Origin of the sequence: Bacillus sp. D7-8 (assembly GCF_052055895.1) — a bacterium.
GTDB classification, from domain to species: Bacteria; Bacillota; Bacilli; order Bacillales; family Bacillaceae; genus Bacillus; species Bacillus velezensis.
The window spans coordinates 518,529-575,093 of record NZ_CP179922.1 but is presented as its reverse complement, the minus strand read 5'-3'; the positions used below and the strand labels follow the sequence as shown (position 1 = coordinate 575,093).

General features: G+C 42.3%; 63 protein-coding genes, 1 pseudogene and 1 riboswitch (1 of these 65 cut by a window edge). Of the genes and pseudogenes, 22 read left to right on the top strand and 42 right to left on the bottom strand.

The features are described from left to right. A protein-coding gene (gene fabF, locus ACKTRM_RS03030; protein WP_012116946.1) for a beta-ketoacyl-ACP synthase II crosses the window boundary here: on the top strand, positions 1–827 show its 3' portion. Its footprint begins 409 nt before the window's first position; the window shows 827 of its 1,236 coding nt (coding positions 410–1,236); its start codon lies off the left edge, out of view; it ends in the stop codon at positions 825–827. A 28-nt stretch (positions 828–855) separates the two neighbouring features. Here the strand turns inward: fabF and ACKTRM_RS03025 are convergent, their stop codons facing one another. Both ACKTRM_RS03025 and ACKTRM_RS03020 read right to left on the bottom strand, forming a co-directional pair. Then, positions 856–2,067, bottom strand: coding sequence for a Bcr/CflA family efflux MFS transporter (locus tag ACKTRM_RS03025; protein ID WP_012116945.1), 1,212 nt, complete (start codon positions 2,065–2,067; stop codon positions 856–858). 145 nt (positions 2,068–2,212) lie between these two features. Further along, positions 2,213–3,346, bottom strand: a complete 1,134-nt coding sequence (locus tag ACKTRM_RS03020; RefSeq protein ID WP_023356746.1) for a glycerol dehydrogenase — start codon at positions 3,344–3,346, stop codon at positions 2,213–2,215. 282 nt (positions 3,347–3,628) lie between these two features. Between ACKTRM_RS03020 and ACKTRM_RS03015 the strand changes: the two genes are divergently transcribed. The 4 genes from ACKTRM_RS03015 (at position 3,629) to ACKTRM_RS03000 (ending at position 7,883) form a co-directional block, all read left to right on the top strand. Then, positions 3,629–4,486, top strand: a complete 858-nt coding sequence (locus tag ACKTRM_RS03015) for a YitT family protein (protein WP_003156057.1) — start codon at positions 3,629–3,631, stop codon at positions 4,484–4,486. A 115-nt stretch (positions 4,487–4,601) separates the two neighbouring features. Then, positions 4,602–5,129 carry a GNAT family N-acetyltransferase gene (locus ACKTRM_RS03010; RefSeq protein ID WP_012116943.1) on the top strand — a complete coding sequence of 176 codons (528 nt, stop codon included), beginning with the start codon at positions 4,602–4,604 and terminating at the stop codon, positions 5,127–5,129. 277 nt (positions 5,130–5,406) lie between these two features. Continuing rightward, entirely contained in the window at positions 5,407–7,035 is a 1,629-nt protein-coding gene (gene abc-f, locus ACKTRM_RS03005; protein WP_012116942.1) for a ribosomal protection-like ABC-F family protein, read from the top strand. 125 nt (positions 7,036–7,160) lie between these two features. Next, positions 7,161–7,883 carry a gamma-glutamyl-gamma-aminobutyrate hydrolase family protein gene (locus ACKTRM_RS03000; RefSeq protein ID WP_012116941.1) on the top strand — a complete coding sequence of 241 codons (723 nt, stop codon included), beginning with the start codon at positions 7,161–7,163 and terminating at the stop codon, positions 7,881–7,883. A gap of 33 nt (positions 7,884–7,916) precedes the next feature. On the opposite strand, the gene ACKTRM_RS02995 is transcribed toward ACKTRM_RS03000, so the two are convergent. From ACKTRM_RS02995 to ACKTRM_RS02985, 3 genes are all read right to left on the bottom strand, one after another. Continuing rightward, positions 7,917–10,070, bottom strand: a complete 2,154-nt coding sequence (locus ACKTRM_RS02995; protein WP_012116940.1) for an MMPL family transporter — start codon at positions 10,068–10,070, stop codon at positions 7,917–7,919. 98 nt (positions 10,071–10,168) lie between these two features. After that, a complete protein-coding gene (locus ACKTRM_RS02990) occupies positions 10,169–10,804 on the bottom strand; it encodes a response regulator transcription factor (RefSeq protein ID WP_012116939.1) in 636 nt (211 codons plus the stop codon). After that, positions 10,797–11,957, bottom strand: coding sequence for a sensor histidine kinase (locus ACKTRM_RS02985; protein WP_049753467.1), 1,161 nt, complete (start codon positions 11,955–11,957; stop codon positions 10,797–10,799). The genes ACKTRM_RS02990 and ACKTRM_RS02985 overlap by 8 nt, the downstream gene beginning before the upstream one ends. A 555-nt stretch (positions 11,958–12,512) precedes the next feature. Between ACKTRM_RS02985 and ACKTRM_RS02980 the strand changes: the two genes are divergently transcribed. The 5 genes from ACKTRM_RS02980 to ACKTRM_RS02960 are packed head-to-tail and all read left to right on the top strand — an operon-like array spanning position 12,513 to position 14,830. Further along, positions 12,513–12,758: a hypothetical protein gene (locus ACKTRM_RS02980; RefSeq protein WP_012116937.1), complete on the top strand. Its 246-nt coding sequence runs from the start codon at positions 12,513–12,515 to the stop codon at positions 12,756–12,758. Positions 12,759–12,775: 17 nt separating this feature from the next. After that, the gene (locus ACKTRM_RS02975) at positions 12,776–13,144 is read left to right on the top strand and encodes a spore coat protein (RefSeq protein ID WP_012116936.1); all 369 of its coding nucleotides are present in this window, start codon (positions 12,776–12,778) and stop codon (positions 13,142–13,144) included. An 18-nt stretch (positions 13,145–13,162) separates the two neighbouring features. After that, the gene (locus tag ACKTRM_RS02970) at positions 13,163–14,299 is read left to right on the top strand and encodes a zinc-dependent alcohol dehydrogenase (RefSeq protein WP_012116935.1); all 1,137 of its coding nucleotides are present in this window, start codon (positions 13,163–13,165) and stop codon (positions 14,297–14,299) included. Positions 14,300–14,317: 18 nt separating this feature from the next. Then, a complete protein-coding gene (locus tag ACKTRM_RS02965; RefSeq protein ID WP_012116934.1) occupies positions 14,318–14,515 on the top strand; it encodes a hypothetical protein in 198 nt (65 codons plus the stop codon). A 15-nt stretch (positions 14,516–14,530) separates the two neighbouring features. Then, on the top strand, positions 14,531–14,830 hold the full coding sequence (locus ACKTRM_RS02960; protein ID WP_012116933.1) for a spore coat protein: 300 nt from the start codon (positions 14,531–14,533) through the stop codon (positions 14,828–14,830). Between the two features lie 65 nt (positions 14,831–14,895). Here the strand turns inward: ACKTRM_RS02960 and pdxR (ACKTRM_RS02955) are convergent, their stop codons facing one another. Next, positions 14,896–16,284 (bottom strand): MocR-like pyridoxine biosynthesis transcription factor PdxR, encoded by a 1,389-nt coding sequence (gene pdxR / locus ACKTRM_RS02955; RefSeq protein WP_012116932.1) that lies wholly within the window; start codon positions 16,282–16,284, stop codon positions 14,896–14,898. A gap of 126 nt (positions 16,285–16,410) precedes the next feature. Here pdxR (ACKTRM_RS02955) and ACKTRM_RS02950 point away from each other — a divergent pair, with 126 nt between their 5' ends. Next, on the top strand, positions 16,411–17,295 hold the full coding sequence (locus tag ACKTRM_RS02950; RefSeq protein ID WP_012116931.1) for a DMT family transporter: 885 nt from the start codon (positions 16,411–16,413) through the stop codon (positions 17,293–17,295). Positions 17,296–17,372: 77 nt separating this feature from the next. Here the strand turns inward: ACKTRM_RS02950 and ACKTRM_RS02945 are convergent, their stop codons facing one another. Continuing rightward, complete coding sequence (locus ACKTRM_RS02945) at positions 17,373–17,951, bottom strand: TetR/AcrR family transcriptional regulator (RefSeq protein ID WP_007409331.1); 579 nt, start codon at positions 17,949–17,951, stop codon at positions 17,373–17,375. Positions 17,952–18,209: 258 nt separating this feature from the next. Between ACKTRM_RS02945 and ACKTRM_RS02940 the strand changes: the two genes are divergently transcribed. Further along, on the top strand, positions 18,210–19,400 hold the full coding sequence (locus ACKTRM_RS02940) for an MFS transporter (RefSeq protein WP_012116929.1): 1,191 nt from the start codon (positions 18,210–18,212) through the stop codon (positions 19,398–19,400). A 91-nt stretch (positions 19,401–19,491) separates the two neighbouring features. Here the strand turns inward: ACKTRM_RS02940 and ACKTRM_RS02935 are convergent, their stop codons facing one another. The 4 genes from ACKTRM_RS02935 to ACKTRM_RS02920 form a co-directional block, all read right to left on the bottom strand. Then, on the bottom strand, positions 19,492–20,121 hold the full coding sequence (locus tag ACKTRM_RS02935) for a TVP38/TMEM64 family protein (RefSeq protein WP_012116928.1): 630 nt from the start codon (positions 20,119–20,121) through the stop codon (positions 19,492–19,494). A 126-nt stretch (positions 20,122–20,247) separates the two neighbouring features. After that, entirely contained in the window at positions 20,248–21,321 is a 1,074-nt protein-coding gene (locus tag ACKTRM_RS02930; RefSeq protein ID WP_012116927.1) for a sensor histidine kinase, read from the bottom strand. After that, the gene (locus ACKTRM_RS02925; RefSeq protein ID WP_012116926.1) at positions 21,318–22,004 is read right to left on the bottom strand and encodes a response regulator transcription factor; all 687 of its coding nucleotides are present in this window, start codon (positions 22,002–22,004) and stop codon (positions 21,318–21,320) included. Before ACKTRM_RS02925 ends, ACKTRM_RS02930 begins: the two co-directional genes overlap by 4 nt. Then, positions 21,976–22,584, bottom strand: coding sequence for a class I SAM-dependent methyltransferase (locus ACKTRM_RS02920; protein ID WP_012116925.1), 609 nt, complete (start codon positions 22,582–22,584; stop codon positions 21,976–21,978). Before ACKTRM_RS02920 ends, ACKTRM_RS02925 begins: the two co-directional genes overlap by 29 nt. A 207-nt stretch (positions 22,585–22,791) precedes the next feature. On the opposite strand from ACKTRM_RS02920, the gene ACKTRM_RS02915 reads away from it, so the two are divergent. After that, complete coding sequence (locus ACKTRM_RS02915; protein WP_023356743.1) at positions 22,792–23,154, top strand: hypothetical protein; 363 nt, start codon at positions 22,792–22,794, stop codon at positions 23,152–23,154. 47 nt (positions 23,155–23,201) lie between these two features. On the opposite strand, the gene ACKTRM_RS02910 is transcribed toward ACKTRM_RS02915, so the two are convergent. Continuing rightward, positions 23,202–23,822 carry an FMN-binding negative transcriptional regulator gene (locus ACKTRM_RS02910; protein WP_012116924.1) on the bottom strand — a complete coding sequence of 207 codons (621 nt, stop codon included), beginning with the start codon at positions 23,820–23,822 and terminating at the stop codon, positions 23,202–23,204. Positions 23,823–23,939: 117 nt separating this feature from the next. Between ACKTRM_RS02910 and pdxR (ACKTRM_RS02905) the strand changes: the two genes are divergently transcribed. After that, a complete protein-coding gene (pdxR, locus tag ACKTRM_RS02905) occupies positions 23,940–25,322 on the top strand; it encodes a MocR-like pyridoxine biosynthesis transcription factor PdxR (protein WP_012116923.1) in 1,383 nt (460 codons plus the stop codon). A 30-nt stretch (positions 25,323–25,352) separates the two neighbouring features. Here pdxR (ACKTRM_RS02905) and ACKTRM_RS02900 read toward each other — a convergent pair whose 3' ends face one another. Then, complete coding sequence (locus tag ACKTRM_RS02900; protein WP_012116922.1) at positions 25,353–26,642, bottom strand: Na+/H+ antiporter NhaC family protein; 1,290 nt, start codon at positions 26,640–26,642, stop codon at positions 25,353–25,355. Between the two features lie 223 nt (positions 26,643–26,865). Then, the gene (locus ACKTRM_RS02895) at positions 26,866–27,270 is read right to left on the bottom strand and encodes a MerR family transcriptional regulator (RefSeq protein ID WP_007409338.1); all 405 of its coding nucleotides are present in this window, start codon (positions 27,268–27,270) and stop codon (positions 26,866–26,868) included. A 159-nt stretch (positions 27,271–27,429) separates the two neighbouring features. Between ACKTRM_RS02895 and ACKTRM_RS02890 the strand changes: the two genes are divergently transcribed. Beyond that, a complete protein-coding gene (locus ACKTRM_RS02890) occupies positions 27,430–28,479 on the top strand; it encodes an NAD(P)-dependent alcohol dehydrogenase (protein WP_012116921.1) in 1,050 nt (349 codons plus the stop codon). 59 nt (positions 28,480–28,538) lie between these two features. Here ACKTRM_RS02890 and ACKTRM_RS02885 read toward each other — a convergent pair whose 3' ends face one another. From ACKTRM_RS02885 to ACKTRM_RS02840, 10 genes are all read right to left on the bottom strand, one after another. Beyond that, positions 28,539–29,501, bottom strand: a complete 963-nt coding sequence (locus ACKTRM_RS02885; protein ID WP_012116920.1) for an arsenic resistance protein — start codon at positions 29,499–29,501, stop codon at positions 28,539–28,541. Positions 29,502–29,689: 188 nt separating this feature from the next. Further along, positions 29,690–30,928: an HAD-IIA family hydrolase gene (locus ACKTRM_RS02880; protein ID WP_020953905.1), complete on the bottom strand. Its 1,239-nt coding sequence runs from the start codon at positions 30,926–30,928 to the stop codon at positions 29,690–29,692. An 8-nt stretch (positions 30,929–30,936) separates the two neighbouring features. Further along, positions 30,937–31,755 carry a bifunctional hydroxymethylpyrimidine kinase/phosphomethylpyrimidine kinase gene (gene thiD / locus ACKTRM_RS02875; RefSeq protein ID WP_012116919.1) on the bottom strand — a complete coding sequence of 273 codons (819 nt, stop codon included), beginning with the start codon at positions 31,753–31,755 and terminating at the stop codon, positions 30,937–30,939. 14 nt (positions 31,756–31,769) lie between these two features. Next, the gene (locus ACKTRM_RS02870; RefSeq protein WP_007409545.1) at positions 31,770–32,528 is read right to left on the bottom strand and encodes a class I SAM-dependent methyltransferase; all 759 of its coding nucleotides are present in this window, start codon (positions 32,526–32,528) and stop codon (positions 31,770–31,772) included. Next, positions 32,525–33,535, bottom strand: a complete 1,011-nt coding sequence (locus ACKTRM_RS02865; protein WP_012116918.1) for a thymidylate synthase — start codon at positions 33,533–33,535, stop codon at positions 32,525–32,527. Before ACKTRM_RS02865 ends, ACKTRM_RS02870 begins: the two co-directional genes overlap by 4 nt. Then, the gene (locus ACKTRM_RS02860; protein ID WP_012116917.1) at positions 33,532–33,996 is read right to left on the bottom strand and encodes a hypothetical protein; all 465 of its coding nucleotides are present in this window, start codon (positions 33,994–33,996) and stop codon (positions 33,532–33,534) included. The genes ACKTRM_RS02865 and ACKTRM_RS02860 overlap by 4 nt, the downstream gene beginning before the upstream one ends. Positions 33,997–34,073: 77 nt before the next feature. Next, positions 34,074–34,177: riboswitch (TPP riboswitch) on the bottom strand. Positions 34,178–34,264: 87 nt separating this feature from the next. Next, a complete protein-coding gene (locus ACKTRM_RS02855; RefSeq protein WP_012116916.1) occupies positions 34,265–34,645 on the bottom strand; it encodes a hypothetical protein in 381 nt (126 codons plus the stop codon). Between the two features lie 108 nt (positions 34,646–34,753). Continuing rightward, complete coding sequence (locus ACKTRM_RS02850) at positions 34,754–35,803, bottom strand: 23S rRNA (adenine(2503)-C(8))-methyltransferase ClbA (protein ID WP_012116915.1); 1,050 nt, start codon at positions 35,801–35,803, stop codon at positions 34,754–34,756. A gap of 151 nt (positions 35,804–35,954) precedes the next feature. Beyond that, the gene (locus tag ACKTRM_RS02845; RefSeq protein ID WP_023356738.1) at positions 35,955–36,158 is read right to left on the bottom strand and encodes a hypothetical protein; all 204 of its coding nucleotides are present in this window, start codon (positions 36,156–36,158) and stop codon (positions 35,955–35,957) included. Positions 36,159–36,302: 144 nt separating this feature from the next. Next, the gene (locus ACKTRM_RS02840; RefSeq protein WP_012116913.1) at positions 36,303–37,097 is read right to left on the bottom strand and encodes a dihydrodipicolinate synthase family protein; all 795 of its coding nucleotides are present in this window, start codon (positions 37,095–37,097) and stop codon (positions 36,303–36,305) included. A 240-nt stretch (positions 37,098–37,337) separates the two neighbouring features. On the opposite strand from ACKTRM_RS02840, the gene ACKTRM_RS02835 reads away from it, so the two are divergent. Continuing rightward, the gene (locus ACKTRM_RS02835; protein WP_023356736.1) at positions 37,338–37,817 is read left to right on the top strand and encodes a DinB family protein; all 480 of its coding nucleotides are present in this window, start codon (positions 37,338–37,340) and stop codon (positions 37,815–37,817) included. Between the two features lie 24 nt (positions 37,818–37,841). Further along, complete coding sequence (locus ACKTRM_RS02830; RefSeq protein WP_023356735.1) at positions 37,842–37,988, top strand: hypothetical protein; 147 nt, start codon at positions 37,842–37,844, stop codon at positions 37,986–37,988. 101 nt (positions 37,989–38,089) lie between these two features. On the opposite strand, the gene ACKTRM_RS02825 is transcribed toward ACKTRM_RS02830, so the two are convergent. Beyond that, positions 38,090–38,623 (bottom strand): cupin domain-containing protein, encoded by a 534-nt coding sequence (locus tag ACKTRM_RS02825; RefSeq protein ID WP_012116911.1) that lies wholly within the window; start codon positions 38,621–38,623, stop codon positions 38,090–38,092. A 271-nt stretch (positions 38,624–38,894) separates the two neighbouring features. On the opposite strand from ACKTRM_RS02825, the gene ACKTRM_RS02820 reads away from it, so the two are divergent. Beyond that, entirely contained in the window at positions 38,895–39,527 is a 633-nt protein-coding gene (locus ACKTRM_RS02820) for a hypothetical protein (RefSeq protein ID WP_015239242.1), read from the top strand. Positions 39,528–39,625: 98 nt separating this feature from the next. Here the strand turns inward: ACKTRM_RS02820 and ACKTRM_RS02815 are convergent, their stop codons facing one another. Continuing rightward, a complete protein-coding gene (locus ACKTRM_RS02815) occupies positions 39,626–40,663 on the bottom strand; it encodes a flavin-containing monooxygenase (protein ID WP_012116910.1) in 1,038 nt (345 codons plus the stop codon). A gap of 63 nt (positions 40,664–40,726) precedes the next feature. Then, a complete protein-coding gene (locus ACKTRM_RS02810; protein ID WP_012116909.1) occupies positions 40,727–41,668 on the bottom strand; it encodes a cation diffusion facilitator family transporter in 942 nt (313 codons plus the stop codon). 192 nt (positions 41,669–41,860) lie between these two features. Between ACKTRM_RS02810 and ACKTRM_RS02805 the strand changes: the two genes are divergently transcribed. Continuing rightward, a complete protein-coding gene (locus ACKTRM_RS02805; protein ID WP_012116908.1) occupies positions 41,861–42,283 on the top strand; it encodes a VOC family protein in 423 nt (140 codons plus the stop codon). Between the two features lie 73 nt (positions 42,284–42,356). Here the strand turns inward: ACKTRM_RS02805 and ACKTRM_RS02800 are convergent, their stop codons facing one another. The 5 genes from ACKTRM_RS02800 to ACKTRM_RS02780 form a co-directional block, all read right to left on the bottom strand. Further along, a complete protein-coding gene (locus ACKTRM_RS02800; protein WP_012116907.1) occupies positions 42,357–43,703 on the bottom strand; it encodes an FAD-binding oxidoreductase in 1,347 nt (448 codons plus the stop codon). Positions 43,704–44,102: 399 nt separating this feature from the next. Beyond that, complete coding sequence (locus tag ACKTRM_RS02795) at positions 44,103–44,423, bottom strand: hypothetical protein (RefSeq protein ID WP_012116906.1); 321 nt, start codon at positions 44,421–44,423, stop codon at positions 44,103–44,105. Positions 44,424–44,688: 265 nt separating this feature from the next. Further along, entirely contained in the window at positions 44,689–44,874 is a 186-nt protein-coding gene (locus ACKTRM_RS02790) for a hypothetical protein (RefSeq protein WP_032866847.1), read from the bottom strand. Between the two features lie 153 nt (positions 44,875–45,027). Then, a complete protein-coding gene (locus ACKTRM_RS02785) occupies positions 45,028–45,390 on the bottom strand; it encodes a cupin domain-containing protein (protein ID WP_012116905.1) in 363 nt (120 codons plus the stop codon). A gap of 35 nt (positions 45,391–45,425) precedes the next feature. After that, a complete protein-coding gene (locus tag ACKTRM_RS02780; protein ID WP_012116904.1) occupies positions 45,426–45,902 on the bottom strand; it encodes a DinB family protein in 477 nt (158 codons plus the stop codon). Between the two features lie 200 nt (positions 45,903–46,102). On the opposite strand from ACKTRM_RS02780, the gene ACKTRM_RS02775 reads away from it, so the two are divergent. After that, complete coding sequence (locus tag ACKTRM_RS02775; protein ID WP_012116903.1) at positions 46,103–47,068, top strand: patatin-like phospholipase family protein; 966 nt, start codon at positions 46,103–46,105, stop codon at positions 47,066–47,068. Positions 47,069–47,162: 94 nt separating this feature from the next. Here the strand turns inward: ACKTRM_RS02775 and ACKTRM_RS02770 are convergent, their stop codons facing one another. Next, on the bottom strand, positions 47,163–48,455 hold the full coding sequence (locus ACKTRM_RS02770; protein WP_012116902.1) for an MFS transporter: 1,293 nt from the start codon (positions 48,453–48,455) through the stop codon (positions 47,163–47,165). A 16-nt stretch (positions 48,456–48,471) separates the two neighbouring features. Continuing rightward, positions 48,472–49,377, bottom strand: coding sequence for a bifunctional helix-turn-helix transcriptional regulator/GNAT family N-acetyltransferase (locus ACKTRM_RS02765; protein ID WP_012116901.1), 906 nt, complete (start codon positions 49,375–49,377; stop codon positions 48,472–48,474). A 353-nt stretch (positions 49,378–49,730) separates the two neighbouring features. Here ACKTRM_RS02765 and ACKTRM_RS02760 point away from each other — a divergent pair, with 353 nt between their 5' ends. Together ACKTRM_RS02760 and ACKTRM_RS02755 are read left to right on the top strand one after the other, a co-directional pair. Then, the gene (locus ACKTRM_RS02760) at positions 49,731–50,048 is read left to right on the top strand and encodes a PadR family transcriptional regulator (RefSeq protein WP_012116900.1); all 318 of its coding nucleotides are present in this window, start codon (positions 49,731–49,733) and stop codon (positions 50,046–50,048) included. Continuing rightward, on the top strand, positions 50,035–50,604 hold the full coding sequence (locus ACKTRM_RS02755) for a DUF2812 domain-containing protein (protein WP_012116899.1): 570 nt from the start codon (positions 50,035–50,037) through the stop codon (positions 50,602–50,604). Before ACKTRM_RS02760 ends, ACKTRM_RS02755 begins: the two co-directional genes overlap by 14 nt. A 107-nt stretch (positions 50,605–50,711) precedes the next feature. On the opposite strand, the gene ACKTRM_RS02750 is transcribed toward ACKTRM_RS02755, so the two are convergent. The 8 genes and pseudogenes from ACKTRM_RS02750 to ACKTRM_RS02715 form a co-directional block, all read right to left on the bottom strand. Then, positions 50,712–51,392, bottom strand: coding sequence for an aspartate/glutamate racemase family protein (locus ACKTRM_RS02750; RefSeq protein WP_012116898.1), 681 nt, complete (start codon positions 51,390–51,392; stop codon positions 50,712–50,714). A 701-nt stretch (positions 51,393–52,093) separates the two neighbouring features. Continuing rightward, positions 52,094–52,870: a sulfite exporter TauE/SafE family protein gene (locus ACKTRM_RS02745; protein ID WP_012116897.1), complete on the bottom strand. Its 777-nt coding sequence runs from the start codon at positions 52,868–52,870 to the stop codon at positions 52,094–52,096. A 59-nt stretch (positions 52,871–52,929) separates the two neighbouring features. Further along, positions 52,930–53,157: a sulfurtransferase TusA family protein gene (locus ACKTRM_RS02740; protein ID WP_012116896.1), complete on the bottom strand. Its 228-nt coding sequence runs from the start codon at positions 53,155–53,157 to the stop codon at positions 52,930–52,932. Between the two features lie 33 nt (positions 53,158–53,190). Next, positions 53,191–54,355 (bottom strand): annotated as a pseudogene (locus tag ACKTRM_RS02735) (MBL fold metallo-hydrolase). Continuing rightward, positions 54,321–54,890 carry a sulfurtransferase TusA family protein gene (locus ACKTRM_RS02730; RefSeq protein WP_041482177.1) on the bottom strand — a complete coding sequence of 190 codons (570 nt, stop codon included), beginning with the start codon at positions 54,888–54,890 and terminating at the stop codon, positions 54,321–54,323. The pseudogene ACKTRM_RS02735 and the gene ACKTRM_RS02730 overlap by 35 nt, the downstream one beginning before the upstream one ends. A gap of 56 nt (positions 54,891–54,946) precedes the next feature. Continuing rightward, positions 54,947–55,315, bottom strand: a complete 369-nt coding sequence (locus ACKTRM_RS02725; RefSeq protein ID WP_012116893.1) for a rhodanese-like domain-containing protein — start codon at positions 55,313–55,315, stop codon at positions 54,947–54,949. 33 nt (positions 55,316–55,348) lie between these two features. Continuing rightward, on the bottom strand, positions 55,349–55,831 hold the full coding sequence (locus tag ACKTRM_RS02720) for a DsrE/DsrF/DrsH-like family protein (RefSeq protein ID WP_012116892.1): 483 nt from the start codon (positions 55,829–55,831) through the stop codon (positions 55,349–55,351). A gap of 160 nt (positions 55,832–55,991) precedes the next feature. Further along, a complete protein-coding gene (locus ACKTRM_RS02715; RefSeq protein ID WP_003156141.1) occupies positions 55,992–56,252 on the bottom strand; it encodes a metal-sensitive transcriptional regulator in 261 nt (86 codons plus the stop codon). Positions 56,253–56,565: the final 313 nt, after the last annotated feature.

The following is a 56,565-nucleotide window of genomic DNA, read 5'->3' as shown; positions in this document are numbered from 1 at the left end:
TCTCAAATGCGGCCGCCGCTCAAATCAGCATCAGATTAGGCGCGCTCGGCCCCTCACTTTCTCCCGTCACCGCGTGTTCCATCGGCAATACGTCGATCGGGGAAGCATTCAACGCCATCCGGAATGATGACGCAGATATCATGTTTGCCGGGGGAGCGGAAGCGGCGATTACGAATTTGTCATTAGCCAGCTTCGGCAATGCCCACGCGCTGTCAGCGAGAAACGAAGACCCCGCCGCGGCAAGCCGGCCGTTTGACGCGGATCGCGATGGATTTGTCATGAGTGAAGGCGCGGGCATCTTAGTATTGGAATCATTGGAAAGCGCAATCGGCAGAAATGCCCCGATCCTTTGTGAGGTGCTCGGCTACGGCGCGAGCTCTGACGCCTATCATATGGTGGCCTCCCATCCGGAAGGAACGGGCGCATACCTGGCGATGAAAAACGCTTTGAAAAAGGCGAACGTTTCAGCGGAAGACATTGATGTCGTAAGCGCCCATGCGACAAGCACAAAAGCCGGAGATCTTTCTGAAACATTGGCCATCAAGACATTATTCGGGGAGCTTGCGTATGATATTCCGGTTACGGCCAACAAATCAATGCTCGGCCACATGCTTGGCGCGGCAGGCGGCGTTGAAGCCATCGCTTTGACAGAGAGCCTGAGACACGGCATCATTCCGCCGACGATCAATCTGCAGCACCCTGATTCGGCATGTGATTTGGACTATGTAGCAGACGGGCCCCGCCAGCAATCATTAACGATCGGCCTTTCCAACTCATTCGGCTTTGGCGGGCATAATTCGGCGATCGTGCTGAAGAAATATGAATAGCGGGCATCAAAAAAAGGAGTGAATCATTTCACTCCTTTTTTGCTTTCTCCGGTTTTGTTGTTAAGGCGAAAAAAGCGATGGAACCGATAACGGATGTCGTGAACATAATTGCCCCCATCGGCACGGCCGTCGCTTCATTCATCCCCACAAGCGGCGACACGATGGAACCGAGAAGAAGCGGAAGCATGCCGAGCAGTGCGCTTGCGCTTCCAGCGCGGTGTCCCTGCTTTTCCATCGCCAATGTAAAGGTGCTTGTCAGCGTCATGCCGATCGTAATCATATAAATAAAAATTGAAATCACCAGTGCCGCGAGCGGCCCGTGAATGATCGTCATGACGAGCAGAACGGCAGTCGCCGTCATCGCTGTAATCACGCCGATTCTCAGCAGGCTTTTTTCGTGAATGATCCCGCCGAAACGCCCGATGATAAAGCTTCCGGTAATGATCGCCAGACCGTTTATGCCGAATAAAACACTGAATACCTGAGGCGAGACTCCGTAAATATCCTGATACACGAAAGGCGTTCCGGAGACATACGCAAAGCTCCCGCCGTGAATAAAACCGACCGTCAGCGCATAGCCGATAAATGACCGATCCTTCAGCAGGCTTCCCATTGTCCGCACGGAATTTCCGATGGAGCTCGGAATCCGCTTTTCCGGCGGCAGGGTTTCTGTCAGCTTGAGCGCAATGATGAGAACAAGCAAAAACCCGATAAAGGTTAAAAAGAGAAAAATCGTATGCCATGATGCAAACGGAAGCAGTAAAATCGCGCCTCCCGTCATCGGCGCCACCATCGGCGCGACGGCGGTAATGACCATCAGCAGCGAGAAAAATTTAGAAAGCTCTCTTCCCGTAAACACATCTCTGACGATTGCACGGGATAAAACGAGTCCTGCCGAAGCGGTGAATCCTTGAAGAAAACGGGCAATCACTAATGTAGTAATGTTCGGTGCAAGCGCGCAAAAAAGAGAAAACAACGCAAATAAAAAAATACATAGTAATAACGGTTTTCTTCTTCCCTTCGCGTCACTTAACGGGCCGACAACAACCTGTCCGATTGTCAGTCCGATCAGACATGCGGTTAAGCTGAGCTGGACAAGCGATGCGCGGGCGCTTAAATCTTCAGCGATTTCAGGGAAACTCGGCAGATACATATCTATATTGAGCGGCCCCAGTATCGCAAGCATTCCGAGAAGAAAAGCCAGCGCAAGCCGCTCCTTACCGGTCGGATTATGCAGCATATCGTTCCCACCTTTCCTTTGTCAATCTCTCAAAACATTTGTATATTGTATCATAATTTTTTCTTTATTTTTAAAAGTTTTCAAAGGGCATAAAAAAACCAAGGGCTGTAACAGCCCTTGGGTCCGGGTCACGCGGTAAAAGCTTTTACGCGTGTTTTTCTTTAAATGCTTTTGCGTATTGATCAGCCGCTATAATGGCATCCGCCACGTCGTCAGCCGCCACGTCAAAAGCGGCATGAATCGTTTCTTCTTCAATCGTCGCGGCTTCTGCCACTTTCATAATGTCCTCTTTAGATGCGTCTTTCAATTTGATGTCTTCCAGTGTGACAGGCAGCCCCAAGCTGATATAAAACGCGATATACCGCTCAATTTCCTCAAGCGAACGTTTTTCCAGCGCCAATTGAACGAGCGTGCCGAATGCCACTTTTTCACCGTGGGTCAAGTGATGGATTTCACCTTCAAGCGCGGTAAATCCGTTATGAATGGCATGCGCCGCAGCTAAGCCGCCGCTTTCAAATCCCAGTCCGCTCAGAAGTGTATTGGCTTCAACCACCGCTTCCAATGCGGGCGTAACGGCTTTCGCTTTCACAGACTCATAAGCGAGATGGCCGTATTTGAATAATACCGCTTCACATTTTTCCGCGATAGCCTCTCCGGCGATTGTCGGAATTCCGCCTGCCATCGTTTTACCGCCATTGGCGATGACACTGCGCGCCTCTATCCACGTCGCCATCGCATCGGCAATCCCTGATGCTAAAAAGCGCGGCGGAGCTTCCGCGACGATTTTCGTATCGACCAGAACCAGGTCAGGATTCTTATGATAGAAACGATAGTTTTCGAACGCGCCTTGTTCAGAATACACGACAGACAGCCCGCTTGTCGGAGCATCCGTTGAAGCGGCCGTCGGCACGATAACGGTATAGCCGTTTATTTCATCTGATACGGCTTTGGCCGTATCAAGCGTTTTACCGCCGCCGACTCCGATGACAATAGTCGCGCCTGCTTTTTCTGCGATGCCGGCAATTCTTTTCATTTCTTCCTGGGAGGCTTCGCCGTTGAAAACCGCCTCTTCAGAAGAGATATTGCTTTTCTTTAATTCAGCCGTCACCTTGTGGCCCGCGATATCCCATACGGTTTTGTCCGCGATGACGACGGCTTTTTCACCAACGCCCTCCAGATGTCCGCCGATCGTTTCAATGGCGTTTTTTCCCTGCACGTATTTGGCCGGACTGATAAAAATTCGTTCCAATGTCATCATCCCTTCTTCGTTGTCTCTCATTACATTTCTCTTATTGATAGAGCAGAAATGAAAACTCTTCTGATATAATTCCTCGTTTTAAATTGATTTAAACCTCATATACACTGCAGAAAAATCAATTTTCACGGCATTGACAAGATGTGAAGGTGTCTATATAATCTTCGATATTGAAGCTGATCATTCTTTACTGAATGAACAAACGAGATTGTGAATGATTCGTCTTAAAAATTATTTAGTTCTGCTGGATAATTTTTGAGGCGTTTTTGTTTTTTATATATTTTTGACTGCAGAGGAGGTTTGCACATGAAGAACATTTGCAAGGATATACTGATGATTATGGCCGGAGCCTTTCTTATTGCGGCGTCCGTGGAATTTTTCGTCATCCCGAATCATTTAGGGGACGGCAGCACCGTGGGAATCGCTCTCGTGTTATATTATCTTTTCCATATACCTGCAAGTATTACGACTCTGGTTGTAAATTTGATTTTTATCGGGCTGGCTTATAAATTTTTAACGAAAAAAACGATTTTATACACGATACTCGGTACGGGAATGACTTCTGTTTTTCTCAGCATCGTCAGCTTTATTCCGTTCGGCGTGCACGATATGGTGCTCGGGATTGTATTCGGCGCTCTGCTGATGGGAGCGGGGCTGGCATTGATCTTTATTGCTGACGGATCTACCGGCGGGACCACGCTGTTGGCGTATTTATTGAATTACACAAAGGGCTTTAATATCTCCAAAAGCATGTTTTATATGGATTGTGTCATCATTTTCGCATCCGTTTTAGCGATCGGCATCAATCATATGCTGTATACGTTTATATTCGTATATCTGTGCGCCAAAATCGTCGATATTGTCATTGAGGGTTTCCATAATAAAAAAGCTCTCACCATTATGTCTGACCAATACGAAGAAATCGCCAAAGCCATCACCTCCGAGTACGGCAACGCGGCGACGATTTTTTACGGATACGGGTATTACGGCAGCAAAGACAAGCGCATTATCTATGTTGTCATTAAAAAGAACGAATTGCTGAAAATCAAAAAACATGTTCAAAAAATTGATCCTAAATCATTTATCGTTATTCATGAAGTAAAAGAAGCTGTCGGAGGGCAATTCGGGTTTACAAACCTGCCCGCCGCCGCAAATGAAAAATAACCGCCTGCAGTGTATAGCTGCAGGCTTTTTTTATTCGGCTCTTCCCCGCTCAAAGGTTTTTACATTTTTCAATCGAAGTAGTAGATGAAATCTTTTTGATGGAGGAACATAAAAAATGAATATCAAAACTGACAGGCTCATAATTCGGACATTTGAACCGGAAGATTGGCAGGATGTCTATGCGTACACCTCAAATCCGAATGTCATGAAATATATACCAGAGGGTGTCTTTACCGAAGAAGATGTTAGGAAATTCGTTACTGAAAACAGCGGTGAACATGCCGGGAAGTTTCCCGTTTTATTGAAGGATGAGAAAACGGTCATTGGCCACATTGCTTTTTTTCAGTATTTTGGCGATCATACGTATGAAATCGGCTGGGTGTTTCACCCGGAATACCAGGGCAAAGGATATGCTTCAGAGGCGGCGCGCGCCGTGCTGGCATTCGGGTTTAACAAGATGAAATTACACCGGATCATTGCGACATGTCAGCCGGAAAACATGGCTTCGCACCGGGTGATGGAAAAGATCGGGATGAGACGGGAAGGCTTTTTTAAAAAATGCATTCCCCATGATAATGAATGGTGGGATGAATATTATTATGCCGTTTTAGAAGAAGAGTGGGAAGCCTCCAACCTGGAATAAAAAGGCTTATACCCTTTGCTTTTACAGATAAGTGTGTGCTACACTGTTCGTAACAAATACGAAGGGATGATGGGTGGACAATGATTAACTAATCTTATTTTGACCGTTTGAAATCAAATATTTCAAATCAGAAAAAATAGGATTAGTCTGCCCATTTTCTATACGATACGAAAGCTATGTAAAAATAGCTTATTTGATCATGCACAGGTACGGCTAATCCTTCCAAATCAATTGGGAGGATTTTTTTGGTCCTCCCTTTAAAGCGAGGGATTGACATATGAAAGAAATGTTAAAAATAAGCGGCATCAGTTATGAAATCAACAGCGTTCCCCTTTTTGAACAGATCAGCGCGAGCGTTCAGCAAGGTGACATCATCGGCGTTATCGGTAAAAACGGCGCCGGCAAATCGTTATTGCTGCAATTGATCTGCAATCAAAAAGCGCCGTCACAAGGACAGATCCAGATGATGCAAGATGTGAACATATATATGGTGGAACAAGAAACGGAAGCTTATGATTCCGGCCATCCGGAGCCTGCGGAGGCAGCCTTGTTGGAAAAGTGGAACGTGCCCGCACGCGCCTTTTCGCAATTAAGCGGCGGAGAAAAACTGAAAGCCCGTCTTGCCAAAGGTTTCTCCTCCTCAAGCAGCCTTTTGTTATTAGATGAGCCGACGAACCACCTCGATCAGCACAGTTTAGAAATACTGCTAAATCAGATCAAGAATTACAAAGGCACCATTATTTTTGTTTCGCATGATCGTGCTTTTATAGATGCAGCCGCGACAAAAATCTGGGCCATCGAAGGAAAGAAACTCATTGAACATAAAGGGAATTATTCAAGCTATATGGAGGTCCGCAAACAGAGAAGACTGACACAGCAGCGCGAATATGAGAATCAGCAGAATATGGTCAAAAGGATTGAAGCTCAAATGAACGAGCTGAGCGCCTGGTCAAAAAAAGCCCACGCCCAATCAACGAAAATAGAAGGGTTTAAAGAATACCATCGCGTAAAAGCAAAACGCACGGACGCCCAGATTAAATCAAAGCAGAAGCGTCTTGAAAAAGAGCTTGAAAAAGCGAAAGCAGAACCGGTTGAAGCGGAGTATGAAGTCCGTTTTTCCATTGAGCACCGCAAAAAAGCGGGAAAGCGTTTTTTAGAAGTAAGGGATGTCACAAAGTCATATGACGGACGAACGCTTTTCAAAAACGTGAATTTCACTGTGATGCACGGTGAAAAGATCGCGATTACAGGCCCGAACGGCAGCGGGAAAACAACATTATTGAAGGTCATCCTCGGGCAGGAAAAAGCGCAGGGCAGCATATGGATTTCTCCGTCTGCAAACGTCGGATATTTAACGCAGGAAGTATTCGACCTCCCGCTTGATAAAACCCCCGAACAGCTTTTTTACAAAGAAACGTTCGAGGAAAGAGGAAATGTTCAATCTCTCATGAAGCATTTAGGATTTACCGCGGCGCAATGGACGGAACCCATCGGCAAGATGAGCATGGGAGAGCGGGTCAAATGCAAACTGATGGCGTTTATTTTAGAGGAGAAAGATGTGCTGATTCTGGATGAGCCGACAAACCACCTTGATCTGCCGTCACGCGAGCAGCTTGAAGACACTTTGGCCCGATACGACGGAACGCTCATCATCGTATCTCATGATCGTTACTTTGTCGAAAAGACGACGGACATCCGGCTTGATATCTCAAACGGCAGCGTCCGAAAACAATGGAAAGAATCTCCCTCCGTCAGGGACGATGCTGAAGAACTGCGATTGAAGCTTGAGACCGAACGGCAGGAAGTCCTCGGAAAACTCAGCTTCATGACGCCGGCTGATAAACAATATCGTGAGCTTGATCAAAAATTCAAAGAGCTGACGGAAGAGATCAAGAAATTGAAATGAATGAAAAACCCGTGACTGTCACGGGTTTTACTTTGGAAAGCTCACGTATCATGAAGAATAATTTCAAACTGATTTGTACAACCTACGTTCAGATTAATTATGAGCATGGTTCAGGGGGGCGAAGAATGGCCAAACACATCGGAATTACGGGAAACATTATGGCTGATCAATCCGGCCCTTTCCCGGGTTATAATCGGGCATATGTCAATAATGATTATATTCAGTCTGTTTCTGAGGCCGGCGGTGTGCCGTTTATATTGCCGGTGATTCAAGAGACGGCGCTTTTAAAGGAACAGGTCTCTCATGTTGACGGGATCATTCTGTCCGGCGGTCAGGATATAGACCCGCTGTTTTACGGTGAAGAACCTTTACAGGCTTTAAGAAAGACCTTTCCTGATCGGGACGCCTACGAGAAGGAGCTGATTCTCACGGCGGTTGCTTTAGAAAAGCCGATTCTGGCCATCTGCCGGGGGATGCATATGTTAAACGTCACTTACGGGGGAACTTTATATCAAGACCTGACACACGCTTCGTTTGCTGACATTAAGCATGATCAAGAAAAAGATCCGCCGTTAAAAACCCATCATGTTTCTTTTGAAAAAGGGACACGTCTTCATTCCTTGTTTGGCGATTCAGCGCGGGTGAATTCATTCCATCACCAGATCATAAAAGAGACGGCGCCTTCGTTTAAAGCCTCGGCTTATGCGAAAGACGGGGCCATTGAAGCGATTGAACGGACGGGTGAATTATTTGTCGTCGGCGTGCAATGGCATCCCGAAATGCTGACAAAAAAACATGAAGACATGAAAAAGCTTTTTTCTCATTTCATGGATGCGGTCAGCACATAAAAAAAGCAGATCATAACGATCTGCTTTTTCATTTTATTCTTCCGGTTTCTCCGGTGTTTTGCCTTGTGTCAGCTTATGGCCTTCGATATCCACGTTCGGAATGATTTTATCCAGCCACTTCGGCAAGTACCAGGCCGCATGTCCCATCAGCTTCATGACACTCGGAATAATGGTCATTCTTACAATGAACGCATCAAAAAGCACACCGAAGGTCATTGCCAAGCCCATGGATTTGATCGTAGCTTCTCCCGCAAAGATGAATCCCGCAAAGACGAAAATCATGATCAGTCCCGCCGCTGTTACGACAGGTCCGCTATGTTTCAATCCGGCATGAATGGCTTGTACCGGATTTTTTGTTTTGACATATTCTTCTCTCATTCTGCTGACAAGGAATACTTGATAATCCATCGCCAGTCCGAAAAGAATACCGATCGCCAAAATAGGCAGGAAGGCGAGAATCGGACCTTTTTCCGGAATGCTGAGCAAGCCGGTGAAATTTCCATCCTGCAGGACGAATACCGATAAGCCGAGTGTAGCAGTCATCGTCAGCAAAAAGCCGACGACAGCGGCAAGCGGCACGAGAAGCGAGCGGAAAACAACGGTCAGCAATACAAACGCAAACCCGACAATGAGAATGGCGAATTCCGGAATGGCATCGTTTAACCGGTCTGAAATATCAATGTTCACCGCGGTTGACCCGGTGACGAGCAGGCGGATGCCGTTTTTGTCTGATCGTTTCCGTATATCCTGCACTAACTCTTTCGTTGCCTTATCATTCGGCCCGGTTTCAGGCACTGCCGTAATGATGGCATAGTCCCCTTTTTCGTTCGGCATGGCAGGTGTGACGCTCGCCACATTGTGCAAGTCCTTCATTTCTTTCACGGCGCCTTGAAATGCTTCACTTTTGTTCCCCTTGACCCCTTTTGCATCGGCAACAATTGTCAACTTGCCGTTAAAGCCTTCGCCGAATCCTTTAGACAAAAGATCATAGGCGCGGCGATCCGGGCTGTCTTTCGCTTTCATTCCCGCATCAGGCAGCCCCAGCTCTAAATGCATGGCCGGCAGACTGATGACGGCTAAAAGAATGATGCTGAAAATGCTTAACAGAATAGGCTTCTTTGTAACGAAGCGCCCCCAGCCATTCGTGCCGGCGCTTTTCTTTTCTTTCTTCTTGTATGATTTCGGAATCATCCGTTTTCCCGCGATTGACAACACCGCAGGCACCAGCGTTACTGATGCCAATACAGCCATCAGCACACTGAGTGCCGCAGTCAACCCCATGGCAGACATGAAAGGAATGCCGACAACAGTCAATCCGCAAAGCGCGACGATCACGGTCAGTCCCGCAAAAACGACGGCGCTGCCTGCCGTTCCCGCGGCTTTCGCGATCGATTCATTTTTTTGTACACCTTCGCCCAAAAACTGACGATGCTTCGTAAAGATAAACAGCGCATAATCAATTCCGACGGCCAGTCCGATCATTCCGGATAATGAGAGACTGACCGAGGCTATCGTAAAGAACTGTGTCCCAATTAACGTCAGCGCGATGCTTACACCTAACCCAATCAGGGCCGTGACAATCGGAAGCCCCGCGATGACTAATGAACCAAACGTAATGGCCAGAACGACGAATGCCAGCACAACGCCGACAATTTCAGATACACCGCCGATTTCAACACCGGCCCCCGGCACATCGCCGCTGAGCTCCGTCTGCAGGCCCTTGTCTCCGGCGGCGGACAGACTGTGTTTCATATGTGAAACAGACGCATCCGTAATGTCATCCGCCGCTTTTTTGTACGACACATCGGCATACGCCACTGATCCGTCTTTAGAAATGGTTCCTGTCTCAAAAGGACTTGCAATCGAAGCGACTGAATGATCGGTTTTGATCTTCTTTAATGTCTCTTCAACCGCTTGTTTTTCCGGTTTTGACGTCAATTTCTTCCCGTCTTCAGCTCCGAAAATAACCCGTATGCTTCCTTTATCGGGACCCTTTGAAAATTCTTTTTGAATGATATCCATCGCCTTTTCAGAAGGTGTGTCGGGAATTGACATATCCTCAGAAAAAGCAGGTTTTAACGAGATGGCGATCACAACCGAAGCGATCAGTATCACGAGCCACGCACTGATCATTTTTAATCGATTGCGGGCAGACCATCCCCCTAATTTATATAAAAAACCAGACATCGAATACTCCTCTCCAATCATTACTTTCTGCCTAATTGTAGTTCACATTCACATAAAAAAAACGTACATAAGGGCATGTACGTTTGGGCAGTTTTTCATTATATATTCAGTTTCAGAATGCCTTTTTGCATGGCAATGGTGACGGCTTCCGTCCGCGAATCAGCGCCTAATTTGTTATAAATCGATGTTAATCTCGCTTTTACCGTCCGCTCTGAGATTCCTAAATCGAAGGCGATCGCTTTGCTTTTATGTCCTTGCGCAACGGCTTCTAGAACTATGATTTCCTTGTCCGTCAGCTGTGTTTCATTGGCATTTGCCCGTTCCATTTTCATTTCCCGGAAACGCCGCAAGATGTCCGGCTGCAGAAGCACTTCTCCCCTGACCGCCGCATCCATCGTATGAAATAAGGTTTCTGAGCTTGTGTCTTTCAGCAGATAACCGTTCGCGCCTGATTCAATGCCTTCTATCATCAGATGATCTTCATTATAGGTCGTCAAAATAATAATCGGCACATCAGAATGCTCTTTTATCTGTTTAATGGCTTCCAGCCCGCTCATTTCCGGCATGTACAGATCCATGAGAATGACATCGGGCTTTAGTTCCTCTGCGAGGCGGACGGCGGTTTTCCCGTTTTCCGCCTCTCCCGTTATGGTGTAATGGTCATTTGTTTCTATCAAAAGCTTCAGACCTTCTCTGACGACAAGATGGTCATCTGCTATTAACACTTTATACATGTTCCGCCTCTCCTTGAATTGGTATGATGATCTCAATTTGAGTTCCCGCTGATCTGGCGCTTGTTATACGGAAAGTGCCGTTCATCATATTGACGCGTTCTTGTATCCCAAGCAGCCCGTAATGTCCGCTTTTTCTCATTTCTGTTCCGGCATCAAAGCCTTTCCCGTCATCTTTGACGGTTATGCGGATTTGTCCCTCTTCTTCCTGAACGGATACCCAGACATTCTTTGCTTCTGCATGCTTGGCGGCGTTTGTCAGGCCTTCTCCGATCATGTAATGGCAATTCTCCGCCGTATGAACGTCAAGCACATGATGCACGCTGTAATCTAAAAAACAAGACAGCCCGGAGGCTTCTGTAAAATGGTTGATTTGTTCAGTGATGCTTTCTTTTAAGAACCCGATCTCTTCTGATGTGCTGCGAAGGTTGTCAATGGCCGAGCGCGCATCAGCCAATGTGCCCTTCACTCTGTCCATTGACTGGCTGATGATGTCTTTCGCTCTGTCAGTGTTACCCTTTGAAAGATGAACATGCACCGCTTCAAGCTGCATATGCAAGCTGACCAATCCTTGGGCAAGCGTATCGTGCAAGTCTCTCGCCATCCGCTGCCTTTCATTCTGAAGCGTCAGCTGTTTCACTTGCCGGTGAGCGAGCTCTAATTTTTCAAGCGTCATCTGTGTTTTTATTTTTTCATCAACTTGCGCGAAAAATGTGGCCGCATACGTGATAATCACGATCATGATGGGAGCGGCGATAACGATGAAACGCAGCAGATGATGCGGATGCTCCTCGTGCAAAGCTGTTATGGACATTAAAATGAACAGATAGAGTATGAGCAGCGTTTTTCCCTTATCCGCCATTCCGATAATCTGCCCGATTAAAAAGGCATAGAGACCGACGACAACCGCAATATAGCCGCCGGTCATCAAGTTAGCCGATGTATATATGATAAATCCCTGTATGATGAAATAAAGAAACGTTTTTTTCTTCACCCAGCGATGGGAATGCCAGTGCAGCACGGTAAAAATGACGATCAATATTGTGAATAACAGCAGCAAAAAAACCGTCCAGCTTTCATAAATGTACTGCAAAGAGACTGATGCGGCATATACCATTAAAATAAACGCCAGACCGGGCACCCGAAGCGCAAGCATATGCAATGAACGTCTGTCACGGGAGACATAGTCTTCTTGATGTTTTGTACCAAACAATCTCTGTCCACTTCCTTTTAGCCGACCGGCCTCACGAGGTTTTATTCTATTTGTCATCATACCATAAGTGCCTGCTTCTCACCTTCCCCTTCTTTCCTGCATGACGGGTGAAAGAAAAAACAGCCTGCGGGATTTTTCGCAAGCTGCTTTTGTGGGATTAATTATATTGCGTTCAGCTCATTGATCGGTCTGTTAAGCGCCAGCCGGATGATCTCGCGGAAGGGAACCAGGTTCGTTGCCCCGGTCAGCGTTCTGTTTGTTATCACTGGGATATTTGTCATCAGCGAAGGTTGTTTTTCCGCTTTCAAAAGCATCGTGTTTGCCGGACTTATCATCTTCGGGATATTGTGACAGAAGGAAGCGATTATGCTTCCTCTTTTTTGATGTACCGTCAGATTTCTTCTCTCTTTTTTCTTATAAACAAAATTTGTAAGACTAGACCTCTTTTCTCAGGGGAAATTAATTACGTATTTTTAGAAAGGGAGGTTTCAGACGATTATGGATAAGCGTGAATTAGCGGCTCACGAGTCGCTGGACTTACATGAACTGATTAACTTTAAGACGCTTTGTGTCGCGAAATCCAAGCTCATGCAAGGGCTTGTGTTTGATCAGGATCTGAAAACGTTAATGGAAAAAGACGTTCAGCAAGCCTCTCAAGACCTGGCTGATCTGCAGGCGGTTTATGAACGGGCAACGTTTCAGGCTCCCGTTCCTCAAAACCGGCCGACTTCGATCATCAATTGAAAGGAAGGTAAGCATCATTGAATCATGACCATTTAGATCCGATCAATTCATTACATGTCCCTGAACTTGCGGATATGACATTCGCAATGGATTTTCTCATACGCGCCAAAGAAGGCGTCAGAAATACCGCCGTTGCTTTAACAGAAACCGCTTCACCTGATGTAAGAGCTTTGCTGCGCAAACAGCTCATGCAGGGAATCACGATGCATCAGGAGATAACAGACTTGATGGTCAGCAAAAAGTGGTTTCACCCGCATGATCTGAGCGAACAGTATAAATTGGATCAGCTCTCTGCGAAAAATACCCTCATGGTCGGAAGCATGAACCTGTTTCCCGTTGAAACGAACAGAAAAGGGATGTTTGACCGCACACCTGATGAACATTAACACTGGAGGTATTACAGCATGAAGGCCGTAACATATCAAGGAGTGAAAAACGTCGTTGTGAAAGACGTGCCTGATCCGAAGATTGAAAAACACGATGACATGATTATAAAAGTCACAAGTACGGCAATTTGCGGATCAGATTTACATTTAATCCACGGACTCATCCCGAATTTGCAGGAAGACTACATCATCGGCCATGAACCGATGGGCATCGTGGAAGAAACCGGTCCCGGCGTGACGAAAGTCAAAAAAGGGGACCGCGTCATTATTCCTTTTAATATCGCCTGCGGAGAATGCGTTTATTGTAAAAATCACCTGGAAAGCCAATGTGATCAATCAAATGAGAACGGCGATATAGGCGCTTATTTCGGCTATTCAGGAAATGCCGGCGGCTATCCGGGAGGCCAGGCGGAGTATTTGCGCGTTCCATTTGCGAACTTTACTCATTTTAAAGTTCCCGAAACATGCGAAGAACCGGATGAGAAACTGAGTGTTATTGCCGATGCGATGACAACCGGCTTTTGGAGCGTTGACAATGCCGGCGTAAAAGAAGGCGATACAGTTATCGTTCTCGGCTGCGGGCCCGTGGGCCTTTTCGCTCAAAAATTCTGCTGGTTAAAGGGAGCGAAACGCGTAATAGCCGTAGACTATGTCTACTACCGTCTCCAGCATGCGAAACGGACGAATAAAGTGGAAATCGTGAACTTCGAAGACCACGAAAATACGGGCAGCTACCTGAAGGAAATAACCAAAGGCGGCGCCGACGTGGTCATTGACGCCGTCGGCATGGACGGGAAAATGACAGACCTTGAGTTCCTCGCCAGCGGATTAAAACTTCAAGGCGGAGCGATGAGCGCTTTAGTCATTGCCTCCCAAGCGGTGCGCAAAGGCGGAACGATCCAGATTACGGGTGTGTATGGCGGGAGATATAACGGTTTTCCTCTTGGCGATATCATGCAGCGAAACGTCAATATCCGATCAGGACAAGCTCCGGTTATCCATTATATGCCGTATATGTTTGAACTGGTGTCAACCGGCAAAATTGATCCGGGCGATGTTGTAAGCCATGTCATTCCGCTTAGTGAAGCGAAGCACGGCTATGAGATGTTTGACACGAAAACAGATGATTGCATAAAAGTTGTACTCAAACCTTAAAGAACGGAGGCTACAGAAATGGCCCGCGCCTTACATGAATTACTCGAAATTCAGGAGATGGCTTCTTTTAAGTCACTTTGTCTGACGAAATCTAAAACCATGAAAGCGCTCGTATCCGATCCGCAGCTGAAAGAAATCATGCAGCAGGATGTGGATACATCAACAAGGCAATTGCAGGAATTTGCCTCAATTTTATCTGATGCACAGCATGAATGAGGAGATGAATGACGAATGAATCCGATTATGGAATACTTGACGGGAATGAATGCACTGACAGACCAAATTGTCGCAATGGATTTATTAAATTCGGCAAAAAGCGGTGTCAGAAACTATGCGATGGCGGCGACGGAAGCCGGAACGCCTGAAGTGAAAGCGATCCTCACCCGTCACTTAGAAGAAGCCATCGACATGCATGAGCAAATCTCACGCTATATGATGGAAAAAGGCTGGTATCACCCGTGGAACACAAATGAACAAGTCCGGCTCAATTTGCAAAATATTGATACGGCGCTCCGCCTGCCCGTCCTATAAATCGTTTTGCTGCTGAGACTGCATCCCTGACTCAAGCTTCAGTATTTCAAGCTGTGAGCTGCCTTTTACAGCGCCCAGGCGGCTCTCAGTTTTTTTATGCCTTCTTGTATATCGGTTTCAGAAACCCCCGCGAAACCGAGGGAAACTGTTTTTTCAGGGACCTGTTTTTGATAGGTAAGAGACACGGGATAGATTTTGACGCCTTGTTCCTCCGCCTTTTCAATCAGCTCTTTTTCACTGAAAGGCAGCTGAACGTCAAGTAAAATCCGCAGTCCGGAATTTTCTCCGCGAATCCTGACGTATTGTCCCAGCTCGCGCCGCACGGCCTCTAATAATACCGCTCTTTTTTTCCGGTACAGCTTTCTCATTCTGTTAATATGTTTCTGCCACTCTCCGCTTTTGATAAATTGAGCCAGCGTCAGCTGACTGTGGCAGGAGACGGTCTGTTTATATAAAGAAGCGATTTCCCTGCCTTTTTCAATAAGCGGCAAAGGAAGAATCATATAGCTGATGCGCAGCGAAGGAAGCAGAGATTGGGAAAACGTCCCCATATAAATGACACGGTGATGCTGATCAAGCCCCTGCAATGATGGGATCGGCTGGCCGGTGTATCGGAATTCACCGTCATAATCATCTTCTATAATGAACGATTGATGTTCCTTCGCCCATTTCAGCAGCTGAATCCTTCTGTTTACCGGCATAATCGTTCCTAACGTAAATTGATGAGAAGGCGTGACATATACAAGACGCGGCCGCTCTTCATTCAGCTTCCGGATACAGACTCCTTCATCATCGACGGGTATCGGAATGATCTTCATGTGATTGGCTTTAAAAATCTCCCTCGCTCTCGGATAACCCGGATCTTCATATCCGATGGATAGATTTGATTCAAATATTTTGCACAGCATTTGCAAAAGAGCAGGGTTCCCGGCGCCGACTATCACTTGTTCAGGACGGCAATTCACCCCGCGCGACTGATATAAGTACTCCGAAATGAGCGTTCTCAGTTCAAGCTCGCCCAAATCATCCCCGGACCGATACAGCTCATGCCCGTATTGATCTAAGCTTGCAACCATGCTTTTGCGCCATGCCGAAAAAGGAAAATGAGCGGCATCCACAGTGCCGTAGTGAAAATCAATCCATTGGCGGTCTTCCTTCGCCTTTGTTTGAACAGGCGAAGCGCCCGGCTTTTTCACATAGACGGCGTCCGAGTCATAATCGGCAAACCATCCGCTTCTCGGCTTGCTGACAATATAGCCTTCGGCGGCAAGCTGTTCATAGGCACGCTCCACAGTCGTCTGACTGATGGAAAGCTGACTTGACAAAAGCCTTTTTGAAGGAAGCTTCAGTCCTTTAGGAATACGGCCCTGATGCATATTTTCCTTAAAATGCCGATAAAGCTGCTGATAAAGCGGAATATCCAGATCTCTATTTAAAAATGGCGTGATATCCATTTTTACTCCCTCCAAACTGGCATTCTTCTTTTTATAAAAACTGGCCATTTGTATAAGGCCAATTTCAGTTTATAGTCATTATAAACTTTGAAAATGGGTTTAGAAATATATATTGGAGTGATTGGAATGAAGAAAGCCGCAAACGGCTGGATTAACGGATTTATCGGCGTGCTCATTTTCAGCGGCTCGCTTCCCGCGACCCGCTTGGCTGTAGCGGACTTTGACCCGGTATTTCTCACCGTATGCCGCGCCGCGATAGCCGGTATATTGGCAGGCGCTCTGCTCCTCATTTTTCAGGAGAAACGCCCTGCCAAAAGCGACATCATTTCACTAATAACAGTAGCGCTCGGCGTCGTGATCGGTTTCCCGCTGCTTACAGCCTTAGCGCTTCAGCATGTCACATCCGCTCATGCCATTGTCTACATCGGACTTCTCCCGCTTGCGACGGCGATCTTCGGCGTACTGCGAGGAGGCGAACGGCCCAGGCCGGTCTTTTGGATTTTCTCGGCTGCCGGCAGCATCCTCGTAGCCGGATATGCTCTGCTGCAAGGAGGAGAATCCTCTCCGCTCGGTGATACGTACATGATCGCTTCGATTATCGTGTGCGGTCTCGGTTATGCCGAAGGCGCCCGCCTCTCCCGGCGGCTTGGCAACTGGCAGGTGATCTCTTGGGCACTCGTTTTATCGCTTCCCCTTATGTTCATCCTGTCTTTCTGCTTCATGCCGGACTCATGGTCAAACATCGGCGCGCCCGCACTGCTCAGTCTTGCATATGTCTCAATATTCAGCATGCTGATCGGCTTCGTATTCTGGTATCGCGGACTCGCCCAGGGAGGCATCGCCGCGGTCGGACAGCTGCAGCTTCTGCAGCCTTTCTTCGGACTGTTGCTGGCCGCCATGATTCTCCATGAAAAAGCAGGATGGGAACTTGCGGCGGTGAATGTCGGCGTTATCGCTTGCGTGGCGGCCGCCCGGCAGTTCGCAAATCAATCAGAAAAGGCCGAACAATGAACTTGTTCGGCCTTTTCATTATATTCCGCCCATAGGCAGCAGAAGTCTGTATCTCTTTCACATGATCCGGCTATTTTTCAGGCAGGCTGAACTCCCTTAAACGCACTCATCACCAGATCATGCACATAGGAATCATTCACCTCATCACCTGTAATAAGCAGACGATAGAAAATCGGTCCGTAAATGAGATCGATGCTTACGTCAATATCAAGATTCTCTCTTAATTCACCTTTTTGAATTCCCTTTTCCAGAAGGCCTTTCGCTTGGAGGCGGCGGGGCTTGAAAAATCGCGTGCGATATTCTTCCGCCAATTTTGCATCCAGCTGCCCCGCACCGATTAATTCCTTAATAACGGTTCCTTCCCGGCTCGTCAAAAACCTTGCTAAATTCGTGGCGTGGGTCAATATATCTTGCACTGTTGATCCTGTATCGGGCACAGGCAGTCTGTCCGTAGCGGTCGAAAGAAAGCTGTCCATGATAACGGCAGCCTTGTTTGACCACCATTTATAAATCGTTGCCTTACTTACTTTGGCACGCTCAGCAATTTTATCGACTGTCACCGCGTCAAAGCCATTTTCCAACAATAGGTCATACGCTGCAGAAAGAATCGCCTTATGTGTTCCTTCATCGCGCGGCCGTCCTCGTTTACTCTGCACATGAATCATTCCTTCCTGAATTATAAACGATACGTTCAGTATACTTAACCTGTATAAAAAAAGAAAACAGAAACCTATTTACAAAACTGAACGTTTAGTATATTATTTGCTTATGATGAAACTAAACGTTCAGTTTATAAAATAACTTGAGGGAAGTCTTGATGAAACATAGACTCCAAAAGCCTCTGCGTAAAGGAGATGAATCAGCAAATCATTTATCAAGCATCATAAAAAACACTTAAAAAGGAGTTCATTCATATGGCTAAAGAAACCAAACAAACAGCAGATCAGGGAATTTCACCTTGTTTAACCCTTCTTCTCGCAACGGCATGCGGTATCATTGTCGCTAATCTTTATTATGCACAGCCCTTGGCAGGATTCATTAGTGCGGCAATCGGACTTTCTCCAAGCAGCGCCGGATTGATTGTCACGCTGACTCAAATCGGATACGTTGCCGGCTTACTGTTTCTCGTCCCTTTGGGAGACATTATCGAAAACAAAAAACTTGTCGTTGTATCGCTCCTTCTAAGCGCAGCCGCTTTGACACTGACAGCATTTGCGAAGCATGGAACACTGTTTTTAGCCGCTGCGTTTTTCATCGGACTGGGATCAATTGCAGCCCAAGTGCTAGTTCCGTTCGCATCATACCTTGCACCTGACGCCGCACGCGGCCGGGTTGTCGGCAATGTGATGAGCGGCTTGCTGCTCGGTATTATGCTTTCCCGTCCGATATCCAGTCTGGTCGCTGATGTATGGGGGTGGAATGCCATATTTGCTTTATCCGCCGCGTTAAGTGTTGTCCTGGCAATCGTCTTATCAAAAGTGCTTCCTGCCAGAAAACCAACAGCAAACACAAGCTACACCGTCTTACTCGGTTCAATGTGGAAGCTGCTGCGCACGACTCCGGTCTTACGCCGCCGTGCCATTTATCATGCGTTTGTATTTGGCGCTTTCAGCTTGTTCTGGACGACTGTACCTTTATTATTGTCCGGTCCTGCTTTTCATTTTTCTCAAAAGGCAATCGCGCTGTATGCATTAGCGGGCATTGCAGGTGCAGCGGCTGCACCGATAGGCGGCCGTCTGGCTGATCGCGGCTTGACCCGGCTTGCCACCGGAATCGCTCTCGGTGTTGTCATCGTTTCTTTATTACTCCCGCTCATGATTCAGAGCAGCTCCCCCGTCGGAATAGCAGTTCTGGTGGCCGCAGCTATCCTGTTGGATATGGGGGTATCTGCCAATCTCGTACTCAGTCAGCGTGCCATTTTTTCGTTGGCACCTGAATTTCGCAGCCGATTAAACGGATTATTTATGGCCATCTTCTTTCTGGGCGGTGCTATAGGATCATCAATCGGAGGATGGGCATACGCCTCAGGCGGGTGGAGTATCACATTATGGATTGGAATCGCGTTTCCAGTCATCGCATTGCTTTATTTCACCACGGAGAAATAAGCCATTCACCAAAAATAAGCCGTCAGGACCAAGCTGACAGCTTTTTTTGGTGTATTCTTCTTTACATCCTTCGGAACAAAAAACCCCTGTTTCATGAGTAATTTTGCTTCATGCGGTTCCACATTCTCACCGTTAAGATCGTAATCAATAGAAACGAAACGATTACTAACACAATACCTGTAATTGATTCACTGAAATTGATAACGACAAAGCTGGACAATAGCACCATAGGAATATTTGAAATCAATACAGTTAACATGTATGCAGAATACCTTAACCCGATTGCTGCCGATAAAAAACAAATCACATCCGTAGGAGCTGCCGGACAAATCATCCCCAATGCCAAAAACTTATAATTGTACGCCTCCAATAACACTTTCAAGTCAGGATATTTATCTTCCAGTAATTGAGTCGTTTTTTCGCTGGCGAATTTCCTTGAAAACAGATAAACCAATGTTTCGCTTATAAACAGGCCGGCCATTGATAATAAAATGCTGACCATCGGATCAAAGCAGATTCCGCCCAAAAACATCAGCGACATGCCGGGAATAAAAAAGAGAAGCCTGACGACCCACAAAGCCAAAAACAGCAGCATCGCGTATTCCGCATGCCCTGATATAAAGTCCGTTACATCATTCATATCAAATGACAGCACGTCCAGTTCCTTCAAACAATAAACGCCTAAAAACCATATACATAATAAAATCATTTTATTTTTCAATTTCTCCGCTCTCCTCGCTTTCCATCACATCATAAGCAAAAAAAATGAAGAAACAGCCGGTAAAATTCTTAAGGATTCTTAAGTTATTCTATGAAAAAAGCTTACGGAACGTTTGTCCCGCAAGCTCTAGTCAATCGGGTGTTCAACAGAAAAACGAAGCCATCCGCCGCTGTAATCCGCATGAATACGGCCGCTGTGAAGCTCAACAATTCTCTTTGAAATGGCAAGTCCGAGCCCGGTACCTTGATGACCCGTCCTGGCCTTATCTCCTCTGAAAAACCGTTCAAACAATTGATTGATATCGTCAGCAGTGAGATGTTCGGCCTTGTTTGACACTTGCAGAATTGCTTTTTCATCTTTTATTTCAAGGTTTATGAACAATTCAGATGGTTTGATGCTGTACTTCAGCGCATTCATAAAAAGATTATCATAAACGCGAACCATCTTTTCTATATCAATACAGACGGGAACATGCTCTTCCGTAATTGATTTTCGGACAGTTAATCGTCCCTTTTCAAACATGGGAATGTACTCTCCGGTGATTTGTTCCAATAGGGCTGACAAGTCTGTTTTGCTGCGGTTCAAAGTAACATCCGGACTCGATAAATGTGTATATTCAAACAGTTCATCTATTAAATATTTCAGCCTTTGCGATTTGGAATAAATCGTTTCAAGGTACTCCTGAAATTGAGCTTTACTGTTGTATTGTTCTTTTTTAAGCAGATCCAAATATCCGATAATTGATGTTAACGGGGTCCTTAAATCGTGAGATACACTTGAGATCAGCTCACTTTTCACTCGTTCTAATTGTCTTTCATGTTCAAATTTATTCTCTAATTCTTCGGACATATAATTGATATGTTGTGCAAGCTGTGTCAATTCATCCCTGCTTTCAGTCCTGATGGTCAAGCCTAAATTTCCATTGGCAATATGGTGAACACTCTCCGTAATGTGTTTCAAATATAATATTTTTTTCCGCACCAATAACAAAAAAACCGCAATAAAGGTCAAAATAGCTGCAGTAAATTGAATCAGTATCCTAAAATTAGCGTTTCCTTGGCTCACATCTGTTAAATAATTTATTTTGTACAGATATGAGATAGATAAAATAACAAGAATCAACACACCAAATGCAACAAGATAACTAATTGCGATCGCGATCAGAAGCCTGACAATCAGCTTATTTCCAAACTTCCTCATATTTTATATCCCGTTCCCCATACCGTTTTGATATAAATCGGATGTTTAGAATCCTCTTCTATCTTGTCTCTGATCTTTGTGATGTGGACCATTACGGTATTGTCCGACTTAAAAAAGTCTTCCTTCCATACCGCCTCATATATTTTTTCAACACTCATGACAATTCCTTTGTTTCTCGAAAGCAGCTCCAGAATATCAAACTCTTTCGGAGTGAGCCTGACTTCTTTCCCCCGCACCCACACCTGCCTTGTATCCGTATTAACGGTCAAATCACCGATTTCAATGACGTTCGCCGTGCTGATCGTATCTGTATTGTATTTTTTATACCTTCTCAGCTGCGATTTCACTCTGGCGATCAATTCCAATGGGTTAAACGGTTTCGTTAAATAATCATCTGCGCCGGAGGCCAGTCCTTGAATTTTATCCATATCCTCCGATTTGGCGGAAAGCATGATGATGGGCAGATTGCGTTCTTCTCTGATCTTCATGCATGCCTCAATCCCATCCATATTGGGCATCATAATATCCAAAATAATCAGGTCAAACTCCTTTTGCTCCAATAATTTCAATGCTTCAGCAGCATCTTCCGCCTTCTGTGTGTCTATTCCTTCATTTTCTAAATAGACAGAGATCAGGTTTCGGATATCTTTGTCATCATCCACGATAAGAATGCTTGTCCCCATATGAATCCTCCCTCGTTTTTTGCGGCAATGAACAGCTGAAAACATAAGCCGGCGGAAAATTCCTGAATTCTCTCCTTACTTCTGTTTTCGGAAAGAATTGCTCAATCAATGCCTTCTTATATTGAGTATATTGGAATGTAATGAATTCTCCATGATTTCTTAAGATGTTAGCTGTATCCTTCAAAATATCAGCAGACACTTTTTTCGGAAGGCTTGCAAAAGGAAGTCCTGAGACGACATAGTCGGCATAAGGGATTCCATGCTCCTTCATATGACTCTCAATATGTTCAGCCGATCCATGTACAATAAATAGGTTCTGTTCCTCTTTATATTTTTCTTGCAGCAAAGCATAAAATTCCTCATTTTGTTCTATCAATAAGATCATCGTCCCAGGCTGCCGTTTTTCAAGCAGTTTTTTTGTAAATACTCCCGTACCCGGCCCGTATTCAACAATGTATTCAGCTTTATGAAAATCAATTTTTCCCATCATCTTCTCAGCAAGAAAACGCGAGCTGGGCAGAACGGCGCCGACAGATCTGGGATTCATAATATATTGAAATAAAAATAACAGACGTTTCATCTTTAATCTCTCCATTTGTTTTGAATTTATAAAACACACTCTACATTCAAAACCTGAAGAAAAAGCCGTGAAAGTTCTTAAGAAATCTTAAGATATAAAAAAAGACGGCGGGATTTGCCGTCTTTTTCAGCTGCCGATTCTTTCAGCAGCGGTAAAAACCATGTCATAATATGTTAAGAAATAATTGCGCCAAAGGCAGGTGAACACATGAAGAAGTATTTATATAAGCACCTTTTGTTAACTCTCGTTTCGTCCGTTTGCTTTTTATTAGTCTTTTACATGAGTTTAAAAATGACACAAGAGGACACACCGCCGTTGTCTTCTTACCCGTTTTACCTTTTTATTTATCTTTACATAGCAGCCGGATATTTGACGGTCGGCCTTGTTTTAGCTTGTATGACTGATATCTTGAAGAACCGCTGGACATTCAATAAACCGTCTACCATTCTATTGAAACTTATCGTTTACTTACTCATACCGTATGCTATTTTTCATTCTTTCTTCATTTTAATGGCGCCGTTGATTTATGTGCTGTTTGAGTCGTTACTCATCCTGAGAAAAGCTTCATAACCTGAAAAAACATACCGCATGCTGCCGGTATGTTTTTAACATGCTTGTCAGTTGTTCGCAGTGATCCGTTTGATGTTTTCTTCCATCAAGCCGGAAATGAGCTGTTCGTTTGTATGAGGAATCTGTTTGAGCTGTTGTACGACCAGCCCTTGTCTTGCAGCTGAATGATTTTGACTCAGCTTTGCTTTCCCCTCTATTTTGCTGATTTTGATTTTAAAACCTTTTACCCCTTTGTTCATGCCTGCCAGCAATTTCGCATCGACATCCTCTAATTTGTACGGGCTGTCGGGGCTTTCGTATTTCAATACGAGATCACTCATCGACTGCACGGTTTCTTCCTCATCCAAAAGCTCCGCCTCTCCGTAAACATGAACCGCCACATAATTCCAAGTGGGTACAGCCTGATTCGTCTCATACCATTTAGGCGAGATATAACAATGAGGCCCTTGAAAAACGGCTAACACGTTTTGGCCATCAATCTCTTTCCATTGGGGGTTCGGCAATGCAAAATGACCGTATAAGCATTCGTTATTCTTACTCATCATCAATGGCAGATGGGTTGCATACGGCTTGCCTTCCGCCGTTGAAAACAATGCTGCGAAACCATACTCTTTGATGACATCGCACGCTTCAGCTTCACTCAGCTGAAATGGAGCCGGAATATACATACAAAACTCTCCTCTCGAACATGGATTGATAAAGCGCTTTCCGCTATAATAAGATATCAACTGACATTTAAAAAGGTACAGTTAGGAATAAATACACATGTCAGAGGAGAACATCTGATGAAAAATATGATTTTCGCTTTCGAAAGCGATACCCCGAAATACAAACAAATTTACGAGCAATTTAAAACATTGATTGAGCAGGGAAATATTCAGGCAGATGAGCGGCTGCCTTCGATTCGGGAGCTGGCAGATTCCCTGCGGGTAAGCCGCAATACAACGCTGATGGCTTATGATCTTCTTTTAGCGGAGGGATACATTCGCGGAGAAACACGCAAAGGTTATTTTGTAAATGAAGTAGAACCTTCTTTATTTCAAAAAGAAAACGATGTTGTTTACGCTGAAAAAACCGAATCAACTCAGCCGGTCCTGATTGATTTTCGCGCCGGAGCCGTCGATCAAAAGCATTTTCCTCTGAAAACATGGAGAAAATTATACAATCAAGTTTTGACATCAGAGAAAAGCTTCCTGTACGGTGAACCGTTCGGCGAGAGAGACCTGCGTGAACAAATTGCCGCTTATCTCTTGGAATCCCGCGGAGTGAAAACAGATGCGGATTCCATTATCATCGGCAGCAGCACCCAGCAGATGCTGATATATCTCAGCCGGATTCTGAAAGAGGATTTTTCGGGAATGATCGTTGAAGACCCGGGATTTGACGGTGCCAGAGCGGCATTTCAATTTCACGGCCTATCTCTGGAAACGATGCCTGTCTATGAAAACGGAGCTGATTTTTCTCAATTACATGCAATGAAAGAAAAATTAATCTATGTGACCCCATCCCATCACAGCCCTTACGGCGTAAGCATGTCCATTCAGCAGCGCCAAACTCTGATCAATTGGGTGAATCATAGAGAGGGTTATATTCTTGAGGATGATTATGACAGTGAATTCCGTTATACACAGCAGCCGTTTCCCGCTCTTGCTTCCATTCAATCAGACCGGGTGATTTATTTAGGGAATTTCTCAAAATCCTTTCTTCCGGGCATCCGCATAAGCTATATGGTTTTGCCGCAGCGCCTTTTGCACCGGTATAAAAAACGGTTTATTCATTTCGAAAGCACCGCTTCTTCGCTTAACCAGCTGACCATGGCTGAATTGATGAAGGCCGGTGAATGGACCCGCCATATTAAGCGCATGCGCATTGTTTACAGGCGAAAAATGCAGCACTTGATTTCACATGTAAAGCAGCAGTTCGGCGATCATGTGACGATCATCGGCGAGCAGTCGGGATTGTATATATTGGTGAGAGTTCACCTGAACTATACAGAAGAAACATTAATCGAACGCGCTTTTCAGTACGGAGTGAAGGTATACCCTACCGCCGTTTATTTCGTTGCCGAAAAACCCGAACCGCCGATCATAAAGCTAGGGTTCGCCCATCTTGATACGGATCAGATCACACAGGGCGTACAGCTTTTGAGAAATGCTTGGCTGTCATGAAAGAAAAAAGGCGCCGAACGGCGCCTTTTTTTATTTCGTATTTCTTGTGAACTTCGGCAGTCCAAATATGATGGCGGCGATGCCGCAGATTCCGATGAAAACGGGATAAAAAGAGTATGGCAGGATGCTGACGGGTGAAATATTCCCGAATTTCCCGGCTGATAACAGCTGCGCGCCGTAAGGAATCAAGCCTTGAATCATGCACGAAAAGATATCCAGAATACTTGCCGATTTTCTGTTGTCGATGTTGAATTTATCAGCGATATTCTTTGCAATCGGCCCGGCTGCGATAATCGAGATCGTATTATTGGCCGCAGCCAGATTCGTCACGCTGACCAGTCCGGCAATGCCGGCTTCGGCTCCTTTTTTCGAACGGATTCGTTTCGTGATGAACTCCAGTAAAAAGTCGATCCCGCCGTTTTGTTTCATCACGCCGACCATCCCGCCGATCAGCATGGACAGGATGATCAGATCGCTCATTCCGGCAATTCCATCCGTAATCGCCTTAAAATAAGAATCAAACGTCAGGCTGCCGCACGCTAACCCGATGATTCCCGTCAAAATCAATCCGCCGAATATGACAGCCATCACATTAATACCGATTAACGCAAAAACCAACACGGCGATATAAGGAAGCACCTTAATCCAGCTGTAAGATTCAGCACCCGTATGGACGGCGTGGCCTGCCGGAATAAAAAATAAGATAATAACAGTCACAATGGCAGCGGGCAAAACAATCAGAAAGTTCGTTTTGAATTTATCCCTCATTTGTGTTTTTTGCGTCCGGACTGCCGCAATGGTCGTATCGGAAATAAAAGAAAGATTATCTCCGAACATAGCTCCGCCGACCACAGCCGCAATCGGAATCGCGGCGGAGATGCCAAGCTCGCCGCTCAAACCCGCGCTGATCGGCGCAACCGCCGCAATCGTGCCCATTGATGTTCCCATCGATATAGAAATAAAACAAGCAATGATAAACAGCCCCGGCAGCAAAAACTGCTGCGGAATAACGCTCAAAGCAAGATTGACAGTTGAATGCACCGCTCCCATTGCTTCAGCCGCTGAAGCAAAGGCACCTGCCAATATAAAAATCATAACCATAATGATAATATCAGGATGTCCCGCACCGGAAGCGAACCATTCTATTTTTTGATTGAGCGATTTCTTCCGGTTAAATAACAGCGCAAAAGCTGACGCAATGATCGCGGCAATCAAGATCGGCAATTTATAAAAATCTCCGGTCACCAGACCAGAGCCGACAAAAAGCCCTACGAATAAGACTAAAGGCAATAACGCCCAAGGGTTCTTTTTATTGTTCATCTGGGTAAACCACCTCTTTTCAGCATTAAAGTCGCTAATCACAGTCTAAGCAACATTTCACACTTTAAAAGTCTGCAGTAAAAAAGTCAAGCTGAAAAAAGGATAAGTAATGATTGATAAGATAGAAAAGGCTGTTTTGTTTCCACTCTTTAGAAAATAAAAAAACCAAGGCTCGTTTCCCTTGGTACATTTCATGCGGCCCGGCGTCCGGGACACCTTCTCTTCATTCAGAAATACATTCAGCTTTCAATCTGTTTTTAAGTTTCGCTTCATTTTCAAGGATATCTTCGTAATCCTCAATCTTCCTGTTTAATCGTTTTATGGTTTCATCAATTTCCCTCTGTTTCTCCGTCAGCCTTTTCCTTTCATTTATCAGGATGTTTTTTCGGGGTTCGATCGTATGATCGGCTCCTTCAATAAATAAAGCGGTATATTCAATCAGCGCCTCAATCGACAGCCCGGCACTTCTCATGCATTTTATAAATTGAATCCAATTCACATCATCTTCGTCATAATCGCGGATGCCGCTTTCATCGCGTTTTACCGGAGGAATCAGTCCTATACTTTCATAATACCTAAGCGTTGCGGCTGATAACTCAACCTGCTTTGCAGCCTGCGCAATCTTCATATTTTTACCACCCGTCCTTCATACCTTTCATAAGCGTGCCATTATAGAATATCATTTCATAAAAAAATAAACCAAACTCCTTGACTTAAAGTCCGCTTTAACATTTAAAGTAAAATCGAACAGAGGATTCATCACTTTATCTTGGAAAGGAAGATAACCATGTGCAATAATCATCCGACTCGTGTATTAAGCGCTCCGCATGCAAAAGCTAAATTTGAGCGGACGACGATTGAGAGAAGAGCATTACGGCCGCACGATATCCTGATTGATATTAAGTACAGCGGGATTTGTCACTCAGACATCCACAGTGCATTCGATGAATGGGGCGGCGGAATCTTTCCGATGGTTCCCGGACACGAAATTGCCGGAGTTGTGGAAGCCGTGGGTGAAGAAGTCACCACATTTGCCGTCGGAGACCGTGTGGGTGTCGGCTGTTTTGTAGACTCCTGCGGGGAATGTGAATACTGCCTTAACGGAGACGAACAATATTGCACAAAAGGCGTTGTTCAGACTTATAATAACCTGGACTACGACGGAAACCCTACGTACGGCGGCTACAGCCAGAAAATAGTTGTCACTGACAGATTCGTTGTCCGGATTCCGGATCAGCTGGATTTGGATGCTGCCAGCCCGCTATTGTGCGCGGGCATTACCACCTATTCTCCGCTGAAACACTGGAATGCCGGCCCCGGCAAAAAAGTGGCGATTGTCGGAATGGGCGGACTCGGACATTTAGCCGTTCAATTCGCGCACGCTTTAGGCGCAGAGGTCACCGTCCTCAGCCGCTCAATGAACAAAAAAGACGAAGCGCTTGAATTTGGAGCCGATCATTACTTTGCCACAAGCGATCCGGATACATTTACTGAGCTGGCCGGACGATTTGATCTTATTTTAAATACAGTATCCGCGAACCTTGACGTAGATGCCTACTTATCCCTGCTTCGCATTGACGGTACATTGGTAAATGTGGGAGCGCCCGCTAAGCCGGACTCATACAGTGTGTTCTCCTTAATCACGGGCCGCCGCAGCATTGCTGGTTCACTCGTCGGCGGTATTCCGCAGACTCAGGAGATGCTTGATTTCGCCGCCGAGCACGGCATTGCTCCTAAAATTGAAGTGATACCGGCCAATCAAGTCGACGAAGCGTACGAACGGGTTCTCCGAAGCGATGTCCGCTACCGTTTCGTCATTGATATTTCAACTTTATAATCGACATAAAAAAACATACCAATATTTGTTGGTATGTTTTTTTCAGTTCAAATTATTTTTTATTTCAGCAGCCATCCGGGCACCGCTTTTATATAAACCAATTCGCCTATCAATTCAACGATCGTCTGTGTGACGATAACAGCGGCGGCTAATGAAGCCCAAGCATCCGGCAAAGCCAGCGCTAACGGAAGGACTGCGAGAGAATTTCTTGTGCCCGTGCTGAAGATCAATGCTCTTCCTTCACCTGTATCCAGACGGAACGCATATGCGATAAACCGGGAGACAAACGGCATAATGAGCAGGAATAACAGATAGATCGGAATCACACGTATAATGATGCCAGCATCACTGATGACCTTGCCGATTTGTGTGGCGACGACCGCCAGTAAGACCAGAGCCATAAAAGGAACAGGCAGCCACGCCGTCCATTCCAACACCTTTTCTCCCGCCGGCTTCTTATCAGCCCATAATTGAGTCATCACAGCCGCCAGCAGCGGTCCCGCTATTAAACATAAGAATGCTTCCAGAAACGGCCCCGCATGAACAGCCCCTATCACTTCTTTCCCGATAAACAGCCACAGGTATAACGGAAGCAATACCATCTGAACGGCGAACAAAACCGGCGTGGAAGCCAGTATTAATCTCTCATTTCCTTTGCCGAGCTGAGTAAAGACGATGACGTAATCAATACAAGGTGTAAGCAATACCAAACAAACCCCTAATAATATAGGAGGAGATTGAGGAAAAATGGCGGTTAACACCCATACAACGACAGGTACAGCTAAGAAATTACCGATCAATAAAGCCGCCATAAATTTGAGGTTTGACATGGCTTCCTTCAGCTTCAAGAATGGGATTTGGGCAAACATGGCATACATGAGAACAGCGATAAGCGGTGATATCGTCCATCCCCAGCGAAGTCCTGAATCTTTCCCGGCGATCCCCGCTATTCCGCCGATTACAAGAGTCACACCATATATCCAAATTTGCTGTTTTTCTAATGTCTCTCTGGTTATTTTCATTGGCTGACACCTCTTCTCCGCCCATTATACCTTCTTTTCTGCCGCTCTTGCATTATGGTTCTGCCGGAATTAAAAAACACCAAGGGTCTGTGACACTTGGTGTTTTTGGAACGCGGCCGAGAAATACGGGTTGAAAACCGTTAATCCTTGTAAATAACCCCCAAAAAGTATTTTTGACATACTGTTCCTTATCGAATAAAAGCATTCTCTTTCATTTCCAAAGCATCATCCAGCCATCTCGGGTGCATCGGCAAGAGATGTTCAGGTAATTCATGGATATCAAAATATCTGATTTCCATAGCTTCCTCTGTGGACTTTTTCAAAGTGCCGCCGATGACGTCACATTGAAAACAATTGGTAATAAAATGGCTGACTCTGCCGTCAGGGTATATAAAGGTTTGTGAACTCGGATCAGAATAAACGCCTATCATTTTAGAGACTTTCACCACTAATCCAGTTTCCTCTTCTATTTCTCTTATAATTGCTTGTTCAACTGTTTCACCAGGTTCCACATGTCCTGAAGGAATGCCCCATAAACCATTATCAGCACGCTTCATTAATAAAACGGAACTTGATTCTTTAATTATAATTCCAGCGACTCCGGCTTTCACTTGTTCTGTCCATTGGAAATCCGGTTTTTTCCGTACTTCTGCCTTTATTTCATTATCGAACAAGTCTTTCAGATCGCGGATCACAACATCCGGATTTCTAAAATCATGTTTTGCAGGAAATAAAGTATTTTGTTCAGAAACTAATACGGAAGTGATGCCTATTTGGTTTGCTCCGACAATATCTGTTTCAGGCGTATCCCCAATCATAACGCATCTCTCTTTATCTTCAAAAGACTCGAGTACTTTTTCAAATATTGAAGACGCCGGTTTTCCAATTATAATCGGCTCTTTAGCAGCTGCTGTTTTAACAGCCGCGACTATAGCGCCTGTCGCGGGAGCTGGTCCGTTAGCGGCAGGAAATGTTTTATCCCCGTTTGCAGCGATAAATGAAGCCCCGCAGCGGATGAGGTTTACTGCCTTATGCACATCCTGAAATGTAATATTTTGATCCCATCCAATGACAACAGCCTCCGCCTGATCTTCCGTAAGATCAATACCGGCCTTTTGAATTTCACTTTTAAGTTGGTCATTTCCCAATATATATGCCTTCTTTATTCCTTCACTGACAAGGTAATCAGCTGTTGCCCACCCCGCAGTAAACACTTCATCAATACTTGCTGAAATCCCCAGTTTATGAAGGCGTTTCACAATCGTTTCTCTTGTAACACAAGGATCATTCGTTAAAAAGCGAATGGCTTTCTTTTCTTCACGGAGTCGTTTTAAAGAGGCCACAGCTCCTGGTAAAGCTTTATCTCCTATATATATCACTCCGTCTAAATCAAATAAAAATACATCATAATTCTTGGAGATCATCATAACACTCCTTAAGCGGTTGTCTCTTGGTTAATAGTTGAGCGATACGCAAAATGATTTGTAGGGCCTTGTCCTTTCCCGATTCCTAAGGGATGTTTAATGGCTGCTGAAATGAATTCCTTTCCAGTTGCCACTGATTCCGGTATGCTGTGCTGCTTTGCCAGCTCTGCAGTTATCACAGCTGAAAACGTACAGCCTGTTCCATGAGTATGCTTTGTATCAAAGCGGGGAGAAACAAATTCCTCGAAGTCCTCGTCAAAGTACAAAATATCACGGGCTTCTCCGTTCAGGTGCCCCCCTTTTACGACAGCACTTTTTGCCCCGTATACCTCCACTATTTCTTTCGCCGCATCACGCATCTGCTGTACAGTCTCGATTGATTTGCCGATGATTACTTCCGCTTCCGGAATGTTCGGTGTAATAACAGTTGTTTGGGGTATTAATAATTTCTTCAAATGATCAATGGCGTCCTTATGGAGCAGATGATGTCCGCTTTTAGCAATCATAACCGGATCCATCACATACGATTGAATATTTGCGTCTTTTAACTTTTCTGCCAGCAATTCAATAATTCCTATACTTGCAAGCATACCGGTTTTGACAGCATCCGGTTTTATATCATCCACGACACAGTCTATTTGCTGAGATATATTCTGAAGAGACATCTCCTCAAAACTTTTCACACCAAGTGTGTTTTGTGCAACAACTGATGTAATGACTGCCATTCCATATACCTTTTGTTCCTGAAATGTTTTTAAATCCGCGTGAATTCCCGCCCCTCCGGAAGGATCAGTCCCAGCAATCGAAAGCGCTTTATAAATATCCGTCAACTTACACTCCTCCTTCAGGCAGGTTTCACTGCTTTAAAAATGACAAAAGGCGGATATTCCTTTTCACATTTCCAATTATTAAATTGAAACTCTTTCTCTATGGCTTTTACATGCTCTTGGTCAATATCGTTTAACGTTGGTTCTGATAAAGTTACATTTTCAAAACCTGCATGAGTTAATAGTTTATAATACATTGACTTCGGCCAATGAAAATCATTTAAAATTAAATCTGCTTGTCCGGGAACATGGAGCCATTCATTTCTTTCTTCTCCGTAAGAATATTCTTTCCCCGGTATTCCATTGCGGAAGGTTGAAAATTCAATTCCGGTTGAATCAGGATTCGTATCGAGTATGACAAATGAAGCTCCTGGTTTTAACACACGAAAAATTTCATCTATGATACCTTTGATACGCTGGTCACTATCCGTATTAATAAAAACATAACAGGCCATTGCAGCATCAACTGAGTGATCTGGTAAGAAGGAAAGATTATCGTGTTCAATTAAATGATAGTCCACATGAGGATGTTGTCTTTTTGCCTTTGCTATATCTAACATCTTCCTTGATTCATCGACTGCGATCACATTGCAGCCTATTCTGTCAGCCAGCCTATAAGCTACCTTTCCTGGACCGCATCCGAAATCGAGCACCTTTTTAATCTCCGCTTTATCAAAAGTACGAAAAACAAACTCAAAACCTAACGTTTGTTCTAAAACGTCGTTATAAGCATCGAATTTACCAGCAACACTGTCTTCTTTCCATGAAGTTTTCATTGAATTTCCTCCTTTTGCTCAGTTGAGAAATAATGAAACCACTTATTCCTGACGAAAAATTGATATATAGGAAGTAAACTTTGAAATAGAGAATGATCCATATCCCGTTTATATGCAATATGCTGGTATATACTAAAAAGGAAAAGAATCTGTTTCCAGTAATCAGGTAAATCAAGCATTTCAATATCGTTTTTAGTCATAGAAATTTGATCTTTCCTAAGTAATTCTTCGTACTTTAAGACTGTTTCAATGGACGGCCAGTTATTTCCCTCAGGCATTTTCGGAAATTCAAATTCCGGAATATCATGGTGATTTTCAGCTTCTTCAAGCACCGTTTTCGCCCATTCATGATCTGAATCATAAATATGGATCGATCCCGCATTATGAAAATATTCTCCGACTTCTAAACGCAGTTCTCTGGCCATTAATTCCTGCATGAAGGTAAATGAGAAAAGATCACTGATCATCCCGCGAAAAGCATCATTTGCACGCATGACAGAAGACATGTATAATTCGCCTTCCCTCACAAAAAACTGCAAACCGATTGTGCAGGAAACATCTATATTTTCTAAAACGAAGAGTTCCGAAGCATCGAATATTTGAATAAATGCCCTTTTTGAATCAATATCTTCTTGTGTCAAAAGATTTTTTATTCTATTCCATTGATTTAGTTTTGCATTTCCGAATTCAAATATTTTAGGCCCGTACGCAGTGCCTGTTAATGTTTTTTTATTCATTGAGTATGAAGGCATTTTTTTATTGTAATAACTGATAAAATCTAAGTCGTTACTCCCCGATAAATACCATAGCACTTCAGCAAAATTAAACACGATATTGGTTTTTCTTGAGGATAAATAAGTGACACGTTCTATTGGATTTTCCAGAGTCAGATGGTAGTTCAATTGTTCTCTGCTTTTTTGTCCGCGCGGTGAATTGAAAAATTCAGGGTTGTGATAGATGTCATACAGCGTTTCCGTATATGCTTCATGAAAAGTTCTCTTTCTCATTGAGATTCCGCCTTATATGCTGCAAAGATATTTTTAATGTTCTCTAATAAATCATCTGTATCTTTATAGCTGATGTACTCAACATCCGCCACTGCATGTAGCCCTTGAATTAAGAAAGCATAATCCTTGTCCTTTTCTAGAAATAGCACGATCTTTTTTTTCAAGGCAGAAGCCCATCCAATTTCTATATGTGTTCCAGGAGAAGCGGGTGATCCGGGAAATGCTGCAAAAAGGTCGCAAGTACTTATTTCATCAAAATCAATTTTAGTGCATTGAAGGGGTGTCATGAAATCTTTCCCCCACCCTTCCCGCTTGTGAGCATTATGAACCAGCCATCCTTCATTCTCAAAAAAGGAAATTAATGATTCCAGCTTTCCCCTCTCATACGTACTCATCAATCCAGTTTTCTCATCTACTAAACTTTTAAAAGGCCCTGCCAGAAAAACTTTTTTAGTCGCCACTTCATATCACCCTTTCAAAATAAATAAAGCCACTTTCCTCTATGGAAAGTGGCTTAAATATAGATAAGATAAAGAATCTCTCTAATTTTTCACTTCCCTACGCTGGTATTAACCAAATCAGGTTCAAAGGGTCAGGACGTATTGTCTCTTCTCAGCTATTAAAGCTCCCCTAGTGACTTTTTATAAATATTTACTTTAATTCTATGCTATTCCATATAAATAGTCAAACAATGACTTTCCCTTCAATATTGCAGCTTACCCACTAGTTTTAAAACCTTCCGGCCTCTTTTTTCCTGCCAACGAATAAGGTCACGGCAACACTCGCTGAACTGACCAAAGTCCCTAGTACGGCAGCAAGAATTGTCAAAAAGCCATTGGGAATCAGAAATCCAATCGGAATGAGGCCCGCAAACGTGAGGACGATAAAACATTGATAGACTCCGGATATGATTCTCACAACCAAGCTGCCAAAAAAGGACATGACGAATGGCGGAATGAACAAACATAAGATGATTCCGAGTGAGATCAATAAAATCAGAGGCTCGTCAAAAGAAATGACACGATCGCCGGGAGACTCTTCAGCAGCCGCGAATACAGCAAATATAGACATTATCAGCGTAAGAAAAACAAGAAAAAACCTTTTCAGCAACGTTATGACTCCTTTTTTTATAAAACGGGTATCTTTTTTTCAATCACGATAACCATTTTATGTTATCTAATGAAATAATATGAAGTCAAACCGAGTTCTGCACCTGATTTATTGGTTCTTATTTTTTTGATAATTTCCATATAATTGTCCGCAAGCAGCATCTATATCAATACCAAATTGACTTCTGACGGTCACGTTAATTCCTGCTGACTTTAATTTTTTATAGAAGTTTACAACTTGTTTCTCATTTACTTCTTCAAATCTCATAGGTGAACTAACAGTCGGGTTATATCTAATGATGTTTACATGGAACAAGTTCCCTCTCTTATATCTGCTTCTTAAAAGATTTACTACTTCATTCGCATGATCAATAGAATCATTAACTCCCGGCAGCATAATATAAGCAATATAAACTTTTCTTGAGGTCACACGTATATGCTCATCTAATGTGTCCATTACCTCCAATAACGGGTAGCGTTCATTAATCGGCATTAACTTGCTTCGCTGTTCATTAAAAGGAGAATGTAATGAAAACGTCAGGTTGACCTGCGGATAATCCTGAGTGATTTTTTTAATGCCCGGAATAATACCTATAGTCGAAATAGATAACCTGCGAGGGCTTAAAGCAAACAACTCCGGATTTGTAAGCACATGTAAAGCATCAAAAACTTGTACATTCGCTAATGCTTCTCCCATTCCCATAAAAGAAATACTGTCAATTGAATGTCCTTTTAAGTGAAAGTACAAAATTTGGTCAGTCATTTCATCTGACGTTAAATTGCGTTTTAAACCAATATCTCCTGTTGCACAAAATTTACAGCCGAAATGACAGCCGCACTGCGAGGATATACAAAATGACTCCCAACCGGCTTTATATTTCATATTAACCGTTTCTATTTTTTCGTCTCCGGAAATTTCAAATAAGACTTTTGTTACTTGCTCAGAATGCTGCACTTTTAAAGGAGCAATATTTAAAATCGACTCTCCGAACTCCTCTATTAACAATTTTCTCAGGGATTTAGGAAGAACCGTTATTTCATTGAAATGATTTATTCTCCCTTGGAATACAGCATTTTTGATTTGATTCATTCTAAAATCAGGAAATTTATTTTGCTTCAGGAACTCTTGGATTCTTATATACTTGTTTTTTTGTTGCATGTTTTCTCATCCTTCCATAATACTCTTGTTTGTTTGAGTAAATAGAAGGGAGTTATCAATCTAACCTTTTTTTAAAATCAGGCACAAAAAAACACCGACACAATTATCGGTGTTACGCTTAAATAACATCATGTACAAATAAACAAGGACATTATGTCATTGGATTATCGTTTATTTGACATAGAGAAAAAGCACCGATAACTGTTTTTGTATGGCGATTTGGCTTAAAAAAGGACAGACTGCTCCCTTTGTCCGCCAAGATGTTTCCAATTTTTGCATTTTTACCATACAAAATTCCATAAATCGTTATCATCGCTTTCACCTCTTTCTTGTCAATATTAGCAATAATCACCATATCATAAGGTTTCCCCTTATGTAAAGCTAAACAAATGCTTACGCCCCTGCTAATGACAGTATTATATAACTTGCTTATTAAGCCTAATCCAAGTACAGAAAGCGCGCTGATCACATTTTTCACTTATCCGCGACGGAACATTTCTTATATAATGGGTGACCGGCAGCTGCCTGCTTGAATCCCAATCTTCCTATAGTGATTTTTTATATTCATGACAGTATGATGATTTGTCACTTCAGCAATCAGATCGTTTATTCGGTCCAGATTAATCGGTTTATTTTCTGATAAGCTGCTGAAGCTTTCTCTGATTTCTTCAGGATAGACATTTCCGGCCATGCTTGACAGGCCGTTACACCCGTTACTCATCATCTTCGGAAATTCAACGTCTCCTGCGGCAAACAAAATAAAGTGATCAGGGAACTCTGTTTGTTTATGACGCAGAACGTCTCCTCCTTCTTTCAGCCCCCTTATCCCGGGATGCCGGCTTATTAAGTCTTTAAGCGCTTTCTCACTCAGATTAAAACCGGTCCGGCCGGGGTTATTATAAAGCACAGCCTCTTTAGAGGTATGACTGAGAAGTTCGTCAACGTAATAAACGGCTTGCTGCTGTGTCGGTCTTATATAAGGAGGAAAACCAATCAGTACAGAATCAATATTGGTTTTCTCGATGTGTTTCATCAGTTTGACGGCATCACTGGTTCTTACGGCTGAAACACCGAACATCAGTTCAACATCTTCAAATTTTCGCTGATGAACATACTCAATGATCTGAAGACGCTCATCTATGCTGAGTGAATGCTGTTCACCAGTCGTGCCGCATATGAGTAACGAATGGATACCGCTGTTTTTCAAATGTTCGACAATAGCATCAAATCCTTCTAAATATAAACTTTCATCTTCATGAAAAGGCGTAGGGATAGCAACATTAAAATTTCGCATGAGAATGTCCTCCAAGTACATATTCTTGAATATCTGCAGAGCATCATATAACACTGTATGACATTTAAAAAGGTACAGTTTCAGATAAACAAACATGTCAGATGTAAAGGCCGACACACAAAAAAAGCAGGCAAAGAGAGCCTGCTTCATTGCTTCATCCTCTAGCGATTCATTCCCTGAATGGCTTGACAAATATGAGTAATAAGGCAAACTGAATATAAAAATTGTGCTAATGAGGTGATGCTGTATTCTGCCGTTAATGAAAATTACAGCCGCTTAATATCCATTGTGTCAGACATGTCACAGCAGGAGATCGCTTATAAAGGACCAAATCAAACATACAATAGTACAGCTCAGCTAATAAGACACTTAGCAAATGTTGATCTCAACTGGATATTCAGAATAAAGGGTGAACCGATACCAAAGCAGCTTGAAGAGAAGTATGGACCAATGTTAGATCAGAACAATAAGCTCCCTTTCATTTCCGGTGTTTCATTAGAACAAATTCTCACTGATTATGAAGAAGTATTCAGCATGTTTAAGTCTGTTTGTTATCAGTTAACTGACGATCAGCTGAATCATACAGTAGATTATGAAGCAGAAAAACAAGCAACCATTCAATGGGGAATATGGCATATGGCAGATCATAATAGATATCATCAAGCTCATATTCATCAGCTTCGCAAATGGTTTGAAGAGAAACAGAAACTTGGCAGTTAAAGCCGCTTATTAGGAGGAGCAAGGATGAATTTATTACAAATTCCCTGCGGATCGTCTATTTTCACTGACTGCCAATCAATTAAAATGGTCAGACAAAAAACCACATTTGCTGTTGAAAAGTTGTGGAATAAAGCATCGCATCAACTGCACTATGACAAGCTGAAACGTTAATATTTTGTGTTTCAGCCATTCAATCGCTTTATTTAATGATGCTGTCCAAATACGATTTTTTCTATAGTCTTTGCAGCAGTAAAGTCCTCTGGAATCCTATACTAATCTTCCGCAGCCGCTGCATCGGCCTTTGTCACATGAACTGTACCAAACGGATGGTTGGGAGGAGCATAAATTGAATACAGTTTTAACGGCGTATTACCCGTATTCACAACATTGTGCCAAGTGCCAGCAGGGACAACAATGGCATAATCATCATAGACATTTCTTCGGAAACTTAAATTATTTTTACTCTTGCCCATTTTAACTATCCCTCGGCCTTGCTCAATCCGTAAGAATTGATCTACGTGAGGATGGATCTCCAAACCGATATCTTCTCCAATACCAAGACTCATCAAAGTAATTTGAAAATGCTCTCCTGTCCATAGGGCCGTACGGAACGTATTGTTTTGTTTTGCGGCTTTATTGATATTCACAACAAATGGTTTTGGTCCATAATCTTTCAAGAGAAGGTTTCTATCTTCGTATGAAGGATCATAGTTATTTGGAACAGTCCAATAAACAGATCTTCCATCGCTATACATCGGTACATTCACACAATAATAATATTGATGCGAAAAAGGTATATAATACATTTTTCATCCCCGCAATTTTAAATTTTTGTGATATTATCCTATGCTTTTGGTAATGAGAGTGTGCCGTACTAAGAAATTCCCTTGTTCAGCCTAAAAGACTTAAGTTAGCAGAAACGTTTTGGCCACTAAATCCGTTTGCATAAAAAATACCAACTGAATATGCGCGGACTAAAATCGTTGCACTGATGGATAATTTAGGCACATGCCCTTATCAAAAACAATCTGGGTGCATATCCTGCTCCTAAAAGTCATTCATAAAGGGAGTTTAGATATGTATTATTATTATCCGTATTATGTATATGATTACAGACAGCAGCCTGATTTAAGTCAGGCAAATATTAAAATGCGAAGCCATTTATCTGCGATTCAACAAATTCCAATACACTCATCCTCCTTTCAACAATCAATGGCTGCGGTAGTGAAACACTTGCAGGCTGTCAGCAGAGCACTCGCTCTGGGATGCGGTATGAGTTCAGAATTCAGATTTCTTCCAGACACTTGGGGATTACGAGAACTTCATATTGTACACGCGAAATATCTTACTCCGTTGAGCTATCACGTTTATTCCGCTTTAGGCGCAGCAGAGCTTCTCGCCTCCGGACAAGGCCGGGCTCCTCATTTTCCTCTTATGGTTGGCTGCATGAATTCAATACTTCGTCTATGGTCAAACTTCCCCGCAGCGATAGCAGACCTGAGAAGAGCAGCCGGTCACCAATACGCGTCATCTGTAGACGAGGCGGAAAATCTCCTAAGACCAATGGTTCCAGCCACACAACAGGCATTATCCATCAGTCAATCTGCAGTGAGTCCGGCTATTTGGCAGGCTTCCTTACGTGCCGCGCAGTTAGCTCGGGAAGTACGTCAGAATGTTGCACAATCAATGAGTCAGGGATCTTCTTATTAATTAAGCCAAAAGATTTTTTCGGCTTTACACAGTCACATAACCGTACTTATTCAACACAAAAAAGAGCAGTAAACACGTAAGTTACTGCTCTCCTCTGTCTATCCACCGTTCATTTGTTTTACAATGTATTCAGCATCATTTCCTACACCTTGAAGCAGCGCTGAACCTCGCCTATGCTGCCAAGGCAAACCAATAAAATACAATCCTTCCACAGCTGAAACACCCCGGTGATGTATAATTCGGCCTTCCTTATCCAAAACACCTTCTATTTTCATCCAACAAAGCGGATTCTTAAAACCAGTTGCCCAAATGATATTGTTTACTTCTAATGAAGATGAATCTTTAAAAATCATTTCATTTTGCTTTCCGGCTATGACTCTTTGTTTTAAGATGATCTTCTTCTGTCTTATTGCATGTTTTAATTCATACCCAAATATGGGGTCGCCTTTCTTCTGAATGAACTTGCCTAATATTGATGTATGACTTGCATGTAAAACTCCTAATTTATCAAACCACCAAAAGATGCTTCTTTTTCCAATCCATAAAGGGAAATAAACCGGTTTATTACTGCAAGCCAAATATGTAACTCTTTCTTTGGATAATTCAACAGCTATCTGAGCCCCGCTATTCCCGCCGCCGACTACCAGTACATTCCCAGGCGCCAGTTGTTTTGAATGTTTATATTGTGAAGAATGTAATTGATGAATATGATCGGCTACATCCCTTGATATTGATGGAATGTTAGGGGTATGAAAAGGACCTGCGGCCATCACAAGATTCTTCGTTTGATATTCTTCCCGGTTTGTTTTTATTAAGAAATAGTTCTTTAATTTTTGGACACTTATTACTTCTGTCCGTAATTGGATCGGGATTTCAAATCTTTCAACATATTTTTTCAGATAAGCAGCAATTTCATTTTTTGAAGGGAGTCCATGCTTGTCTCCTTCAAGCTGCATTCCAGGCAAAGAGCTGTACATTCGAGAAGTAAATAAAACCAATGAGTCATACCGGTTTTTCCAGCTTTCTCCTACTTCATGACTTTTATCCAAAATGATAAACTTTTGTTTCGACTTCTTTAGATAATATCCTACTGAGATTCCTGCCTGACCGGCTCCGATTACTATCGTGTCGTACATATGAATCCCCCCTCCGGTTTTATCTTAATTGTCAGCAGACAAAGTGAGTCCCTATTTCCTTCTTTAATGATGATGATGGTCACGCGGATTCTCAGTTTGGGACTGACAAAGAATCGTATTGTCGTGATTATGCGCTGCTGTTTCCATTTGAATGGTTACATGTGTAATGCCTTTATCTCCAAGTTCATGTTCAATTTTGCGTAAAATACTTTCACTTTCAGAAATGGTCAGTTGATCGTTAACAACTGCGTGGCAGGAAAGAGCATTCAATCCGCTTGTGATAGACCATATGTGCAAATCATGAATGCTTTGAATTCCTTCTGTCTCTTCAATTGTATGAATGATGTCAGTGACATCGATATTTCCCGGAGTTCCTTCCATTAATACGTGAATGGAGTCTTTCGTCACATGGTAACCGCTTCTCAGAACAAGAATAGCCACAATGACACTGGCCGCTGGATCTGCCCAGCTCCACCCGAAGAAGATGATAAGGATCGCAGCCAGTATGGCACCTATAGATCCGAGCATGTCACTTATCACATGTAAGTAAGCCCCTCTTATGTTCAGGTTATTCTTTGTATCTCCGCCGTTCAGCATAATCCAAGCGACCAATATATTTACAGCTAACCCGATAATACTAATCGTCAGCATGCCGGTTGTTGCTACCTCCGGCGGATGAGAGAAACGTTTGATTGCTTCATAAATGATGTAAAGAGAAATCAATATTAATGCAACACCGTTTATCACAGCTGCGAGAATCTCAAATCGTTTGTAGCCGAATGTTTTATGATGACTTGCCTTTTTTTCGGCCAATTTAAAAGCAATCAGAGCAACCATTAATGAGATCGAGTCACTCAGCATATGGCCTGCATCTGACAAAAGCGCTAAACTATTGGTTAAAAATCCGCCTATCGCTTCTATTATCATATAACCTGTAATCATGATAAAAGAGATCAATAAAACCTTCTTATTGGATCCGCCAGCGTGATTGTGATTGTGACCCATAAAAATCTCCTCCTTATCTCATACACTGCATTTATTATTTCTTTTCTGTTATGAAGCATTCTAACATGGACAAAAAAATAACCATATATGATTATGTGCTCATATACGAATATATAGGTTCTTTACTGAAATGTCAAAATCTTTTCAATGAAAATTCCCGATACTTTATATTGCGCTTAATCAATGATTGCTATGAAGCCGCGGATTACAGTAATTACTTTAGGCGCAGACAATTTAGAAAAATCGCTTCACTTCTATCGAGATGGCTTGGGTCTGCCTACAGAGGGAATAGCCGGTACAGAATTTGAACATGATGCAGTTGCCTTTTTTGACTTACAAACAGGACTGAAACTTGCCATTTGGAACCGCAAAGACATCGCACATGAAACAAACGTTACGTTAACTGCGCCAAGCCCTGCAGAATTTACATTAGGACATAATGTTGGCAGTAAAGCTGAAGCCGATAAAGTCATGGAACAGGCAAAACAGGCAGGAGCAACGATAACTGATCCCGCTCATGATACTTTTTGGGGCGGATACGCCGGTCACTTCCAAGACCCCGATGGACACTTATGGGAAATCGTTTGGAATCCGCACTGGGATGCAATTGAATAACCAAATTTAGCAACAATAAAAACACACCTGAATGTTCTGGTGTGTTTTTTATTTGTTTCCAAAAACGATCAAACTATTTATACGATGGCGGGATGCTTTGCGGAAAACGGAATACATTTTCGGGATCGTATTTCGCCTTTATTCTTTGAAGCCTTGCAAAGTTTGAGCCATAATACGCTTTTCCGAAGTTCTCGATATTTTGATCCGGAACATTCACATATGAACCTGTTACATATGGTTTCATCAGCTGACGCACTCTTTCAACTGATGCAAGATTCGAAGCTTCTTGTGATTTATTTTTCCAACTGGCCGTCCATTCCGTATAAAACAATGGTCGGCGCCAATAGAAGGCTGTTTCACTGCTTGGAACTCTGCTTATCGCGCCGCCCCAATTGATAAAAAAGAAATTGGTTTCTGTCCCGGTCGCTTTTTCCAAAAATTGTCTCATTACTGCAATAGGTTCTTCCGGCCAAAGATTGAGCGCCCACGCCGAAGAGAATTTAACACTCTGATCCGATCTGCCGGGAATCGGTTCGTCAGGATCTAAGAAATCTATACAATCCGGGTAGTATAGTGTTTTGATTACTGTTTGTGCCGGTGTTCCGGCATTTAATAAAGGTTTTAATAATTGAACCAGCTCTGGTTTTGAACCGAGGAACAATCCTTCCGCATGGCACAAGCCATTTACTTTGCTGTAAATCTCAAGATAGCATCCTAATCGTTCGTCTGTAAACGGCGCCCATTTTTGCCACGCTTTAAATACCGTTTCTAACTGTTCCCACGGCCAAATGATATTAAAGACGGTTGCGGTTTTAGGGGCACGGTGAACTTTGAATGTATATTGGGTGTTATATCCGAAATTGCCTCCCCCGCCGCCTCTGGAAGCCCACAGTAAATCTTCATTGCGGGATTGATTTGCTTGAATAATCCTGCCTTTGGCATCTACCATTTTCAGTGCGAGAAGGTTATCGCTTATCAGGCCGATCGATCGGGAAAGCACTCCAAATCCGCCTCCCATTGTGATTCCTCCGATTCCGACGGTTGGACTGTCTCCGAACGGGGCCATAAAACCTTCCCGAGCTAAACCTTTTACAAGCGGGCCGACGTGAATGCCGGTTTGAACGGTTGCTACCGCGTTTTTTTCATCTAAGAAAACTTTATTCATGTCACTCACATCAATAACAATCCCATCACTTACCGTGGAAAGATTTTTATCCAGAGCATGGCGGCCGCTTCTGACACGCATAGGCACATTCTTCTCACGAGCCCATTTAATAGCATTACTTACATCGTATGAATTTTGTGCAAAAACAAAGACAAGCGGACAGACATCAACATAAGGGTTCCAATTCTTAACCGCCTCTGTATAGCCGGGGTCCCCTTTGAAGATGACGCGTCCCGTTAACTGTGCTGATCCCATCTATTTCACTCCCAATAAGCATTTGATTCCGATACCAGTATATGTAGGAATTGGACAAATTCTTAGACAGATGTTCTGCAAACTTAAAAATAGACACATATACGCGAAGATGATATAAAAACAAAAAAAGACAAGAGCGGCAAGCTGCCGAAACTCTTGTCTCTCCTGCCTTTTTTATCATGATAGGCACTTACATTTATTGGCGTGATATCCCGACCAAGCTATGGAAGTCCATAGAAAATTATGTTTGCCCTGCCATGCGTGGTTCTGCTGAGACACCGGCTGAGCAATCTTTTTGCTTGATCCCCCGACAAGAATCTTATTCTTTATCGTTTTTGCACCCCTGTACGGATAACATCGATACACATTGAATCTTATCTTTCAAATGATGAAAAGCTCTTATTTTTTCTTCTTGTGCTTACGTTTGCATTCCTGTTTTTTCTCTTTCTTATGACGTTTTTTACATTTCGCTTTTGCTGCTAATTTTGCCGCTTTTACCTTTGCTTCTGCTGCTGCTCTTGCCGCTTCTGCTGCTCTGGCTCTTGCTTCTTCCGCTCTTGCTATTGCCTCTTCCGCTCTGGCTCTCGCTTCTGCTTCTCTTGCTGCTTCCGCTCTTGCTGCGTCGTCCGCCATATCAAAATCATGGCCTAGGTCACAGGCTTCGTTGTATGGCTTTTTCTTCTGGACGTACTGTTGATCTTCACCTTCGTTATAATACATTACGCCACTCCTTCTCTCATTTTTTAATCTTTACATACTATGTAAATAAATAACTGCAGCTTGGACTGGTATTTTGATGAACCAGCACATTTTAGGGCAATTTTGATTTATCGATACAACAGATTCTGGATGCTTGATGAAACTTGAATGATTGACGATTATAATAAGCAGCGTAAAAAGGGAGACTGCGAAAAAGGATGCTGCACGCTGCAGCATCCTTCTGTACCAACTTTTTATTGAACGATTGGAAAGTGTTTTTTGACTTTTAGTTTGCTTGCTGTGTTTGTTTTACTGGTTCTTTGCTAAAAAGTCCGACAATGTTCCACAAGATAATTGCAGCAGCTATGATTACACGAGTCGTACTGACTTCTTGGTTAGTAAACAATTTATAGCCATATACTGATCCCAATGCTGTTATGCAAAAAATATTGAACCATTTACTCCAACGCAATTAGAAAACTCCTTATAAAATGATTACATTTCCAAACAATGTATTATAATATTAACAAAATTTTTAATATTTTCATTCTTAATTGGTTTTCCTGATCATTTTCTCTAATCGTCATTCGATCTTTCAGATTTTTGATCGTTTTTTTGTTACAGGCTAGACCCAGACATCATTTTCAGCTGTTTGATCAGTTATTTCCTGCCCGGTATTCACAACACCTTTAGGTTCTACAAGCAAAATGTTACACTCTGATTCTGCATAAGGTTTATGTTCAACATTTTTCGGAATGACAAACATTTCACCTTCATTTAATGTTACTTCTCCATCACGAAATTCAATGATTAAATTACCCTCAATGACAATGAAGACTTCATCTGTTTCGTCATGCTTATGCCAAACAAAATCCCCTTGTACCTTAACAAGTTTAAATTGATAGTCATTCATTTCAGCGATTACTTTTGGAGACCATTGATCTTGGAACGCAGCTAATTTCTCTTGAAAATTAATCGGTCTATACATTCTTTCCCCTTCCCGTGTAAAACTCAATCATTTAACTAGTCCCAAATTAAAGGCCTGTCAACCTCAGCAGTTCTGAGATAGTCTAAAAGCTGACCGGTATGTACGGACTCATGGTAAGCGATTCTTAATAACATGTCTCCTAGTTCGCGAATATATCCAACATCAGACCTGTCAATCTTTATATTTGTTAAATCTGTTTCGTTTAACGATTTGATGAATGTCAAAAACTCGGCCCGATACGGTTTTGCAAATTCTAATTCTTCGCTTACAGTGGTAAACATTTTTGATTCATAAGGATTAATAGTTTCCTCTGAAAACTCACTCATATTTTTCATTAAAATTTGATGATAAAGAAATTCTGCTTCTAATATGTGTCTTATCATTTCTTTACACGACATGGCTTCGGAATCCGGGCGCCAGTCCATTTTTTCCTCAGGTATAGCTGTCCATAACTTGATGCTTCGCCGTCTCACCTCTTCAAAATGTAAAATAATAAGGTCAATTGTATTCAAGTGTTTTCCCCCTTTTATTTTTAAATAATTCTCCTTTCTCCCGGAAAAAACCTCTTCAAATAAAAAACATATTCTTTCCCGACTCGCTGGATTGATAATCAAACCATTTTTAAGATAAAGAGATATTCATTCATCCATACAATAGACTCTGGTTGAACATATACTAAATGATAGTTTTCATCAGAAAGGAGAAATCAGCTTTGGCAAAATATCGGATCATGACCTTTGACGGGGGCGGTACCTTAGGTGCTTTAAGTTTACAGCTATTGAACAGACTGGCTGAACAAAATCCAGCATTAATAAGCCGAACCCATGTATTTGCGGGAAATTCAATCGGTTCATTTACTGCCCTTGCATTAGCAAGCGGAAGATCTCCGAAGGAAACACTTCAGTATTTTGAGGATGAAATCCTGCCCGCATTCAGCACTTCCCGGCCGGGCGGACCTGTTTTCAATCAACAATTACCATATTCCGGTTTTATTAAAGCGGTACGAAACTTTTTCCCGCCAGGCCTTCGTCTTAAAGATGTAAGAAAACGAATTGTTGTCCCTTCATTCAAATTATACTCCCCAGCACTGGATCGTTGGACGCCCGTATTATTTCACAACTTTCCCGGCTCTCCCTATTTAAATGAGAAAGTGAGCGATGTCATACTGCGGAGCAGCGGTGCTCCCGCGACGCAGCGAGCCTATCAAAACTACGTGGACGGATATGTAGTGGCAACGAACCCCAGTACGGCCAGTATCGCGTTTGCGGTTGGTAAAGCCAACGTGCCACTGGATCAAATTGCGGCGCTATCCATCGGTACAGGTGAAGCCCCGACTCGGTTAAGAAGAGATACGAGGGGGTGGGGAATGGTAAGTGCGGATAACATACGTCCCGAAAATCTGAAGAACCTTCCTCCAAATTGGGGAGTCCTTTTGGACAGGTCGCCTAATGAACCATTACTGCCATTTCTTCAGATGATCTCCGGCGGAAATGGCTACTATGAATCTATGGTCAGCGCGAATCTGCTGGGAGATCGCTTTTTCCGGTTAGATCCGCGGATTCCTAACTTCTCCAAAACAGACCCTTCCGTGGTTCCCGCTGTCATTGAAATTGCGAACAAAACCAGCTTACAGCCTGTGAATACATTTATAGAGAAAAACTGGAACAACAACCATTAAGTAAGTTAGAAGTTTATAATAATTCAATGAACAAAAAATACCAAGGGACTCAAAACCCTTGGTATTATTAATGCGGCCGAGAGGGTTTGGACCTTCACGGGGTATTCACACGCTTGGATACTGTTTCATTTGAAGCTGAATCGGTCTTCGGTTTTTGTTCTTTTTTTATTTTCACCGTTTCAGGCAGTAAGAAAGTAAATATTGCCGCTCCCAACAAAATAATAATTGAGAAATAAAAAGAAAGATCATAGTTACCCATTTCACTATAGAGAAAACCTGGTACATAAGCTCCCAGCGCTGATCCTATCTGATGGCTCAGGAATAACCAGCCTAAAATAAAACCAACTGAATATTGTTTAAAATATTGCGTGGCTAACATTTGAGTAGGAGCTACAGTTGCAAAATCAACTAGTCCAAACAGGGTGGCAAAAATAAGCAATATGACCGGATGATGACTATATAACAGGATACAAATTGATAATGCGCGTATGACATATAAAAGAATAAGCATCTTTTTACTGCTCCAACGGTCTGCCGCAATTCCTGAAATAATGATCCCCAAAATATTAAATCCCGCCAACACACTAACTGCAGCACTGGTTACACTTGTTGAAAATCCATGGTCATGAGAAAAAGGGATAAGGTGGGTATCCATCAGCCCTGTAGTTGTAAAACCGCATATAGCAAAAGGTAATATTAAAAACCAGAATTGTTTCTTGCAAAACACTGTCCAAACAGAAAAGTGGGCCGTATGCTGTTCACTTTCAGCTTCTGCTTTCATAAAACCGCCCATAGGAGATAGCCCCATCTCGCCGGGATGATTCCGTAAGAATAACAGTATGACAGGAAACACAATAACCATTAAAATCAGACCCAAAATCACTACAGTTAACTTCCAGTTAAACCATTGAATCAAAATGAGAGATCCGGGAACAAGAAGCATCTGACCCGCGCCAAACCCTGCCTCCATAATTCCAAAAGCAAGTCCGCGTTTTTCATTAAACCAATTTGTAACAACCACTGTTGCGGCTACATTGGATGCCCCTCCAACACCGACTGAGATAACAATTCCGTAAAGGATAAATAATTGCCATGGATGATTTACAAAAGAAGTCAATATAAAGCTGATCCCGACTACGAAAGTGCTGACTGACAAAATCATTCGGGGACCTAATTTATCAACCAGCCTCCCTATTATGGGCTGAGATATGCCATATATGATAAAACTCAGAGTGGAAATAAGTGAGATTGTTCCTCTATTCATAGAAAAATCTTTTTCCCATGGTTCAACAAAAGCTCCAAATGAAAGACGCGCGCCTTGAACCGCTAAAAAGGTGAAAAAAGTGACAAACACAATGATCCATGCATAGTGATATTTTATTCGCATCCTATCCCCCCTCACTTTATAATTCCAAATCCCAGCGCTCTTCTATTAAATTTGATCCCCATAAAGGTTTTTCTTCATGAATTTCTGTAATTTCGAATCCGTTTTTTTTATACAAGGGCCGGGCTGTTGACATGTCTCTTACCGTCCAAAGAAATATACGCTCGTATCCATTTTCTTTACAATATTGAACAAGTGCCTTAATCAGACGGCTGCCGACACCTTTTCTTTGAAAAGACGGATCGACTAAGAACCACCTTAACTGTCCTGTTTTTTCATCGTCATTCACTAAGCCGATACAACCCGCAAATTGATTCCCGCTTTCTGCCACCCATATTTTTTTAATATCAGCTTTAAACGTATCGTGAAGATAGGATAAAAATGTATCATCCCAGCCATGGGATTCGGCATAAAATAATCGCTGTTTCTCAATTATGTTTTTGACATCCTCTGAAGTATAATAGTCTCTTATTGAAATCGGAGATTCTTTATCATAAAAAGAATGCTGCAAAATGTTTTGAATGGTTTCCATTGAATGTACAAGTTTTTCTTGTTCCTCTTTGTCTATGCGTTCAAGGATATATTCAACCTGCTGATTCGCTTTTTTCTCCAGACTTTTATAAATACTTTCCCCTGATGCGGTTACGTAAAGGAAATGATTGCGTCCGTCTTCTCTGCATTTTTGCTTGTATATGAAGCCTTTTTCTTCGAATTTTCTGACGATTCTGCTCACATATCCTCTGTTCAAGTCTAACCTTTCTTGAATGATTTTTGCTGTACAATCGGCCGTATTATAAATTTCGTATAAAATCCTTGTTTCTGTTAAAGAGAATGGACTGTCATAAATATGTTCATTTAGAAAGCCTAAAATATCTGTATAAAATCTATTAAATTGTCTGAATGCCAAAACACGTTTTGTTTCCAAATTGATGAACCTCCTCCAAAAGATTGACTTAAGCAACTTTTTTCCATCGTAATCGAAACAGTTGCTTAAGTCAACTATTAATTTTCATCCCCTTTCAATTTGATGATTTTCTTACCGTAAAAAACACATTGAAAATAAACGACACTGCTACATCGGAAATCAGCTGCGTACCGCGATAAATTCTTTTTGGCGTCAATATGGACATACAAAAAGTCGCTTCCCATTACGTAAGAAAAGCGACTTTTTAGATTTGATTTTCAAGTTCCTTTGACAAATTTTGAAAAGACCATTGACTATTCAGTTGAACTGTATTAAGTTTAACTATATAGTCAAACTGAATAGAGGATGAGGATATGAAACATAAATTATTACCGCTGTCTGAAACCATGCATTATATTTTATTAGCTCTGCGGGAGCCGCTTCATGGCTATGCCGCCATGCAGAAGATCGAAAAGATGAGTAACGGAACTGTTATTTTAGCAGCCGGCACATTATACGGCGCGATTGAAAACTTGAATAAGCATGGCTGGATTGAACCTGTTGGAGAGTCGGGCCGGAGAAAAGTTTATATGATAACTGCGGAAGGAAGCGCCATTTTGAAAATGGAACAAAACAGGTTACTGCATATTTTATCCCTGTACGAAGGAAGTGAATCGAATGAAGACATTTAAGATGTTTTTTGATATTGAAAAAGAGGAGCAATGGCTGAACGAGCAATTACAAAAAGGCTATCGCTGTACAAATATCAGCGGATTAGGAATATACACTTTTGAAAAAACCGACAAGAAATATGTGATGCGACTGGATTATCAAGATTATTTATCAAAGAAAAAGTTCAAAGACTACAGAGAGATATATGAAGACTTCGGCTGGAGTTATATAAACAGCCCATGGCTTAGCGGAACTCGGTATTGGCAAAAAGAAGATGATGATCAAAATGAAATTTTCTCGGATCGCCAATCAAAGAGTAATTATTATAAAAGATTAATGGGATTTTCATCTTGTTTTGGGTTACTGTGCTTGTTTTATTCTTATTTGATTTACAAGGATTCAGGTTTGTATTTAGCTGAAGGTCTGTGGAGTATGGAAGGCGCAATGTTTTGGAAAGCATTTTTATTTGAAACTCCATTTGCCCTTTTGAGGTCGCTTCCCGCTCTTATGGCTGTTGTCTTCGGCTGCAGTTACTATAAAGCGTATCGAAAGTATTCAATGTTAAAAGAACAATAACGCGGGGAAGTTACATTCAAAGAAGTAACTCGAGGATCAGGTATCTGCCGAAGCCGGGCGCTTTAAAGGAAAAAAAGCGCCCTGAATTTGCTGATAAATCAGACGGCTTATTTTGTTAATGATACATACTTATTTACAATGGCTTGAGCGAGACAAGCTGATGAATCAACAAAGGTAAGTTCGCTGCTTTTTTGATCCGTGACCATATTTAAATCCGTACATGCAATGATAACCGTATCAACCTTTTCTGCTAATTCACGGTGTAATTCATCATATAATGTACCAGCCTCATTGATTTGACCTTGTTTAATCTTTTCTATTATGTGATCGACATAGATTTGCCAACTAACTTGATGTAAAAAATCATAACCTTCTCTGTTTAACGCTTCTTGAAATATTCCAGATTGAACCGTAGGAACAGTGGCTAAAAGAGCTGCTTTTTTTGAGCCTTTAGGTATTTTATTTATGGTTTCATCAACCATGTTTAGTAAAGGGACTGAAATCGATTTTTTTATTTGATTAAAATAGATATGTGCGGTATTACATGGGATTGCAATAAAATCAACACCCGTTTTTTCAAGCTTTACAGCCCCCTCAATAATTGCCTTTTCCATGTCCGTATGATCGAGAGGTTTATTCATATAGAAAGGAGTCGGACAAGAATAAATCATCATATGAGGGAAATCCATGTCATGTATTGCTCCATATATTTTTTGGCACTCGTCTACTACCTTATCTACAAATGGCCCAGTAGATTTTGGCCCCATTCCTGCCAGTATTCCAATCATAATTGTCCTCCTCTGTAAAAATGTGTACGAATACGATCACGATGAGTTATTCTTGTGTTACGCATCTGAATCTGCTCTCATTTCTTTTTGGCTGTCTTCTCCTATTTTATCATTTCAATAATCGAAAAAGGGACTTTAAAAGATAGCTGGCAAACCAGACGACTTGCTTTAAGTAACGGGGAAGCTGCAAACAAAAAATACCAAAAGTGTCAGAACCCTTGGTATCATTGTGATGCGGCCGAGAGGACTTGAACCTTCACGGGTTATTCACCCGCTGGGCCCTCAATAAAGCGAAACTGTGTTTTCTATTACAAAACCTTTATATATTAGTGTTTGTTTATATTGATCATGTTATTTACAAAGATTTATTCATATTGTGGAGTAAAAATGGAGTCGTTTTTTTCATCACCAGAAAGTTACATGACATGTCTCGGGTTCCATGTTTGTTAAAATCACCATCTTCGTTTTAAAACGTACAGGTTTATAGTGTCCCATAACGCTGTCCTAAATAAAACACTGGACGCAACTAAATCAAATGTTTTTCACCGCACTATAGTCAAGACTTGCCCAAGTCACCATTATCAAAAAGAATTTCATCAAGCACTTGAAACATTTATTGAACGTGAGCAAGTGTTATAACATGAATAAGAAACCAAGGAGTGATGAATCTTTTAATCTTTCATTTTACCCGCTAACTCATATCAAAGGAGCTCTAACCAAATTTTAATAGCTGTCGCACTTATTAATAACGCTAAAATCCATTGCAGGAATTTTGTATTTACTTTTTGCCCAACAGATGCGCCAATAGGAGAAGCAATTAAACTGGCAATCATAAGAACCAGAGCCGGTGCAAAAAGAACCTGGCCCGTGATTACTTTTCCAACTGTTGCGCCAATAGATGAAAGAAATGTAATCGCAAGAGATGAAGCGACTGTGATTCTAACAGGGATATTTAAAATCGATAACATAATGGGGACTAGGATAAAGGCGCCGCCAGCTCCTAAAATACCTGATACGCCACCAATGATAAACGCTAGGGACGAAGCCAACCATTTATTAAATATCACTTCTTCGTCTTCGCTATGTTCTTGTCCTTTTTTAGGTATAAACATTAAAATAACTGCTAGTATAGCCAGAATTCCGTATATAAAGTTAATTCCTTTTTCAGATATATAATGAGAAAAGTAACTCCCCAATACACTCCCTAAAAGGATGCTGCTTCCCATGTACATAATTAATGCTTTATTTAAAAAACCACTTTTACGATAAGCCCAAACACCGCCAAGTGTCGCAAAGAAAACTTGAATAGCCCCTATCCCTGAAACTTCATGGGCAGTTAATGACATCACTCCCACTAAAGAAGGAATGTATAATAACATTGGATAATTAATAACTGATCCGCCAATACCTATCATTCCGGAAATAAAGGCACCAATAAACCCTATAATGAAAAGAGTTGTGATAAAGGCAATATCCATTTTGGTTCCTCCTTTCAAAGAAAAAGGGCATCTTTGTATTCGATACCCTTTCACATTCATTAGCCTTTTTTAATCCAGAATTTCAATACATCGCCTTCATCAGTTTGCTCTAAAAGGTCATGCCCGCCTGATTTAGACCAAGCTGCAAGATCACTTTTAGCTCCCTTATCTGTTGCATGCACTTCTAATATTTGACCTGATTCCAGTTCATTCATCGCTTTCTTTGTTCTGACGATTGGCATTGGGCATGCCAGGCCTTTTGCGTCTAATACTTTATCTGATTTCATGTTCGTCTCTCCTCTTTTTAATAGAAACTTGTGTTACTGTATTGCACAGCGGTTTGGACCAATCTCCATTTCACGCTGTTTTTCTTCATCCGGGCTGATTTTCCCCATGTTTGTTTCTCGAATCTCTTGGTATGCATTTGGCTGCGGAGGCAAATGATCTGTTACTAAGTGTCTAAATTCTGTTTCATCCGCAATGTTCAAACCATGGTTCTCGCTAAATAATGTGCGTAGTTTTTTACCAACACTTCCATTCTCATTTAGCTCGTCAATGATCATAAAGTGTGCCGGTAATACAATTAAATCCTTTGATAACGTTTTGTAACGGCTATAAAGCGTTGTTCTTAAATCTCCTGCCCAATCTTCTGCCATACCGGCTAAGTCTGGTCTGCCAATTGAATCAATAAATAAGATATCACCTGAAAGAAGATACTGATCATCAACAATGAAAGAAGTGGAGCCAACGGTATGTCCGGGAGAATAAATGGGTTGAATTTTAATCTTTGTATTTCCAATGATGATATCATTTCCTTCTTCCAACGGCTGATAATCGAATACCGCTTCTTCAGCATCTTTAGGCGGTAACCAGTAGGTTCCTTTTGTTTTTTCAGCAATGACTCTGCCGCCTGAAATATGGTCTGCGTGAAGATGTGTATCAAATACGTGAGTAATCTCCGCACCCTTCTCTTTCGCAAAGTCTATAAAAATATCCGCCATACGTGTCGCATCAATCATCGCCGCTTCACCATTGGAAATGACCATGTATGATAGGCAGCCCTTACCGATTCGAACAAACTGATACATTTCACCGCCATCTTTTAAATCCCCGACTTTTACCGGTTCTAAATGTTCGCTCCATGCTCTCATTCCGCCCTTAAGATAGGATACAGAATGACCTGCTTCAGAAAGCATTTCGGATACCATGACAGATGAACCTTCTTTTGCACAAACGACCAGCACTTCTTTATCAGAAGGAATTTTCTCCAAGATATCTTCTACGCCATCTAAAAGATCGAAATACGGTACATTTAAATGGTCAAAATAATGTCCTTCAATCTTCCAATCGCTAAAATCATTTTCATTACGTACATCCAAAATAAATAAAGATTCTTTGTGAAAGATTTTTTGTGTGACTTCTTTTGCGGTAAGTGCTTGCACGGTCATGTTTACCTACCTCCTTTTTCTGTTTGACCTGTCCAATCCCGCATACCGGGAATAACATTAATAACCTTTTTAAAACCTTGTTTTTTCATGGTGTGCGCTGCCATTTCACTTCTTCTTCCTGAATGGCAAATAATATAAATTTCATCATTTTTGTTTAATTCGTTAGAGCGCTTTTCCACTTCGCCAAGAGGGATATGCACCACTCCGGGGATATGGGCTTCTTCATACTCCTCTATCTCTCGTACATCTAAAATGTGAAGAGACTCATCACGATCCACTTTCTGTGTGAAAGCTTCTAATGAAATCTCAGGAATTGAAGATGCATTTTCTGATGAATGCTCTCCTCCTTTTCGAAGAAAGTGACGAAGGACTTCTCCCTCTGTTTCAGTACCTAGATATTCATGGCCTGAGCTTTTTGCCCATGCTTGCAGATCTGCCGCCGATCCTTTATCTGTTGCTTGAATTTCTAATATGTCACCAGCTTTTAATTCTTTTATTTTCTTCTTTGTTTTTACGATTGGCATTGGGCATGACAAGCCTTTAGCGTCTAATACAATATTTGCTTTCACGATTTTTTCCTCCTTTTCTTATATAGGGGCGGGGGTATACAAATAAATAAAAATCGGTGTTAATGCCATGTATTCATACCCCCTTTTATATTTGTGATATGTTTAAACCCTTGTTTCTTCAATATTTTACTTGCCTTTACACTTCTCATTCCGCTTTGGCAGATCACAAAGACGTCTTTGTCTTTCGAAAGCTGATGAGTTTGACGAGGCAAGTCAGATAAGGGAATATTGTTGAACCCTTTAATATGCCTTGTACGGAACTCATGGGGTGTTCGTACATCGATAAACTGTTTATCTTTATTTTTCAGCTCTGACTTTAAATCAGCAGTTGTTATTTGTTTAACACCATGCAATGGGAAAAAACGTCGAAATACGATCCACAGTAAAAATAAAATGAGTAAGGTATTGATGATTACACCGCTGCCCATCGTGATTCATAGCCTCCCTTGCAATGAACAACATTAGATAAATAAGTTGACATTGCCTTCTTCAGCATCTGCCAAATAAGCAGCTACACCAGCATAGTCGATATCATCTAATAGTTCTTTTTCCTGTAAACCAAGAAGATCCATTGTCATCGTACAAGCTACGAGCTTTACACCTTGTTCTTGAGCCATCTCAATCAACTGAGGCAACGTAAGTGCATTATGCTTTTTCATCACATTTTTAATCATTTTAGGGCCCATACCTGCAAAGTTCATTTTAGATAAACCCATCTTATCAGCACCGCGAGGCATCATCTTTCCAAACATTTTTTCAAGAAATTCTTTTTTCACTGGAATCAGCTCTTCTTTACGTAAAGCGTTTAATCCCCAAAACGTATGGAAGATCGTCACTTCATGATCGTAGGCAGCTGCACCATTTGCAATAATATAGGCTGCCATTGCTTTGTCATATTCGCCGCTAAATAAAACAATTGTTGTGCGTTTTGTTTGTTTTGTCATGTTTATTCTCCTGACTATCCACTATTACCCCTGGGGGTATATTAGAATTAAAATTTTTTTCGAAAGATCTCCTATTATTCAATCCAAAATACCGGTAGGGGTATATTATAATAAATATAAAAATCCGTCAACCTTAAAGATGATAGGTTGATGAATTTTTTTATCGGCTCTTTACCAATAAGTCGACCGCTTCTTTTACTAAGTGTTGTGTGTCTTCTCCCTTTTCTAAACTTTCACGAACACAATGTTCAAGGTTTGTGCTCACAATCAAACCCATTGCTCGATCGATCGCATTACGTGAAGCAGCTAGTTGGGTCACAACCTCTCTGCAATCTTTTCCTTGTTCCATCATGGTCAATACACCTTTTATCTGTCCTTCTATCCGACGTAAGCGATTTTTAATCTTTTGATCATATTCCATGCGTTGAACTCCTTCTTTGAAATTTATATATTTGCATGTTATCAACTATCACTTCATACTATGCTTTATCACACTACATTATTAACTAGATAATGTTTGTGAATTAATATTATACCCTTACAGGTATACTGTCAATTTTCAAGACGGCATGAGAATGATTATAAAGAGTTAATATTAGTCCCCCCCTGTTTTACGTTAAACCCAAAAGATTAATCACAAGAAGTCTCCATATTTACTTAACATGCTCTTAATTGTATGATTGGTATCCTCGAGGAGAAGAAGACATCGAAAAAGTAAAAAAGTAAACAAACCT

Coding starts and splice junctions, on each gene's coding strand:
- ACKTRM_RS03025 (WP_012116945.1), bottom strand. CDS start 2,067: ATGCTGCATAATCCGACCGGTAAGGAGCGGCTTGCGCTGGCTTTTCTT.
- ACKTRM_RS03020 (WP_023356746.1), bottom strand. CDS start 3,346: ATGAGAGACAACGAAGAAGGGATGATGACATTGGAACGAATTTTTATC.
- ACKTRM_RS03015 (WP_003156057.1), top strand. CDS start 3,629: ATGAAGAACATTTGCAAGGATATACTGATGATTATGGCCGGAGCCTTT.
- ACKTRM_RS03010 (WP_012116943.1), top strand. CDS start 4,602: ATGAATATCAAAACTGACAGGCTCATAATTCGGACATTTGAACCGGAA.
- abc-f (WP_012116942.1), top strand. CDS start 5,407: ATGAAAGAAATGTTAAAAATAAGCGGCATCAGTTATGAAATCAACAGC.
- ACKTRM_RS03000 (WP_012116941.1), top strand. CDS start 7,161: ATGGCCAAACACATCGGAATTACGGGAAACATTATGGCTGATCAATCC.
- ACKTRM_RS02995 (WP_012116940.1), bottom strand. CDS start 10,070: ATGTCTGGTTTTTTATATAAATTAGGGGGATGGTCTGCCCGCAATCGA.
- ACKTRM_RS02990 (WP_012116939.1), bottom strand. CDS start 10,804: ATGTATAAAGTGTTAATAGCAGATGACCATCTTGTCGTCAGAGAAGGT.
- ACKTRM_RS02985 (WP_049753467.1), bottom strand. CDS start 11,957: ATGCTTGCGCTTCGGGTGCCCGGTCTGGCGTTTATTTTAATGGTATAT.
- ACKTRM_RS02980 (WP_012116937.1), top strand. CDS start 12,513: ATGGATAAGCGTGAATTAGCGGCTCACGAGTCGCTGGACTTACATGAA.
- ACKTRM_RS02970 (WP_012116935.1), top strand. CDS start 13,163: ATGAAGGCCGTAACATATCAAGGAGTGAAAAACGTCGTTGTGAAAGAC.
- ACKTRM_RS02965 (WP_012116934.1), top strand. CDS start 14,318: ATGGCCCGCGCCTTACATGAATTACTCGAAATTCAGGAGATGGCTTCT.
- ACKTRM_RS02960 (WP_012116933.1), top strand. CDS start 14,531: ATGAATCCGATTATGGAATACTTGACGGGAATGAATGCACTGACAGAC.
- pdxR (WP_012116932.1), bottom strand. CDS start 16,284: ATGGATATCACGCCATTTTTAAATAGAGATCTGGATATTCCGCTTTAT.
- ACKTRM_RS02950 (WP_012116931.1), top strand. CDS start 16,411: ATGAAGAAAGCCGCAAACGGCTGGATTAACGGATTTATCGGCGTGCTC.
- ACKTRM_RS02940 (WP_012116929.1), top strand. CDS start 18,210: ATGGCTAAAGAAACCAAACAAACAGCAGATCAGGGAATTTCACCTTGT.
- ACKTRM_RS02930 (WP_012116927.1), bottom strand. CDS start 21,321: ATGAGGAAGTTTGGAAATAAGCTGATTGTCAGGCTTCTGATCGCGATC.
- ACKTRM_RS02925 (WP_012116926.1), bottom strand. CDS start 22,004: ATGGGGACAAGCATTCTTATCGTGGATGATGACAAAGATATCCGAAAC.
- ACKTRM_RS02920 (WP_012116925.1), bottom strand. CDS start 22,584: ATGAAACGTCTGTTATTTTTATTTCAATATATTATGAATCCCAGATCT.
- ACKTRM_RS02915 (WP_023356743.1), top strand. CDS start 22,792: ATGAAGAAGTATTTATATAAGCACCTTTTGTTAACTCTCGTTTCGTCC.
- ACKTRM_RS02910 (WP_012116924.1), bottom strand. CDS start 23,822: ATGTATATTCCGGCTCCATTTCAGCTGAGTGAAGCTGAAGCGTGCGAT.
- pdxR (WP_012116923.1), top strand. CDS start 23,940: ATGAAAAATATGATTTTCGCTTTCGAAAGCGATACCCCGAAATACAAA.
- ACKTRM_RS02900 (WP_012116922.1), bottom strand. CDS start 26,642: ATGAACAATAAAAAGAACCCTTGGGCGTTATTGCCTTTAGTCTTATTC.
- ACKTRM_RS02895 (WP_007409338.1), bottom strand. CDS start 27,270: ATGAAGATTGCGCAGGCTGCAAAGCAGGTTGAGTTATCAGCCGCAACG.
- ACKTRM_RS02890 (WP_012116921.1), top strand. CDS start 27,430: ATGTGCAATAATCATCCGACTCGTGTATTAAGCGCTCCGCATGCAAAA.
- ACKTRM_RS02885 (WP_012116920.1), bottom strand. CDS start 29,501: ATGAAAATAACCAGAGAGACATTAGAAAAACAGCAAATTTGGATATAT.
- ACKTRM_RS02880 (WP_020953905.1), bottom strand. CDS start 30,928: ATGATGATCTCCAAGAATTATGATGTATTTTTATTTGATTTAGACGGA.
- ACKTRM_RS02870 (WP_007409545.1), bottom strand. CDS start 32,528: ATGAAAACTTCATGGAAAGAAGACAGTGTTGCTGGTAAATTCGATGCT.
- ACKTRM_RS02865 (WP_012116918.1), bottom strand. CDS start 33,535: ATGAGAAAGAGAACTTTTCATGAAGCATATACGGAAACGCTGTATGAC.
- ACKTRM_RS02850 (WP_012116915.1), bottom strand. CDS start 35,803: ATGCAACAAAAAAACAAGTATATAAGAATCCAAGAGTTCCTGAAGCAA.
- ACKTRM_RS02845 (WP_023356738.1), bottom strand. CDS start 36,158: ATGGTGATTATTGCTAATATTGACAAGAAAGAGGTGAAAGCGATGATA.
- ACKTRM_RS02840 (WP_012116913.1), bottom strand. CDS start 37,097: ATGCGAAATTTTAATGTTGCTATCCCTACGCCTTTTCATGAAGATGAA.
- ACKTRM_RS02835 (WP_023356736.1), top strand. CDS start 37,338: ATGCTGTATTCTGCCGTTAATGAAAATTACAGCCGCTTAATATCCATT.
- ACKTRM_RS02830 (WP_023356735.1), top strand. CDS start 37,842: ATGAATTTATTACAAATTCCCTGCGGATCGTCTATTTTCACTGACTGC.
- ACKTRM_RS02825 (WP_012116911.1), bottom strand. CDS start 38,623: ATGTATTATATACCTTTTTCGCATCAATATTATTATTGTGTGAATGTA.
- ACKTRM_RS02820 (WP_015239242.1), top strand. CDS start 38,895: ATGTATTATTATTATCCGTATTATGTATATGATTACAGACAGCAGCCT.
- ACKTRM_RS02815 (WP_012116910.1), bottom strand. CDS start 40,663: ATGTACGACACGATAGTAATCGGAGCCGGTCAGGCAGGAATCTCAGTA.
- ACKTRM_RS02810 (WP_012116909.1), bottom strand. CDS start 41,668: ATGGGTCACAATCACAATCACGCTGGCGGATCCAATAAGAAGGTTTTA.
- ACKTRM_RS02805 (WP_012116908.1), top strand. CDS start 41,861: ATGAAGCCGCGGATTACAGTAATTACTTTAGGCGCAGACAATTTAGAA.
- ACKTRM_RS02800 (WP_012116907.1), bottom strand. CDS start 43,703: ATGGGATCAGCACAGTTAACGGGACGCGTCATCTTCAAAGGGGACCCC.
- ACKTRM_RS02795 (WP_012116906.1), bottom strand. CDS start 44,423: ATGTATTATAACGAAGGTGAAGATCAACAGTACGTCCAGAAGAAAAAG.
- ACKTRM_RS02785 (WP_012116905.1), bottom strand. CDS start 45,390: ATGTATAGACCGATTAATTTTCAAGAGAAATTAGCTGCGTTCCAAGAT.
- ACKTRM_RS02770 (WP_012116902.1), bottom strand. CDS start 48,455: ATGCGAATAAAATATCACTATGCATGGATCATTGTGTTTGTCACTTTT.
- ACKTRM_RS02760 (WP_012116900.1), top strand. CDS start 49,731: ATGAAACATAAATTATTACCGCTGTCTGAAACCATGCATTATATTTTA.
- ACKTRM_RS02755 (WP_012116899.1), top strand. CDS start 50,035: ATGAAGACATTTAAGATGTTTTTTGATATTGAAAAAGAGGAGCAATGG.
- ACKTRM_RS02750 (WP_012116898.1), bottom strand. CDS start 51,392: ATGATTGGAATACTGGCAGGAATGGGGCCAAAATCTACTGGGCCATTT.
- ACKTRM_RS02745 (WP_012116897.1), bottom strand. CDS start 52,870: ATGGATATTGCCTTTATCACAACTCTTTTCATTATAGGGTTTATTGGT.
- ACKTRM_RS02740 (WP_012116896.1), bottom strand. CDS start 53,157: ATGAAATCAGATAAAGTATTAGACGCAAAAGGCCTGGCATGCCCAATG.
- ACKTRM_RS02725 (WP_012116893.1), bottom strand. CDS start 55,315: ATGGGCAGCGGTGTAATCATCAATACCTTACTCATTTTATTTTTACTG.
- ACKTRM_RS02720 (WP_012116892.1), bottom strand. CDS start 55,831: ATGACAAAACAAACAAAACGCACAACAATTGTTTTATTTAGCGGCGAA.
- ACKTRM_RS02715 (WP_003156141.1), bottom strand. CDS start 56,252: ATGGAATATGATCAAAAGATTAAAAATCGCTTACGTCGGATAGAAGGA.